This window comes from Pseudomonas oryzihabitans, assembly GCF_007665395.1.
Classification (GTDB): domain Bacteria; phylum Pseudomonadota; class Gammaproteobacteria; order Pseudomonadales; family Pseudomonadaceae; genus Chryseomonas; species Chryseomonas psychrotolerans_C.
On the sequence record NZ_VDND01000004.1, the window covers coordinates 235,847 to 291,415 of the forward strand.

The window sequence follows — 55,569 nt, forward strand, 5'->3', positions numbered from 1 at the left end:
CTGTTGGGCTTCGCTACGCTCAACCCAACCTACGAACCAGCCGTAGGTTGGGTTGAGACGGCTCCATCGTCGAAGCCCAACAGGGCTCGGTATCGCTACCGCCGCCGCGCGCTATAGACCTTGAAGCCGTCGCGCTTCCCAAGGTGATGCCGCTGTACGAGGCGGCGAAGAAGGGCTGAGATCTTGGGGGCGCTGGGGGGGCCTCACCCCAACCCTCTCCCAGGGGGAGAGGGGGCTCCACGGTTGCCCCGGTTCAACTGCGACCGGTTGGGCTTCGCTGCGCTCAACCCAACCTACGAACCAGCCGTAGGTTGGGTTGAGACGGCTCCATCGTCGAAGCCCAACAGGGCTTGGTGTCGCTACCGCCGCGCGCTATAGACCTTGAAGCCGTCGCGCTTCCCAAGGTGATGCCACTGTACGAGGCGGCGAAGAAGGGCTGAGGTCTTGGGGTCGTGGGGTTGGGGCTTCCCTCACCCCAATCCTCTCCCAGGGGGAGAGGGGGCTCCACCGATGCCCCGGTTCAACTGCGACCTGTTGGGCTTCGCTGCGCTCAACCCAACCTACGAACCAGCCGTAGGTTGGGTTGAGACGGCTCCATCGTCGAAGCCCAACAGAGCTCGGTATCGCTACCGCCGCCGCGCGCTATAGACCTTGAAGCCGTCGCGCTCGGCGAGGGTGCGGCAGTTGCCGAAGGCGGCCTCGATCAGCGGCGGGTAGCGCAGGAAGCTGTTGGCCACCAGGCGCAGTTCACCGCCGGGTCGCAGGTGGCGTACCGCCTCGGCGAGCAGGGTCTCGGTGGTGCGGTAGTCGGTCTTCACGCCGCTGTGGAAGGGCGGATTGCTGACGATGGCCGCGAGCCCCATGGGTGCCGCCGCAATGCCGTCGCCGGCGCTCACCGTGCCGGCCAGGCCATTGGCCGCCAGGGTCTGGCGACTGCTGGCCACGGCGAAGGCATCCACGTCGAGCAGGTGCAGGGTGCTGGCCGGGTAGCGGCGGGCCAGGGCGGCGCCGACCACGCCGGCACCGCACCCGAAGTCCAGTACCGCGCCTTCGGGCAGGCCGTCGAGGTGTTCCAGCAGCAGCGCCGTGCCCACGTCCAGCCGGCCATGGCTGAACACGCCCGGCAGGCTGAGGATCTCCAGACTCAGCCCCGCCCGCTCCAGCTGGTGGCGTTGCAGCCAGGCATCCGGCTGCGGATCGGCCGAGGTACGAGCGCCCCGCACCACCCATAGCTGGCAATGCCGGGCGCTGTCGAGCTTGCTGGCCGCGCCGAAGGCGCCCAGCTGGCGTGCGGCGCGTTCGATGCCGGCCTTCTTTTCACCCACCAGGTAGAGCTGGCCCTCGGCGGGCAGCCGGTGGCTCAGGGCGGTGAGCAGGAAGTCGGTGGCCTCGCGGGACTTGGGCAGGAACAGCACGGCGTCGGTGAAAGCCCCCGGCGGCGGCTCGATACCGAAGTGGCAGCGCCCGGGATAGCGTGTCGCCAGATTGTCGGCGTCGCCGGCCTGCCAGCTCCAGCCGCTGGCCGCGGGCAGGACGCCGAGCAGGTCATCGGCCGGCAGCCCGGCCAGCAGCAGGGCGCCGCCGAAGCGTTCGGGGTGACGGAGAAGGACTTCGCTGCGCGGATCCATGGGGCTACCTGGCGAAAAAGCGCGAACTTTAGCAGACCACCCGCTGCGGCGTGCCGGCGAAATGGCCGCGCCCGTTCTCGGCGAGCTGGCCGATGATGCGCTGCCGGGCTTCGCGACTGCCCCAGGCGTTGTGCGGGGTAACAATCAGCCGCGGGATGTCCCCGGCCAGCAGCGGATTGCCCTCGCGCGGCGGCTCCACACTGAGGACGTCGGTGGCGGCGCCGGCCAGGTGGCCGCGTCTCAGGCAATCCGCCAGGGCCTGTTCATCGACGATGCCGCCGCGGGCGGTATTGACCAGGAAGGCCGTCGGTTTCATCGCCGCCAGCTCGGCGGCGCCGAGCATCCCGCGGGTCTGCTCGGTGAGCGGGCAGTGCAGGGTCAGGGCATCCACCTGCGGCAGCAGCTCGGCCAGGGGCAGGCTCCCGGGACGTGCCGGGCGCCCGGGCAACTGGCCGACCAGGGTGCGCATGCCGAAGGCCTCGGCCAGGCGCTGCACGGCGCTGCCCAGTTCGCCAAGACCGAGCAGGCCGAGGGTCTTGCCCTCCAGTTCGACGATGGGGTGATCGAGCAGGCAGAACTGACGGGCGCTCTGCCAGCGGCCGGCGCGGACGTCCGCCTGGTAGTCCGGCAGCCGCGTGGCCAGGGCCAACAGCAGCGCCAGGGTGTGCTGGGCGACCGAGGGGGTGCCATAGCCCTGGCAGTTGCAGACGCGTACGCCCTGGGCACGGGCGGCGTCCAGGTCGACATTGTTGGTGCCGGTGGCGCTGATCAGCACCAGTTTCAGTTCCGGACAGGCGGCGAAGACCGCGGCGTCCAGCGTCACCTTGTTGATCAGCGCGACCTGGGCCCCGGCCAGCCGAGCGGCCACCTCCGCCGGCGCCGTGGCCGCGTGCAGCTCCAGTTCGTCGAACGCCGCGCGCAGGGGCGCCGGATCCAGATCACCCAGGTCGAGGGAGGCATAGTCGAGGAACACGGCGCGAACGGGCATGACGACTCCAGCGTGAGCGAAAAGAAGGAGTCCGAGCCTAGCAGCCGTGGGTCGTCGAGGAAAACCACCGGCCCCTGGCTGGAGTATGCTGGCGGGATGAATTATCTCGCGCATCTGCACCTCGGCGGCCCTGGTCGAGAGGATCGACTCGGCAGCCTCTATGGCGATTTCGTCAAGGGTTCGGCCGACGCCTGGCCGGCCGGCATCGCTGCCGGTATCCGGCTGCACCGGCGCATCGACGTCTATACCGACGACCATCCCCTGGTGGCCCGCGCCAAGGCACGCTTGCCCGCCGCGCGGCGGCGGGTCGCCGGGCTGCTGGTGGATGTGTTCTTCGATCACTGTCTGGCGCGGCTCTGGCCCGACTATGCCGACCAGCCCCTGGCAGGCTTCGTCGCCGACTGCTACCGCACCCTGCTCGCCGAGCCGGAACTGCCGCCGCGACTCGCTCGCATCGCGCCGCTGATGGCGCGCCAGGACTGGCTGGGCAGTTACCAGGACTTCAGCGTGCTGGAGCGGGTGGTGCAGGGCATGGCGCAGCGGCTGTCGAAGCCCGAGTTGCTGGCGGGCGCCTTTGCCGAGCTGGACGCGGCGTACGCCGGCCTGGTGGAGGATTTCCGCGGCTTCTATCCGCAGCTGCAGGCCTTCGCCGCGGCCGAGCGCGCGGCCGCGCGGCGTACCGGCTGAATCCCGAGCCGGGCGGCGATGGCCGCCTGGCACAGGCCAGCCAGGACCTGGCGCGGTTGTCCCTGGGAGGCCAGCGGCGGCAGGAAGTCGATTCTCAGGGTAGTGCCACCGTTTTCCAGCAGCCGGCGCAGATGACTGACCAGGTCGTCGTCACCGATGAAGGGCGCCGTCTCGTCACGCCGACCCGCGCGCCAGTAGCTCAGGGCCACGGGTTGCAGCGGGGTACCGGTGGCGCTGGCCGGACTCAGCAAGCGACCATGGAAGGTCCGCAGCTGGCTACCGTCGGTGGTGGTGCCTTCGGGAAAGAGCATCAGCGACAACCCCTGGGTCAGGCGCGCCGTCAGCACCTCGCCCAAGGCCTCGCCGCGCTCGGCGCCCCGCTGGATGAACAGGGTGCCGGCCGCGCGGGTCAGCCAGCCGGCGACGGGCCAGGTCGCCACCTCCGCCTTGGACAGGAAGCTCAGGGGCCGCAGGCTGCCGAGGCCGACGATGTCGAGCCAGGACACGTGGTTGGCCAGCCAGAGATGGGTACCCCGGGGCACCTCGCCGCGCACCTCCAGGCGCAGGCGCAAGGCCCGCGTCAGGACCTGGAAGAAGCACCGGGTCAGGCGTTGGCGCAGCGCCAGGCAGGGGCGGCGGGTGAGGGCCGTCGCCAGCGTCACGGTCAGGGCGAACAGCGTCCCGAGCAGCAGCGTGGCGAGTACCGGCAGCAGGCGGCGGAGCAGGCGCAGTCGCCTCACACCGCGGCCTTGAAGTGACGGGCATAGCGCGGACAGAGGTCTTCGCGCCGTAGCAGGATGAAGACATCGGCGACGCCGAACTCGGGATCCCAGCAAGGCGCACCACAGACCTGGGCGCCCAGGCGCAGATAGGCCTTGAGCAGGGGCGGCAGTTGCACCTCCAGGTTGTCCGGCACGGCGACGAAGGGCAGTGGCCGACGCGGGGTGGCGCGGATCGCCGGGATGCGCTCGTCCCGCGCGGCCTGGCGCAGCAGGGCGGCGGCCTGCAGGCCTCCGTCGGCCATGGGCACGCTGGCACAGCCCATCAGGTAGCGATAGCCACCGCAGGCCAGGATCTCGGCCAGTTCCGCCCACAGCAGGGCGATGGCCGCACCGGTGCGGTGGCCAGGCGCCACGCAGGTCCGGCCGATTTCCAGCAGCGGTCCCTGCAGCCGCTCCAGGCCGTCCAGCTGGAATTCGCTTTCGCTGTAGAGACTGCCCAGTTGCTCGCGGCGGCGGCCATCGAGCAGCCGGGTGGTGGCGATCAGCTCGCCGCTGCGCAGGTCGCGCACGCCCAGGTGCAGGCAGTGCGGATCGAAGGCGTCGTGGTCGAGATCGTCGGCGAACTGGACGCCGTAGGTGCTGCTGAATACCGTCGCCCTGAGGCGCTGGGCGGCGCGGATGTCCGCGGCGGTCGACAGGCGTTCGGCGCGCAGCGCGGGCGGTGCGGACACGGGACTCGGCATGGCAGGGCTCCTGCAGCGGGTGTGTAGCAAACCCTAGGTAGCCCGCATGACAGCGCCGTGAAGCGGCGATGGCGATTGCGTGACGAGCGGTCGAGCACCTTTGCAGAGGCGGCGTCCAGATACCTTCGCACGCCATGGGGCTGACCGAACGCATTCGCAATTGCTAGGTTGGACGCGTAGACTGATGCGTCAATCCTAATTTTTCCCAGCATGAAGGTTCTGGCCATGCAGATCGCGGCGAACACGGCGGTATCCATCGATTACACCCTGACCAACGACGCCGGCGAAGTCATCGACAGCTCCGCTGGTGGTGCTCCGCTGGTCTACCTGCAAGGGGCGGGCAACATCATTCCCGGCCTGGAGCGCGCCCTGTCCGGCAAGCAGGCCGGCGACGAGCTGAAGGTGGCCATCGAGCCGGAAGACGCCTACGGCGAATACAGCCCCGAGCTGGTCGCCACCCTGGGCAAGGAAATGTTCGAAGGCGTGGACGAGCTGGAAGTGGGCATGCAGTTCCACGCCTCCGGTCCGGACGGCGCCATGCAGATCGTCACCGTGCGTGACATCGAAGGTGACCAGGTCACCGTCGACGGCAACCACCCCCTGGCTGGTCAGCGCCTGAACTTCGCCGTCAAGGTGGTCGACGTGCGCGCCGCCAGTGACGAAGAAATCGCCCATGGTCACATCCATGGCGAGGGTGGTCACCACCACTAAGCCTGGCGCCAGGCTCCCACGACGCCCGTGTCCGGCATCGCCGGCGCGGGCGTCGTCGTTTGTGACGTCCGTGCAGTGCGGCCCTCACCCCAACCTTCTCCCAGAGGGAGAGGGGCTGGCTGGATGGTGCGGCGTAGGGTGGATGACGGCGCAGCCTCATCCACGGAGGCACGATGGCCGCGTGGAAAACGCTACGCGGTTTTCCACCCTACCGGGCTAGGTGGTGTGGGCGGAACGCGTCGTAGGTTGGGTTGAGGCGGCTCCATCGCCGAAGCCCAACAGCCAGGCCAAACTCGCATGCCGTTGGGCTTCGCTGTGCTCAACCCAACCTACGGTGGAAATCCCAGCGGGCGTGACTCAGGAACGCACCACCAGCGCCTTGTTACCCTCTTCGCGCACCCAGAACAGCGTCGCCCCGGCCACCGCGGCGGGCATGAAGAGGGCGTTCAGGCCGGGGACCAGCAGGGCCAGGTAGGTCACCCCGCCGAAGCCCAGGCAGCGCAGGCGGCGGGTGCGCAGCCAGGCCAGCATGCTGCGGAAGTCCAGCTTGTGGTTGTCGGCGGGGAAGTCGATGTACTGCACCGCCATCATCCAGACGCCGAACAGGATCCACAGCGGCGCGGCGACCAGGTTGAGGCCGGGGATGAAGGTCAGCACCAGCAGGCCCAGGGCGCGCGGCAGGTAGTAGCCCAGCTTGCGCAGTTCGCGCTGCAGGGTGCGCGGCACCATGGTGATCAGTTCGGTGAGGTTGAACGGCGGGAAGTCGTCTTGCCCACGCACCAGCACCTCGACCTTTTCCGCGAGGAAGCCGTTGAAGGGCGCCGCCACCAGGTTGGCGATCATGGTGAAGGTGAAGAAGATGATCGCCAGCAGCAGCACGACGAACAGCGGCCAGAGCAGCCATTCGACGAAGCTGGCCCAGGCCGGCAGGCTCGGCATCAACTGGTCCAGCCAGCCGTCGAATTCGCGCACGGCGAAGGTGAGGATGGCGGCGTAGAGCAGCAGATTGATGGTCAAGGGGATGACCACGAAGCGGCGCATGCCGGGGCGGGTCACCAGGCGCAGGCCTTCGGCGAAGTAGGCGGAGCCGGACAGCGGAGCGACAGCCATGGACTTTCCTGACGAGTGGCGGGAATGCACAGCTTACCTCAGGGCTCCATTGCCGAAGCGGTCGACATAGGCGCGCCCTATGGTCTGGATTTAGAATGGTCGCTTCTGTGGAGAGGCTGCGCCCGTTAGGCTGAGCTCCATCCCTGGACCCGGTGTCCGCCTCGCTCGGCGCCGGTCGCGCCCGCGCCAGGAGCGATGGGCGCTGCGGAACGGCTCCGCACGAACCCCGGCCGGCGTGCCCTCCCAGGCGCGCGGGCCATTTCACTCTTAGGTCTGCCGGAGATCCCGGCAGGGAGAATGTCATGTCAGAAGCCAGCACCTCGCGCCATTCGCGCCTCATCATCCTCGGTTCCGGTCCGGCCGGTTACACGGCGGCGGTCTATGCCGCCCGTGCCAACCTCAAGCCGCTGCTGATCACCGGCATGCAGATGGGTGGCCAGCTGACCACCACCACCGAGGTCGACAACTGGCCGGGCGATCCCCACGACCTGACCGGTCCGGCGCTGATGGAGCGGATGCGCGAGCACGCCGAGCGCTTCGAGACCGAGATCGTCTTCGATCACATCAATGCCGTGGATTTCGGCGGCAAGCCCTACACCCTCAAGGGTGACAGCGCCACCTACACCTGCGACGCCCTGATCATCGCCACCGGTGCCAGTGCCCGCTACCTGGGCCTGGCCAGCGAAGAGGCCTTCATGGGCAAGGGCGTGTCCGCCTGCGCCACTTGCGACGGCTTCTTCTATCGCAACCGTGAGGTGGCGGTGGTCGGCGGCGGCAACACCGCGGTCGAGGAAGCCCTGTACCTGGCCAACATCGCCAGCAAGGTGACCCTGATCCACCGGCGCGAGACCTTCCGCGCCGAGAAGATCCTGCAGGACAAGCTGCGGGCCCGGGTCGCCGAAGGCAAGATGGCGCTCAAGCTCAACGCCAGCGTCGACGAGGTGCTGGGTGACAACATGGGCGTCACCGGGGTACGCATCAAGAACAACGGCGGCAGCACCGAGGAATTGCAGGTGGCCGGTCTGTTCGTCGCCATCGGCCACACGCCGAACACCGGGCTGTTCGAAGGCCAGCTGGAGACCCACGACGGCTACCTAGTGGTCAAGGGCGGTCGCGAGGCCAATGCCACCGCCACCAACGTACCGGGCGTGTTCGCCGCCGGTGACGTGGCCGACCACACCTACCGCCAGGCCATCACCTCGGCCGGCGCGGGTTGCATGGCCGCCCTGGACGCCGAGCGTTACCTGGACGGCCTGGGCGATCTGCAGGTGCTCTAAGGCTTAGCGGCAAACGAAAACCCCGGCACTGGCCGGGGTTTTTCGTTTTCGGAGCTTTGGGTTTTCCCTCACCCCAGCCCTCTCCCAAAGGGAGAGGGGGGAAAGCTTGCCTCTTACTTGCCGTACACCGGCAGGCGGGCGCAGACGGCCTGGACCTTCTCACGCACGGCGTCGATCACCGACTCGTCGCCCATGTTGCCGAGAATGTCGCAGATCCAGCCGGCCAGCTCGCGGCACTCGGCTTCCTGGAAGCCACGGGTGGTGACGGCCGGGGTGCCGATGCGCAGACCGGAGGTGACGAAGGGCGAGCGCGGATCGTTCGGCACCGAGTTCTTGTTCACGGTGATGAAGGCGCGACCCAGAGCGGCGTCCGCATCCTTGCCGGTGATTTCCTGCTTGATCAGGCTGAGCAGGAACAGGTGGTTGTCGGTGCCACCGGAGACCACGTCGAAGCCGCGCTCGATGAACACGCTGGCCATGGCCTGGGCGTTCTTGATCACCTGCTGCTGGTAGGTCTTGAACTCGGGCTGCAGGGCTTCCTTGAAGCACACCGCCTTGCCGGCGATGACGTGCATCAGCGGACCGCCCTGGGCGCCGGGGAAGACCGCCGAGTTGAGTTTCTTCTCGATGGCTTCGTTGGCCTTGGCCAGGATCAGGCCGCCGCGCGGGCCGCGCAGGGTCTTGTGGGTGGTGCTGGTGACCACGTCGGCGAAGGGCACCGGGTTGGGGTAGACGCCCGCGGCGACCAGGCCGGCGAAGTGGGCCATGTCGACGAACAGGTAGGCACCCACGGCATCGGCGATGGCGCGGAAGCGGGCGAAGTCCAGCACCTGGGAATAGGCGGAGTAGCCGGCGACGATGACCTTGGGCTGGTGCTCCCGGGCCAGGCGCTCGACCTCGGCGTAGTCGATCAGACCCTGCTCGTCGATGCCGTACTGGACGGCGTTGTACAGCTTGCCGGAAGAGGACACGGTGGCGCCGTGGGTCAGGTGACCGCCGTGAGCCAGGCTCATGCCGAGGATGGTGTCGCCGGCTTCGATCAGCGCCAGGTACACGGCCGAGTTGGCCTGGGAGCCGGAGTGCGGCTGGACGTTGGCGTAGTCGGCGCCGAACAGCTGCTTGGCACGGTCGATGGCCAGTTGCTCGACCACGTCGACGTACTCGCAACCGCCATAGTAGCGCTTGTGGGGATAGCCTTCGGCGTACTTGTTGGTCAGCACGCTGCCCTGGGCTTCCATGACCGCCGGGCTGGTGTAGTTTTCCGAAGCGATCAGCTCGATGTGATCTTCCTGACGCTGGGCTTCCTGCTGCATGGCGGCATACAGGTCGGCGTCGAAGCGGGCGAGGGTGGTTTCACGGCTGAACATGGCGGCAGGGTCCCCTGAGGCATGGCGAAGAGCGAGCCCGGTCGGGCTCGTGAGGGGCGATATTCTACCCCATCGGGGGAACTCAGAGGTATGAGCGCCGGTCATGTCGCGGCGCCATGGGTCTCATGTCAGGACCGGGAACAGCCCCTGGTGCTCGAGGCGCTGGCGCAGCTGGTCCGGCGGCAGCGGGCGGTCGAAGAGGAAGCCCTGGACCTCGTCGCAGCCATGGGCGCAGAGGAAGTCCAGCTGCGCCGGCTCCTCGACGCCCTCGGCGATCACCGAGAGGTTGAGGCTGTGGGCCATGGCGATGATGGCCCGGGCGATCTGGGCGTCCTGCTCGCCGTGGGGCAGGCCATCGACGAAGCTGCGGTCGATCTTGAGGATGTCGATGGGGAACTGCTTGAGGTAGTTGAGCGACGAGTAGCCGGTACCGAAGTCATCCACCGCGATGCACAGCCCCAGGCCCTTGAGTTCGCCGAGCAGTTGCAGCGCCTCGCCGACGTCGCGCATCAGGATGCTCTCGGTCAGTTCCAGCTCCAGGCAGGCCGGCGCCAGGCCGGTCTCGGCGAGGATCCGGGCGATGCGCTGGCCGAGCTGGCCGTCGCTGAACTGGCGGGCGGAGAGGTTCACCGAGACCTTGGGGATGCGCACCTTGGCCGCGTGCCACTCGCGCAGCTGCCGGCAGGCCTCGCGGATCACCCAGTCGCCGACCTGGACCACCAGGCCGATCTCCTCCAGCACCGGGATGAATTCGGCCGGCGAGACGTGGCCGCGCACCGGGTGCTCCCAGCGCAGCAGGGCCTCGACCCCGGTGAGGCGCCGGGTGTCGCAGCGATACTGCGGCTGGTAGTGCAGGCGGAATTCACCCTGCAGCAGGGCATGGCGCAGGTCGGCTTCCAGCTCCAGGCGCTCCAGGGCGCGGGCGTTCATCTCGGCCTGGTAGAACTGGAAGTTGTTCTTGCCCATCTCCTTGGCGTGGTACATGGCCGTGTCGGCGTTCTTCATCAGCTGGCTGAGTTCGCTGCCGTCCTGGGGCGAGAGGGCGATGCCGATGCTGGCGGAGACGAAGAATTCGCGCCCTTCGAGCACGAAGGCCTCGGACAGCTGGGCGAGGATCTGCTCGGCGACGCGGATCGCCTGGGCGAGGGCCACCTCGCGGGTCTCCAGGCCCGACAGCAACAGGGTGAACTCGTCGCCGCCCATGCGCGCCACGCTGTCCTCGGTGCCGACGCAGGCGGTCAGGCGCATGGCCACGTCCTTGAGCAGGCGGTCGCCGGCGGCATGGCCGAGGCTGTCGTTGATCGGTTTGAAGCGGTCCAGGTCGAGGAACATCAGCACCACCCAACTGGCGTTGTGGCGGCTCTGCTGCAGGGCATTGTGCAGGCGATCCTGGAACAGGGTGCGGTTGGGCAGCAGGGTCAGGGCGTCGTAGTAGGCCAGGCGGTGGATGCGCCGCTCGCTGGCCTTGCGCTCGCTGATGTCGACGAAGAAGCAGACGTAGCTCATCAGGTCGCCATCGTCGTCGCGGATCGCGGTGATGCCGACCCAGGACGGATAGGGCTCGTTGTCCTGGCGACGCTGCCAGAGTTCGCCCTCCCAGCTGTCCTCGGTCCGCAGCTGCTGCATCACGTGCTGCAGCTGGTTGGCTTCCTGCTTGTCGGCGCAGAGCATCATCGGCTGCTGGTCGAAGACCTCTTCGGGGGCGAAGCCGGTGATGCGGCTGAAGGTGCGGTTGACCCGCACGATGTAGCCGGCCGGGTCGGTGACCAGGATGGCGCCGGCCGAGTGGTCGAACACCGTGGCCGCCATGCGCATGTCCTTGTCCGTGCGGCGCTGGGCGGAGATGTCGCGGCAGATGCCGAGCAGGCCGGCGAAGCGCTCGTGCTCGTCCCATAGCGGCTTGAGGCGCAGCTCGATCTGCAGCGTATGACCCTGGGCATGCAGGCAATCGAGCACCAGCGGCGCGAAGCGCTCGCGGCGCAACTCGGCCAGGGCGCGCGGGTCGTCGAGGCTGCGCAGCAGGCGCTGCAGGGTCCGGCGCACCTCCTGCAGCTGGCGCGAATGCACCACCAGGTCGGCCAGGGTGCGCTGTTCCAGGTCGGCGACGGGATAGCCCAGCAGTTCCTCGACCGAGGGACTGATGTAGTTGAGCACCAGTTGCGCATCGGTGGTGAGGATGACGTCGCTGATGCTCTCCGCCAGTTGCCGGTAGCGATTCTCGCTGTCGCGCAGGCGATCGCTGGCGCGGACCATGTCGGTGACGTCCAGCGCCAGGCCGACCACGCTCGCCGCGGTGCCATCGGGGTGGCTGGCCAGGCGCTGCTCGCGCACGTCGAACCAGCGCCAGCCGCCGTTGCGGTGCTGCCAGCGCAGGAGGCTGCTGCTGGGCTGGTCGGAGAGGCTCGGCCGCATGCTCACCACGCGGGCATACAGCTCGGCGTCGTCGGGGTGCAGGCGCTCGCGGCCGAGGCTGGCGAAGGATTCGGGCGGATAGCCGAGCTTGAGTGCCAGCGAATGACTCTCGTAGGTCAGTTCGCCGCGGGCCACGTCGTAGGTGTAGAGGGTGTCGGGGGTCGCGCTGATCAGGTTGGACCAGAAGGCGTCGCGCTCGAGCAGGCGCAACTCGCCGAGCTTGCGCTGGGTGATGTCGTTGAGGCTGAGCAGGGTGGCGTCGAGGTGCCGCGGGTCGGCCGGCAGGTGCATGGTCAGCCAGAGGTGCCGTTCGCCCTCGGCGGTACGGATGCTGGTCTCCAGTTCCAGTACCTGCTGGCCGGACAGCAGGCCGGCCAGCAGGCGGTATCGCTTGCCTCCGGCCTGGACGCGGGACTCGCCCACCAGCCGCTCCCAGGCCTGGTCGAGGTGGTCGATACCGAGCATTTCCAGGGCGCGCTGGTTGATCTCGGTGATGCGCACCTGGCAGCCGAGGGTATCCAGGGCCTCGGGCTGGCGGGCGAACAGCGTCGTCAACTGCTCGGGACGCTCCAGGCCCAGGCTGGCCATGGACCGCTGCAGCGCGCTCAGGTCGACCACGCAGATGCCGGTGTGGACGCCGTTGAAGATGTTTTCGTAGCGCTGGCGGGTGGTCTGGATGGTCTCCAGGTTGCGCTGCTGGTCGGTGACGTCGCGCAGCACCCAGACGAAGCCGTCCTGCACCTGCGAGCGGTCGCGCAGGACGCGCACGCTGGTCTGGCTGTCGGCCAGGGCATGGCAGCTGACGGCGAAGCGGCGCGGCTGCTGCTCGACCATCAGGCTGACCAGGGCGCCGCTGTCGCGCTCGGCCGCCGTCAGGGCCACCAGCTGGGGCAGCAGGCTGGCCAGGAAATACTGCTGGGCGTCGCTCGCCGCGATGCCCAGCAGGCGGGCGGCGGTGGCGTTGACATAGACCAGGCGGCCGTCGGCCTGGGTCATGCAGACCCCTTCCTCGATGCCGTTCAGCGCCGTGTCGGCCAGGCGCAGGCTGCGGCGCGAGGCCAGGGTGAGGGCCCGCAGTCCCTGTTCTTCACGCAGCAGCAGGTAGAGCAGGATGCCGGCCACCAGGGCGGACAGGCTGAACAGCGTCAGCCGCCCGGCCGAGGCCCCCAGCAGGCTGCCGACGGTGTTGTCGGCGGGATAGGCGCCGACCACCTGCCAGTCGCTGTAGCCCAGCGGCTGGCGGACCTCGTCGGGGGTGGCGGCGGGCCGGCTCGCGCCGCTGCGAAACAACAGCGTGCCGTGGCTGCGATCTTCCAGGCGCCAGTCGAGCCCCGGCGGGATCCGCGTCGGGCGCCACAGGGATTCGAGCAGCGGCGCGCTGGTCAGTACCCACCAGCCGTGCTGCAGGTCCGGATAACCCGCCAGCAGCACATAGAGCGGCGCCTTGGGCAGGGCGGCGTTGTAGCCATAGCTGAAGTCGGCCTGGCCGCTGCGTTGGATCAGTTGCTGCAGGAAGGCGGCATCCGGCATGTCGCTCAGGTGCGCGGCGCGCAGCGCGGCGTTGGCCGGGAGCCAGCGCACCTGCTGCAGGCCGGGAAAGAAGTCCTGCAGGCTGAGCAGCAGGTTGGGGGGCAGCGGCAGGGTCGGGTCGAGGGACCAGCGCAGGGTGCTGCGCACCGCCTGGGCCTTGAGCGCCAGGCCGAATTCGAGGGTGTTGGCCAGTTGCCGGGTCAGGCCCTCCAGCTGTTCGCGCCGCAGGGCTTCGCGCTCGGCCACGCCGGCGAAGGCCTGCCAGAACATCAGCGCCAGCATGGCCACCAGCGACAGGATCAGCAGCACACGGGAGAGGCGTCGCGACGAGGGCGCGACCGGCTCTTCCGGCAGCGTGGAGGACGGGTTGTTCACGACGGACTGCATTCCTGCGGCGGCGATGGCCATTCGGCTGCGCCCGATTCCGCGGGGCAGGGATGGCCTATGATAAGGGCCCAGGCAGCACGGCCGCCTGCTTTTTCCACGCGCTCAGCGCGAGCGCTTTCGTCGCGCTGGGTTTCGACAGCGTTCGTCGCTGACGCCATACTGTGTCCCCTGTTTTTCATTCCGCTCCCAAGGTCCAACCATGGCTCAATACGTCTACACCATGCATCGGGTCGGCAAGGTCGTGCCGCCCAAGCGTGAAATCCTCAAGAACATCTCCCTATCCTTCTTCCCGGGCGCCAAGATCGGCGTGCTCGGTCTGAACGGGGCGGGCAAGTCGACGCTGCTGCGCATCATGGCCGGCGTCGATACCGAGATCGAAGGTGAAGCGCGCCCGATGCCCGGTATCAATGTGGGTTATCTGCCGCAGGAACCGAAACTTGATCCCGAACAGACGGTTCGTGACGTGGTCGAGGAAGCGGTCGGGCAGATCAAGCAGGCCCAGGCGCGCCTGGACGAGGTCTATGCCGCCTACGCCGAGCCGGACGCCGACTTCGACGCCCTGGCCGCCGAGCAGGCCAAGCTGGAGGCCATCCTCCAGGCCGCCGACGGCCACAACCTGGATCGCCAGCTGGAAGTTGCCGCCGACGCCCTGCGCCTGCCGGCCTGGGACGCCAAGGTCGGCGTGCTCTCCGGTGGCGAGAAGCGCCGCGTGGCGCTGTGCCGCCTGCTGCTGTCGGCGCCCGACATGCTGCTGCTGGACGAACCCACCAACCACCTGGACGCCGACTCGGTGGCCTGGCTGGAGCACTTCCTGCACGACTTCCCCGGCACCGTGGTGGCCATCACCCACGACCGCTACTTCCTCGACAACGTCGCCGGCTGGATCCTGGAACTGGACCGTGGCCAGGGCATCCCCTTCGAGGGCAACTACTCCGGCTGGCTGGAATCCAAGGCCGCGCGCCTGACCCAGGAAGCCAAGCAGGAAGCCGCCCACGCCAAGGCCATGAAGGCCGAGCTGGAATGGGTGCGCTCCGGCGCCAAGGCCCGCCAGTCCAAGTCCAAGGCCCGCCTGCAGCGCTTCGAGGAAATGCAGTCCCAGGAATTCCAGAAGCGCAGCGAGACCAACGAGATCTACATCCCCGCCGGCCAGCGCCTGGGTGACAAGGTCATCGAGTTCAAGAACGTCAGCAAGGGCTACGGCGATCGCCTGCTGATCGACGACCTCAGCTTCGTGGTGCCCAAGGGCGCCATCGTCGGGGTGATCGGCGGCAACGGCGCCGGCAAGTCGACCCTGTTCCGCATGATCATGGGCAAGGAGCAGCCGGACTCGGGCAGCATCGAGATCGGCGATACCGTGCAACTGGCCAGCGTCGACCAGAGCCGCGAGAACCTGTCCGACACCAAGACCGTCTGGGAACAGGTGTCCGATGGCTCGGACGTGATCAAGATCGGCAACTACGAGGTGCCCTCGCGCAGCTACGTGGGTCGCTTCAACTTCAAGGGCGCCGACCAGCAGAAGTTCGTCAAGGACCTCTCCGGTGGTGAGCGCGGTCGCCTGCACCTGGCGCTGACCCTCAAGCAGGGCGGCAACGTGCTGCTGCTGGACGAACCCTCCAACGACCTGGACGTGGAAACCCTGCGTGCCCTGGAAGACGCCCTGCTGGACTTCCCCGGCGCGGCCATCGTGATCTCCCACGACCGCTGGTTCCTCGACCGCATCGCCACCCACATCCTCTCCTACGAGGATGACTCCAACGTAGTGTTCTTCGAAGGCAACTACACCGAGTACGAAGCCGATCGCAAGAAGCGCCTGGGCGAGGCTGCGGCCCAGCCGAAGCGGGTGAAGTACAAGAAGCTGGCCTAAGAAGCTCTCCACGATCTGCTGCGCGTCGGCCAAACGGCGTTGAAAATGCCTTCGGAATGCTCATTTACCACTCGTAAACTCGAGCGCGAGTCCGATCCGCTTCCTCAGGCGTTTTCGCGGGGCCGCCTAGGCCTTGTTTGTCTCTAGCTCGCGAGATCGTGAATAGCTTCTTCAAGCGCCAAGCGAAACGCCGGCAGGGAAACCTGCCGGCGTTTTCTTTTGTCTTACGCTATATACTTGATGCTATAACGCCCTGGCGGATCGGATCCGCTGCCCCAAGGATCAGGCTGGCACGCCGAGGATCACATGAGACGCCTTGAACACCGCCGTGGCGGCCACGCCCGGAGCCAGCTGCAGCTCTTGCACCGCATCGCGGGTGACCATGGCCACCACGCGGCTGCCACCGGGCAGGGCGATGCAGACCTCGGCATTGACCGCGCCATCGCTGACGCTCTCCACCGTGCCGGCCAGGCAATTGCGCGCCGACAGGCGCAAGCCGCTATCGGCGATCATCACCATCACCCAGGGCGCCTTGATCAGGGCCACGGCCGGTTTGCCCGGTGCCAGGCCCAGGCTGGTGACGCTGTCCAGGGTGACCACCGCCACCAGCTCGGTACCGCCTGGCAGCGCGAGGATCACCTCGGCATTCACCACGCCTTCGCGCACCTGGCTGACGGTTCCCTGGAAGACATTGCGGGCACTGACCTTCATGGGCGTTCGCTCCTGAGCGTGGGGGAAGAGGCAAGGGGCGCCACTCTAGGTCGGAGCGTTGTAGTCATACAACCCGAACGCCGGGAGGGTCCGGCATGAGTGCCTCGCCCTTCATCGCCCATCTGTCGCTGGAAAGCAGTGTCGGCGCCGAGCTGACCCAGACCCGTATCCGCCTGCTGGAGGCCATCGCCGCCACCGGCTCCATCAGCCAGGCGGCCAAGCGGGTGCCGCTGTCCTACAAGGCGGCCTGGGATGCGGTGGACCAGATCAACAACCTCTCCGCCCAGCCCCTGGTGGCCCGCAGCACGGGCGGCAGCGGCGGAGGCGGCACCCGGTTGACCGCCTATGGCCAGCGGGTGGTGGCCTTCTATCGCGCCCTGGAGCAGCACTACCAGACCACCCTGGATCAGGTGGCGGCCGGCCTCGACGAAGCCAGCCGCACCGAGGTGGCCGATTTTCGCCAGCTGCTGCTCAACCTCAACTGGCGCAGCAGTGCCCGCAACCAGTTTTCCGGCGCGGTCGAAGCCCTCGACCACAGCGACGTGGAAAGCGCCGTGACCCTGCGCCTGGACGATGCCACGGTCCTTACCGCCCTGGTGACCCGCGAGAGCGCCGAACAATTGCAGCTGGCGCCGGGCCGCTCGGTGGTGGCGCTGGTCAAGGCCTCCGCTGTTTTGATCGGTACCGATCCGGGCCTGCGGCTGTCGGCGCAGAACCAGCTGTGGGGCACGGTCGAGCGGGTCCACCAAGGGCCGATCAACCACGAGGTGGTCCTGGCGCTGCCCGCCGGCCGCCGGGTCACCGCCACCCTGACCGCCAACAGCAGCCGCCAGCTCGGGCTCGCTCCCGGCGTAGCCGCCTGCGCCTGTTTCAGCGCGACCAGCGTCCTGCTGATGAGCGCTTCCTAGACTCCAACCTCAGAGAGACTTCCATGACCTCCCTTCGCTCCCGTCTGCTGCTGACCCTGGTGGCCGCTACCCTGGCCACCCCCGTGCTGGCCGATGACGTCCAGGTGGCCGTGGCCGCCAATTTCAGCGCGCCGCTCAAAGCCATCGGTGACCAATTCGCCCGGGACACCGGCCATCACCTGGTCATCGCCAGCGGCGCCACCGGCCAGCTCTATACCCAGATCAAGAATGGTGCGCCCTTCGAGGTCTTCCTGTCCGCCGACGACAGCACCCCGGCCAAGCTGGAAAGCGAGGGCGCGGCGATCAAGGGTTCGCGCTTCACCTACGCCATCGGCACTCTGGCGCTGTGGTCGCCCAAGACCGGCTATGTGGACGAGGAGGGCGCGGTGCTCAAGCGCAACGCCTTCACCCACTTGGCCATTGCCAATCCGAAGACCGCGCCCTATGGCCTGGCCGCCACCCAGACCCTGGCCAAGCTGGGGCTGACCGACGCCGTGCAGGCCAAGCGGGTCGAAGGCCAGAGCATCACCCAGGCCTACCAGTTCGTCGCCACCGGCAATGCCGAGCTGGGCTTCGTCGCCCTGTCGCAGATCTACCAGGACGGCAAGCTCAAGGAGGGGTCGGCCTGGATCGTGCCAGCCGAGTTCTATGAGCCCATTCGCCAGGACGCCGTGTTGCTGGCGCCGGGCAAGGACCAGGCCGCGGCCAAGGCGCTGCTGGCCTACCTCAAGGGGCCCCAGGCGGCTGCGGTGCTCAAGGCCTACGGCTACCGGCAGTGACGCCATGGGCCTGACCGCGGCGGACTGGGCGGCGATCCGCCTGACCCTGGAACTGGCCAGCGTGACCACCCTGCTGCTCTTGGTGCTGGGTACGCCCATCGCCTGGTGGCTGGCGCGCACCCGCTCCTGGCTCAAGGGCCCCATCGGCGCCCTGGTGGCCTTGCCCCTGGTACTGCCGCCCACGGTGATCGGCTTCTACCTGCTGCTGGCCATGGGGCCCGAGGGCTGGGTGGGGCAGGCGACCGCCGCCCTCGGGCTGGGGCGACTGCCCTTCACCTTCGCCGGGCTGGTGGTGGGCTCGCTGTGCTACTCGCTGCCCTTCGTGGTGCAGCCGTTGCAGAATGCCTTCGAGGCCATCGGCCCGCGGCCCCTGGAGGCGGCGGCTACCCTCAGGGCCGGCCCCCTGGATACGTTCTGCCATGTGGTGCTGCCGCTGGCGCGCCCCGGTTTCGTCACCGCCGCCATCCTCGGCTTCGCCCATACCGTGGGCGAATTCGGCGTGGTGCTGATGATCGGCGGCAACGTGCCGGGTCGTACCCAGGTCATCTCCATCCAGATCTTCAACCATGTGGAAGCCATGGAATATCCCCAGGCGCACCTGCTGGCCGGCGGCATGCTGGTGTTTTCCTTCGTGATCCTGCTCTTGCTCTATGGGCGCCGTGGGCGGTCGGCCTGGACATGAGTCTGGCGGCGAGATTCGCACTCTCACACCCCGGCTTCACCCTGGACGTGGACCTGGCGCTACCGGCCAGCGGCGTCACCGCGCTATTCGGTCCCTCGGGCTCGGGCAAGACCAGCTGCCTCAGATGCGTAGCCGGCCTCGAACCTGCTGCCCGGGGCCGCCTGGTGGTGGCCGGCGAGACCTGGCAGGACAGCGAGCGCAACCTCTTCCTGCCACCGCACAGGCGCGCCCTGGGCTACGTCTTCCAGGACGCCAACCTGTTCGAGCACCTGGACGTGCGGCGCAACCTGCTGTTCGGCTGGCAACGGGTGGCGCCGGCCGCGCGCCGGCTGGCGCTGGAGCAGGTCGTCGAGTTGCTGGGGATCGAGGGCCTGCTCCAACGGATGCCCGCGCGGCTGTCCGGCGGCGAGCGCCAGCGGGTCGGCATCGCCCGGGCCTTGCTGACCAGTCCGCGTCTGTTGCTGATGGACGAGCCCCTGGCGGCGCTGGACGCCGAGCGCAAGGCCGAGATCCTGCCCTACCTGGAACGCCTGACCCGCGAACTGGCGCTGCCGATCCTCTATGTCAGCCATGCCCCCGACGAGGTGGCACGGCTGGCCAATCACCTGGTGCTGCTGGAGCAAGGGCGGGTGCTGGCCAGCGGGCCGACGACCGAGGTGCTGGCGCGACTGGACCTGCCCATCGCCCTGGCCGAGGACGCCGGGGTGGTGCTGGAAGGGCGGGTGCTGGGCCATGATCCGGACTACGGTCTGCTCAGCCTGGGCCTGGCCGGCCACCAGCGGGTGCTGCTGGCCCATGCCCCGCTGCCGCCCGGCCAGGCACTGCGCATCAAGGTACTGGCGCGGGACGTCAGCCTGAGTCTGGAGCGCCAGCACAGCAGCATCCTCAATGTGTTGCCAGCGACCGTCGCCGAAATCGCCCCGACCCGTTCGCCGGCCCAGGTGCTCTTGCGCCTGGACCTGGGCGGTAGCCCGCTGCTGGCGCGGATCACCCGTTATTCGCTGGAGCGGCTGGCGCTGCAAGCGGGGAGTCGGGTCTGGGCGCAGCTCAAGTCGGTGGCCGTTCTAGCCTGAACCTGGGGCTGGCTTGAGCCGCTCCACCAAAAAATCCACCAGCACCCGCACCGCCTGCGGCAGCTGGCGATCCGGCGGGTAGAGCAGCCAGGCGGTACCCTGGTAGGGGCCGAGGTACTGCCAGTCGGGCAAGACGCGCAACAGCCGCTTTTCGGCCAGGGCGGCCTCGGCGGCGAAGGCCGGCAGGCAGGCGATCCCCAGGTCGGCGAGGGCGGCGTCCAGGCGTACGCCGCTATGGTTGCAGGCCAGGCGGCCGCGTACCGTCACGCTGTCCACCCGGTCGCCGCGGCGCAGTTGCCAGCGCTGGTCGCCTGGGGTTTCGCCGAGGTAGAGGCACTCGTGCTCGGCCAGCGCCTGGGGCTGCTGCGGCGTGCCTTGGCGCCCGAGATAGGCGGGGCTGGCGCAGAGCAGGAAGTCCATCCGCCGCAGTGGCCGGGCGACGAAACCGTCAGGCGGTTGCTCGGTGATGCGCACCAGCAGGTCCTGGTCGTCGGCGATGGGGTCCAGTGGCCGGTCGTCCAGCCGCAGTTGCAGATCCACCTCGGGATAGCGCTGGAAGAAGTCCGGCAGCAGCGGGGCGATCAGCCGGTAGCCGACCGCCTTGGGCACCGCCAGGCGCACCTGGCCGCGGGGTTCCTCGCGGTGCTGCTGGCCGCTGTCCAGCGCCGCGCCGGCGGCTGCCAGCAGCTGGCGACAGTGCTCCAGCACCTCGCGGCCGGCCTCGCTGAGGCGCAACTGGCGGGTGGTGCGCTGCAGCAGTCGGACGCCCAGCTCCCGTTCCAGCCGCGCGACCTGGCGGCTGACCGCCGAGGGCGTGGCGTCGAGCAGGCGGGCTGCGGCGGTGAAGCTGCCGGTTTCCACCACCTTGGCGAAGGCGACCATGCAGGGCAGTAGGGGCAGGGCGCGCAAGAGATCCATGCCTGATTCCAGGGAAGTAATGGGTCAGGGGATGCTGGCATTGCTGCGCTGGCGGAACAAGAGCTGTGCCGGCCGTCGGGCTTATGGCCAGCCTCGACTCCCGGCACAATGGCGCCCTGATTCGCGGAGAAGCGCCCATGTCGCCACGTTCCACCTTCGGTCTGGCCGAGGGCCTGCTGCTCGCCACCGCCCTGGTCTGGGGTACCAGCTACGCCGTGGTCAAGGACGCCGTGGTGCTCTACCCGGTGCTGGGCTACCTGGCGCTGCGCTTCTGCCTCACCGCGCTGCTGCTGGCACCGACCCTGAGAGGCGAGGGCCGGCGAGCCTGGCGGCCGGGGGTGCCGACCGGCCTGCTGCTGTTGGCGATCTTTCTCAGCGAGACCTATGGCGTCGCCCTGACCAGCGCCAGCAATGCCGCCTTCCTCATCAGTCTCTGCGTGGCCCTGACGCCCTTCGCCGAGTGGTGGTTGCTCGGCCAGCGACCGGAAGCCCGCGCCCTGGGCGCCGCGGCCCTGGCCGTGGCGGGCGCCGGGCTGCTGACCCGCGGGGTGACCCTGAGCTTCAACCTGGGCGACGGCCTGATCCTGCTGGCGGCCGTACTGCGCGCGGTCAACGTCTGCGTGGTGCGCCGCCGCCTGCAGCAGGCCAGCGCGCCGATACCGGCCCTGGCGCTGACCGCGGTACAGACCGGGGTGGTGGGGCTGGTCTGCCTGCTGCTATTCGCCCTGGGTCCGGGCCTGGCGCCGCTACCCGTGCAGCCGGGCTTCTGGCTGGCCACCGGCTACCTGGTGCTGTTCTGCACCCTGGGCGCCTTCCTGGCCCAGAACTACGCCCTGGGCCGCACCGGCGCCACCCGCGTGGCCCTGTTGATGGGCGCCGAGCCGCTGTTCGGCGCGCTGTTCGCCGCCTTCTGGCTGGACGAACGCCTGGGCCTCTGGGGCTGGCTGGGCGGCCTGCTGATCGTCATCGCCTCGCTATGGGGAACGCTGCCGCGGCGGGTGGCGGATCAGTCGAACACGATCCGCGGAAAATAGAAGCCGACCACCCAGTTCGGCGCGTCGACGATCTCGCTGATGCGCAGGTCGCCACAGACCGAGCAGAGCAGATAGGCCTGTTCCGCCGGCAGGTTGCGGGTCTGCCCGAGCCACTCGATGGCGCCGCTGACGGCCATGCGCGCCGCGGCCATCAGGTCCGGTCCGACACCGGTGAAGACCTCGTAGCCGGCGCCATCCAGGTGCCGGGTCACCGGTCCGGGGGTGCTGAAGCGCGGCATGGCCAGCGGCTGCTGCTTGATCAGCTCGAAGGTGGCGGTGACCGCCATGGCGGTCTCGATGGCGGTGCCGCACACCTCGCCATCGCCCTGGGCGGCATGGGTGTCGCCGATGGAGAACAGCGCCCCGGTCACTTCCACCGGCAGGTAGAGGGTAGTGCCGGCGGCCAGGTCGCGGATGTCCAGGTTGCCGCCCACCCGCCGCGGCGGCACCACCGAGTGCAGGCCTGGCGCGGCGGGGGCCACGCCCAGGGTGCCGGCGAAGGGCTTGAGCGGGACCCGCGCCAGGTCACCGAAGGCGGCGGGCGCCTGAGCGGTACTGTCGTAGTGCCATAGCTGCAGCACCGGATCCGTAAACTGGTCGGCGAGCAGACCGAACCCCGGGATATTGGCGGTCCAGCCGAAGCCGCTGGGGGTGAAGCTGTCCAGCGTCACCTTGAGCACGTCGCCGGGCTCGGCGCCGTCGATCCACAGCGGGCCGCAGACCGGGTTGACGCGCTCGAAGGGCAGGGAGGCGATATCGGCCGCCCCGGAGCCGGCGTGGAAGTGGCCGTCCGCCGCATCGCGGCAGGCGAAGCTGACCGTCTCCCCCGGCGCGACCTGCAGCGCCGGCGCCAGGCTGTGATCCCAGCCGCAATGGCAGTGCTGGCTGTGCAGGGTCTTGATCATCGTCGTCTCCGCGCAAGGGTGATGCCTAGTGGAGGGCGTCGTTGGCCTTGAATTCCACGGTTCGGCCGCTGACCTTCAGGAAGGCCAGCACGGCCAGCCCCAGCACCATCCAGCAACTGCCGCCGACCTTGGCGTAGACGTCGGCGTTGAACAGCACATAGGCGAGGATGATGAAGCCGACCAGCGGCACCAGGGCGTACAGCAGCGGCCGACCGGCGCCCCGGTGGTGCCAGGCGACTGCCACATGCAGGAGCAGGAAGGCGGTCAGCGCACCGAAGTTGCACATGGAGGCCAGCAGATTGATCTGGCCGACGAAGAACAGTCCCAGCACCAGGCTCAGCGCCGCCACCAGCAGGATGGCCCGCTGGGGCACCCGGGTCTCGGGATGGATCTGGCGCAGGAACTGCGGCAACTGGCGATCACGGGCCATGGCGAACAGCAGGCGCGAGGTGGCGGCCTGGGCTACCAGCGCATTGGCGATGGCCGCGCCGATGGCCACCGCCAGGGCGATCACCACCTGCAGCCAGGGCCCGGCGATCAGCCGGCCGATCTCGTAGAAGGCATTGTTGGAGGCATCGGCATCGGGGTACTGGATCAGGTTGGGCTGCAGCAGGGCGGCCAGCCAGGTCTGCACCATGAACAGCGCGGCCACCAGGGTCAGGGCCAGCAGGGTGGCGCGACCCACCACCCGGCTACCGCCGCGGGTTTCCTCGGAAAGGGTGGAGATGGCATCGAAGCCGAGAAAGGACAGCACCGCCACCGACAGGGCGCTGAAGATCAGCGGCAGGGAGAATTCCTGGGGGTTGTACAGCGGTTTCAGGCTCCACTCGGCGCCGTTGACGCCGCGGCTGATGGCCAGCGACGCCAGCACCACGAACACCAGCAGCACCGCCAGCTGACCATAGAGGAACAGGCGGTTGGCGCGGGCGGTGGTCTCGATGCCGCGCAGGTTGACCAGGGTGTTGAGGCCGACGAAGAAGAGGATCCACAATGGCTGGGGAATGGCCGGGATGACGTTGGCCATGGCGTTGGCGCCGATCACATAGAGCAGGGTGGGCACCAGCAGGTAGTCGAGCAGGATGGCCCAGCCGGCGAGGAAACCCAGGGCCGGGTGCAGGCCGCGACCGACGTAGGCGTAGACCGAGCCGGCCACCGGGAAGGCGCGCGACATCTGCTGGTAGCTGACGGCGGTGAACAGCATGGCGATGAAGCCGATCAGGTAGGTGAGGGGCACCATGCCGTGACTGGCGTCGAACACCCCGCCGAAGATGGAAAAGGGCGCGATGGGTACCATGAACACCAGGCCGTAGATCAGCAGGTCCTTCAACCCGAGCTGGCGCCTGAGTTCCTGGGTGTAGCCGAAGCGGGCAAGGTCGGCGCTGTCGCCGGACGGAGCGTGCTGGGTCATGGCGGTTTCCTCGAAGGGGCGGGGGTGAACCCGACTCTAGGCCAGGGCGGGCGAGGGCCCTATCCACAAAAGTGCTAGGTTTGCGCTCGCTAGCGGGCGACTGGCAGAGCCTTTGCTTCCTTTCCTCATCGCGACCCCAGGGGGAACTCCAAGATGCATGCCGATCTGGTCACCTTCAGCAGTCGGCTCGCCGGACTGGCCAGCCTCGATGCCTGCCTGGACGCCGTGCAGGAAACCGCCGACGGCCTGGGCTGCAAGGCGCTGATCTACGACTATGCGCCGGTGCCGCTGAGTCACGAGGGGGTGCTCATCACGCCCTCGGTATTCAAGGTACGCAATGCCCCGGCGGACATGCAGGCCTTCTGGTGCGAGCGCGGCTACTACCAGATCGATCCGGTGCAGCAGTGCGCCAGCCGCCGCGCCGCGCCCTTCGTCTGGTCGTTTCGCAGCGAAACCCGCAACGCCCTGCGGGAGTACCTGGGGGACAGCCATCGCCCGGTCACCTGCTATGTCCGTGACAGCGGCCTGGCCACCGGGGTGACGGTGCCGCTGCACCTGCCCGGTGGGGCCTTCGCCACCCTCACTGGCATCCTCGATGCCGACGCCCGCGACGCCGAGGCCGCCGGCGAGGCCTGCCTGGGCGCCTTCCTGGTGCTGGCCCATGCCTTCCAGGCCCGCGCCGACGAACTGCTGGCCCCGGCCGAGCGCCGCTGTGGCCAGGTCCGCCTGACGCCGCGCGAGCGCGAATGCCTGCAGTATTCGGCCAAGGGCCTGACCGCCAAGCGCATCGCCGCCACGCTCAACAGATCCACCGCCACGGTCAACCTGCACCTCAATTCCGCCGCCCGCAAACTGGGGGCGCGCAATAGAGTGGAGGCGGTGGTGCGGGGGCTGCACTATCGGCTGGTCGAAGTCTGAGCGACCTGGCCATATCCGTGGGGTGATCGACCTTGCGACCCAGGCGCGGCGCGCCGACACTGGGGCTTCACTTCCCAAGGAATGCCCCATGAGCGCTGCCCGCCCCCCGCTACCGCCCTTCACCCTGGACACCGCCCGGCAAAAGGTCCGCGCCGCCGAAGACGGCTGGAACGGCCGCGATCCGGCCAAGGTGGCACTGGCTTATACCGCCGATAGTCGCTGGCGCAACCGCGCGGAATTCTTCCAGGGCCGCGCCGCCATCGAGGCCTTCCTCACCCGCAAGTGGCACCGCGAACACGAATACCGGCTGATCAAGGAACTCTGGGCCTTCAGCGAGGCACGCATCGCCGTGCGTTTCGCCTACGAATGGCAGGACGAGAACGGCCAGTGGTACCGCTCCTACGGCAACGAGAACTGGTATTTCGACGACCAGGGTCTGATGGCCGAACGTCACGCCAGCATCAACGACCTGCCGATCAGCGAAACCGAGCGGCTGTTTCTCTGGCCCCACGGTCGGCGGCCGGACGATCATCCGGGGTTGAGCGAGCTGGGGTTGTGAGAAAGGTGTAGGTTGGGTTGAGCGCAGCGAAGCCCAACGTTACCAGGTCGACGGCGACGTGCCGGTCTGATTTCCGGTTGCCCTAGTGGGTGTTTCAGGCGAGCGCGCCAGCCTTGGCGAGGGATTGTTGTCTGCGACCCAGGCCGCCCGCATCAGAGCACCTTCCGTTGGACTTCGCTGCGCTCAGCCCAACCTACCCCAGCGCCGCTACGCCCGAAACGCTGCTGCCTTCGATAAGGCCAGCGGCAGCCGGGTCTCGCCTGAGGCTGCTACGCCCCCTACACTTGGCGCCCCCGCCCGCTTCGGATTCGCCATGCCAGAGCCCTTCGACCGCCAGCAACTGCAACCGCTGCTCGACCGCATCGCCGCCGCCGCGCCGCGCCATTTCGGCGAAGGCAAGGTGGCCGACTACATACCGGCGCTAGCCGAGGTGGCGCCGGATCAGTTCGGCATCGCGGTATGCGACGTCAAGGGCCAGGTCTGGCAGGCGGGAGCGGCCGATACGCCGTTTTCCATCCAGTCCATCTCCAAGGTGCTCAACCTGGTGATCGCCATGCAGCGCCTGGACGAGGCGGACATCTGGACCCGCGTCGGCCGCGAGCCTTCCGGGCAGGCCTTCAATTCCATGGTGCAGCTGGAAGGCGAGCAGGGCATCCCGCGCAATCCCTTCATCAATGCCGGCGCCGTGCTGGTCTGCGAATTGCTGGTGTCGCGCATCATGTCCATCCATTGGATGATGCGCGAACAGGCGCGGCGCCTGGCCGGGAACCCGGCGCTCAACTTCGACGACCGGGTGGCCCGCTCGGAGATGGAGCACAAGGCGCGCAACGCCGCCCTGGCCTATCTGATGAAGGCCTATGGCAATCTGCACAGCGAGGTCGATGACGTCCTCGACGTCTATTTCCACGGCTGCGCCCTGGCCATGAGCTGCGTCGACGTGGCCCGTGCCTTCGCCTTCCTGGCCAACGGCGGCATCAACCCCCAGGACGGCCAGGCCGTGGTGACGCCCCAGCAGACCCGCCAGCTCAATGCCCTGCTGCTGACCTGCGGCCTCTACGATGCGGCCGGCGACTTCGCCTGGCGCGTTGGCCTGCCGGGCAAGAGCGGGGTAGGGGGCGGCATCGTCGCCATCGTGCCAGGACAACTGAGCCTCTGTGTCTGGTCGCCGCGGCTGGACAGCTACGGCAACTCGGTGGCCGGCCTGCGCGCCCTGGAGACGCTGGTGGAAGGGCTGGGCGTGGCGCCACTGGGCTAGCCGGACCTCGTAGCTGCAAGCGCGAGCGCTCCGTCGAGCGGGGCGGCAGCGCTGCTCCTCGCGCCGGGGCGCCGCGCAGCGCCTGTGCTCTGGCTTCGTCAAGGCCTCTGGGACGCTGCTTTCCGTCGCCGAGCGGGGCGTTTTGACCTCAAGATTGTCTGACGTCTGCCGATAGCGCTCGGATACCCGTGCAGCTTCTTGACCCTTGAGCGCTCTAATAGAGGACGCCGCTATGACTAGGTGGTTTGGCAACGTTTCCGTAGGCAAGAAGTTGGCGCTGGGTTTCAGCGCGGTGCTGCTGCTCTGCCTGGCCCTGGGCCTGGTCGGCTGGAGCGCCATCGGCAAGCTGTCCTGGCGCATGGACGTCATGGGCAAGGTCAACGTCCTTCAGCAGGAGGTCTCGGCCCTGGGGCTGGATCACGCCGAATACCTGCGAAGCGTCGGCGAGCCGGAAAAGGCGCAGGCGGTGCAGGCGACGCTCAAGCGCATCGACGCCGGCTACGCCGCCTTGGACGCCGTGATGACCAAGCCGGTGAATCGCGAGATTCTCGAACGCTTCGCCAAGGCGGTGACCGAGTACCGGGACAAGTTCAAGCTCACCGAAGACAGCTATCGCGCCAGCGGCAGCCGCCAGAGCGGCGGCGGCGCCCGCGCCTTGCTGGGCAAGAATGCCGATGCGGCGACGCAGGTGCTGGAGGGCTTGCAGAAGGAATTGCTGGCGGACACCGCGGCCGATCTCGAGACCCGGTTCCAGCGCAGCCAGAGCCTCGCCCTGCTCAAGGAGCAATTCCAGCGGGCGCGCTTTGAAACCCGCGGCTACACCTACAGTGGCGAGCCCAAGTTCTTCCAGAAGGCCGTCGAGCAGGTCGAGCTGGCTATCACCGGCCTGGGTGGCCTCGGCGCGGCATTCGGCAGCCTGGACCGCGACGCCATCGGCCAGCTCGACACCTACCTGAAGGGCTACCGGGCAGCCCTGGACGTCAACCAGGCGGCGCTGCTGAAGATCGCCCAGGCCACCGAGGCCTTGACCGCCAGCGATCAGGGCCTGCTCAAGCTGAGCAACGCGCTCTACGACTCCCAGATGGTGCTGCGCGGTCAGGACATCCAGCAAGCCTCCTGGTGGCTGGTCGGCTGCCTGCTCGCCGCCCTCGCCATCGGCATCGCCGCGGCCTGGACGATCAATCGCCAGATCGTCCCCGCCCTGCGCCAGGTGGTGCAGGATGTCGCCCAATTGGGCCAGGGCGATCTCACCGAACGTCGATATGACCGCCGCCAGGACGAGATCGGCCAGCTGCAGCAAAGCCTGAACCGGACCACGGCCGGCCTGCGTGGCCTGATCGGCCACATCGGCGAGGGCGCCGCCCAGGTCGCCAGCTCCAGCGAAGAATTGTCGGCCATCACCGACACCAGTCTGCGTGGCACCCAGGAGCAGAAACGCGAAATCGAGCGAGTCGCCACCGCTATGCACCAGATGGCCACCTCGGTGCAGGACGTGGCCCGCAATGCGGTGCAGACCGCGGAGGCGGTGGACAGCGCCGTGCGGCATGCCAGCCAGGGTAGTCAGGTAGTCAGGCAGACCGTCCAGCAGATCGACCAGCTGTCCACCGAGGTGGAGCAGGCGGCCCAGGCGATGAGCCAGCTGGAGGCGGAAAGCGGCAAGATCGGCAACGTGCTGGACGTCATCAAGTCCGTCGCGGAGCAAACCAACCTCCTGGCGCTCAACGCGGCCATCGAGGCGGCGCGGGCGGGTGAGGCCGGGCGTGGCTTTGCCGTCGTTGCCGACGAGGTTCGCGCCCTGGCCCAGCGGACCCAGCAGTCCACCCAGGAGATCCAGCAACTGGTCGAGGCCTTGCAAAGCGGGACCCTGACCGTGGTCGAGCGGATGAGCGCCAGCCGCAACCTGACCACCAACAGCGTCACCCTGATCCGCGACACCGGCGCGGCGCTCGACCATATCTGCGCGGGTATCGCCGGGGTCCAGGCCATGACGCAGCAGATCGCCACCGCCGCCGAGCAGCAGAGCTCGGTCGCCGGCGAGGTCAATCGCAGCGTCCTGAACGTGCGCGAAATCGCCGATCAGGCGGCAACCTCCAGCGTCCAGACCAACCAGGCTTCCGCCGATCTCGCCCGGCTCGGCCAGGGGCTGCAGGCGCAACTGCAGCACTTCCACGTCTGACCGCGACGAGCGCGTCCGTCCTCGGGCGTTCCAGGACGCTGGCCGAACCCCCGGTCGGGTGACGGCCAGGCCATTCCCGGCGCCGTTGGACGGCCGCGCCGGTCGCCGCGGCACCTGCGGTCCGCGTAACGCTCAGCCCCGTGCCGTCCCGCCGACAGCGCTGGGCTAGTAGGCCATGGACAGGCTCAGGGTTACCTGGGGCACCACGCCGTCGGTTTCGCCCTCGGGCCCGCTCAGTTCGCGCAGGGCGCCGTCGCGATAGAGCGCCAGGGCCTCGGCGCGGGCGCTCCAGCGGGTCTCGCCCCAGCGGAATGGCTGCTCCAGGGCCAGGCCGGTGCGCGCATAGAGGCGGTCGCCGGACTCCGGTCCGTAGAAACCCTTCCAGCCCACCCCCAGGGCGCTGGGGAAACTCAGGCGCAGGCCAGCAGGGGTGAGATCCAGCCCCGGCTCCAGGCTGCCCTGGGTATAGAGGCCACTGTCGCCCTGGGTGCGGGTGGTCAGCGCCAGGCCCGGCCGCCAGGCGCCGAAGCCGGTCTCGGCCTGGTAGGCCAGGGTCAGGCTGGCCTCCTGGGTGGTGGCGGCGACATCGTTGGGGCTGGTCTTGACCGTATAGACGACGCCGATCCGCAGGCCCTCCGCCGGGGATACCACTAGGCCCAGCAGGTTGTTGCTCTCGTACCAGCGTCGCGGGCTGACCCTTTCGTCGCTGGAGGGGGTATGGAAGCCATTGCTGCTGCTGAACACTAGCCAGGCATCGGCCGCGCCGTCAGCCCTCTGGTGCAGGTCCAGGGCGAAGCCCGCCTGGGCGTGCAAGGGAATGCGGTCGAGGCTGGCCGCGTCGTCATCGTAGTTGCCTCGGGAGAAGTCGCCATTGCGGGCATCGAGGCCGAGCAGCGGGTGGAAGCGCCCGGACGCTTCGCTGACCTCCACGCTACCCAGGGCGGCGTCCTCGCTATCGATGGAGGGTACGCTGCGTGGCGCGGCGCTGATTGCCGCCGAGGACAGCAGCCCACTGGCGACCGCGGTAGCGAACAGAAGGGGGCGCATGACGGTGTCCTCGGCAGGGTGCCCGAGCCGTGCTGGCCAGACCGACCCAAGGCTGGGACCGGTAGGCGGCGGCGCCGTTCCTCGCCCGCCCCCCTCAGGCCGAAGCGGCCTCGCTGTCGCGCAGCATCTGCAGCAACCGGGCGCGCCGGCCTTCCAGTTCGTCGATCTGCCGCTCCAGCGTCCGTAGCCGCTCGCGCTGGGCCGCCGAGGTTTCCGGACAGGCCTGGGCGCCCTCGATCAGCCGCATGCAGTCGGGAAAGCGGCGGATCTCCGCCAGGCTGAAGCCGGCGCCGAGCAGTCGCTGCAACTGCCGGACCTGCGCCACGGCACTGGCCGGGAACTGGCGATAGCCGTTGGCGCCGCGCCCCGCCAGCAGCACGCCCTGGGCCTCGTAGTGACGAAGCGAGCGCACGCTGACTCCGGTCGCGGCGGCGAGTTGACCGATGCTGAGCGAAGGCGCGGGTGCGGTCATGGCGAAGATCCGAAGCGTCTGGAAGCGGAAGGGCACCACTATCTCATGCCGGGCGGGGCTTGACCCTGACATTGGTGTCAGCCTCGAGGCTGGCGGCTCCCCCTGATTGGAGACCTGCCATGAGACCTGTCCGCCTGCTGTCCTTGCTCCTGTTGCTGAGTCTGACCAGTCCGGCCACCGAGGCCCGCGAATGGCGGGTGGCCGCTCCCGACGGGGTGGAGCTGGCGATCCAGGAACAGGGCGATCCCAGGGGCGTGCCTCTCATCTTCATCCATGGCCTGCTGGGTAGTCGGTTGAACTGGGAGGCCCAGCTTGCCAGCCCCGCGTTGCGCCGCTTCCGCTTGATCACCTACGACCTGCGCGGCCATGGCCTGTCCGGCAAGCCGGTCGGGGCTGCGCCCTACCGCGAGGGACGGCGCTGGGCCGATGACTTGGCGACCGTCATTGCCACCACCGGGGCCCATCGCCCGGTGTTGGTGGGCTGGTCGCTGGGTGCCACGGTGATCTCCAACTACCTGGCTCAGCATGGCGATGCCGAGATCGCTGGCGCGGTCTACGTGGATGGCGTCATCGAATTGGCCTCGGAGCAGATCGTGCCGCACCCCGAGGTCTATCGGGATCTCGTCTCCCCTGATCTGCGCACCCATCTGGACGCCATCCGTACCTTTCTTACCCTGTGCTTCGCCACCCCACCCGCGCCTGAGCTGTTCCAGCGGCTGTACGCCAGCGCCGCCATGGCCTCCTGGGACATGCAGAGCGCCGTGCAGGGGCAGGATGTGGCGGCCGCCAAGGGGCTCGGCGGAGCGCGCGTGCCGCTCTGGCTGCTCTATGGTGAAAAGGACGCCCTGGTGCGGCCCGAGGCCTCCATCGCCCGCGCCCTGGCGCTGAATCCGCGTATCACGGTCACAGGCTACGCTGCGTCCGGGCATGCACCCTTCCTGGAAGAGGCGCCGCGCTTCAATCGTGATCTCGCCGCCTTCGTCGATCGTCTGGAGCATCCCCAGCCATGAATGCCTTCCCCGGTTTCTCCCCGCTCAGCCAGGACACGGCCTCGGCCACCTTTAGGGGCGTGGTCGGTGGCCAGGGTCCGACGGTCCTGCTGCTGCACGGCTATCCGCAGACGCACCTGGCCTGGCGCCACATCGCGCCGGTGCTGGCCCGGCACTATCGGGTGGTGGTGCCCGACGTGCCGGGCTATGGCGCCAGTCGCCAGCTCGACCGCCGCTCGCGCTGGACCAAGCGGCGGGTGGCGGCGGCCCTGGTCGAGCTGATGGATGCACTCGGCCAGCCGCGCTTCGTGGTGGTCGGCCACGACCGGGGCGCCCGGGTCGGCTATCGCCTGGCGCTGGACCACCCCGCGCGCGTCGAGCGCTATGCCTCCCTCACCGTGGTGCCCACGCCTGAGGTCTGGCAGGCCTTCGACCGCGAGCGCAGCCTGGCGAATTTCCACTGGATCTTTCTCGCCCAGCCGGCGGACCTGCCCGAGCGGCTGCTGGCGGCCGCTCCCGAGGCCTTTCTCGATCTGGCCCTGGGGCGCCTGGCTGGTGGCCTGGAACGGGTCGAGCCCCAGGCCCTGGCCGCCTATCGCCAAGCCTTTCGCGATCCGGCGGTGCGCCAGGCCATCTGCGAGGATTACCGCGCGGGCGCGGAGGAAGACCTGGCCGACGATCTCGCCGACCAGGCCCGGGGCCATCTGGTGCAGTGCCCGCTGCTGGTGCTCTGGCCGGCGACCCAGGCCGGCGGGGAAACGCCGCTGGCCATCTGGCGCCGCTGGGCCCGCGACGTGCGTGGCTCGGCCCTGTCGGGTGGTCACCTGCAACCGGAGGAGTCACCCGCGGAGGTGTTGGCGGCGCTGCTGCCCTTTCTCGCCGGCCGCTAGAGCACCGGCGAGAACACCCGCGCCACCCGCATGGCCACCCGCCGCCAGCGGCGCAGGGCGGCGTTGTCCTCGGGGGTGAGTTCGCGCGAGCGGCTGAAGTCGTGCTCCAGCATCTTGCGCACCTCCCAGGCAAACTGGACGTCCATCACCATCACCATGACCTCGAAGTTGAGGCGGAAGGATCTGTTGTCCAGGTTGGCGCTGCCCACCGCGGCCACGTCCTCGTCGATCAGCACGACCTTCTGGTGCAGGAAGCCCGGACCGTAGCGGAACACCCGGATGCCGGCGTGCACCGCCTCGAAGGCATAGAGGTAGGAAGCGGCGTAGACCACCTTGTGATCGGGTCGCGACGGCAGCAGGATGCGCACGTCCACCCCGCGCAGGGCGGCCAGGCGCAGCGCCGCCGAGACGGCCTCGTCCGGGATGAAGTAGGGCGAGGTGATCCAGATGCGATGACGCGCCGAGTGGATGGCCTCGACGAAGAACAGCGAGCAGGTCTCCTGGTCGTCCGCCGGGCCGCTGGGCACCACCTGGCAGAGCACCCCGCCGTCCTCGTAGCGTTCCGGCAGCAGCAGGGTGGGCAGTTTGCGGGTCACCCAGTACCAGTCCTGGGCGAAGGTTTCCTGCAGGGTGGCCAGGGCCGGGCCGCGCAATTCCAGGTGGGTGTCGCGCCAGGGGGCCAGGGGCGGCTTGAGCCCCATGTATTCGTCGCCGACGTTGAGCCCGCCGGTGAAGCCGACCTCGCCGTCCACCACCACGATCTTGCGGTGGTTGCGGAAGTTGACCTGGAACCGGTTGATCAGCCCGCGTCTGTTGCTGAAGCCCTTCACCTCGCAGCCGGCGTCGCGCAGCTTTTCCACGTAGGCCCGCGGCAGGGCATGGCTGCCGATGGCGTCGTAGAGCAGGTAGACCTTGACTCCGGCGCGGGCGCGATCGAGCAGGGTGTTCTGCAGGGCGAGGCCGAGGGCGTCGTCGTGGATGATGAAAAATTGCACCAGCACGACTTTCTCGGCACCGCGGATGGCGCCGAGGATGGCGGCGAAGGTCTCTTCGCCGTTGACCAGCAGCCGCACCTGGTTGTTGGCCACGCAGGGCGTGCCGGTGAGGGCGGTCATGGCCTTGAGCTTGCGGTTGGCCGCGCTGCACTGCTGGGCGGCCATGGCCTCGGCGATCCAGGGCCGCCAGTCCAGTTCGGCGGCCTGGCGCGCCATCTCCTCGTCTGCCTGGCGCCGCGCCTTCACGTAGCTGTCGAAGCGCCGCCGACCGAACACCAGATAGGGGATCAGGCTGAGGAAGGGCATGAACACCAGCGCCATCGCCCAGGCCATGGCGCCCTGGGCGGTGCGCACCGTGACGATGGCGTGCACCGCGGCGCTGATGCCGACCAGTTCGAAGGCGAGGGCGAGGTAGTGGAGATCGAGGGGCAGGGATGGCACGCGGGCAGCTCTCTTCTCCGGGGTGATGTCAGAGGGGTTGGACCGCCCTGAGGATCACGAATTTCGGCGTCGCGGCGATCTGTTCGACGCGCTTGAACAGCCGTTTGAGTTTGACGTGATAACCCAGATGGCGGTTTCCCACCAGCCATAGCTCGCCCCGGGCGGTCAGCGCCGCGCGGGCCTGCTGGAACATGCGCCAGGCGAGGAAATCGCCCACCACCTGCTGTTGGTGGAAGGGTGGATTGCACAGGATCAGGTCCAGCGAGCCCGGCGGCTGGTCGGCCAGGCCGTCGCCGGCGCGGATGACGGCCGGCCGTTCGGCGAAGGCCGCCGACCAGTTTTCCTGCGCCGACTGCACCGCCATGTAGGACTCGTCCACCAGGGTGAACTGCGCCTCGGGGTTCGCCAGGGCGCAGGCCAGGGCCAGCACGCCGTTGCCGCAACCGAGGTCGGCCACCCGGGCGCTGCCCAGGCCCTGGGGCAGGTACGGCAGGAAGGCACGGGTGCCGATGTCCAGGCCTTCGCGGCAGAAGACGTTGGCGTGGTTGACCAGCGTCAGCGCCGGTGACTCCAGGCGATAGCGGCTGGGGTAGGGCGAGGCCACTGGCGGACGAGGTTCGGGAGTCGCGTAGAGCAATCGCGCCTTCTTCACCGCCAGCGACGCCTGCACCGGGCCGACATGGCGCTCCAGCAGGTCGCCCGCGGCGCGCGGCAGGTGCTTGAGCATGCCGGCGGCGATCACCCGGGCCCCGGGTGCCAACTGGCCGTGCAGGCGGATCAGCTGTTCTTCCAGCAGCGCCAGGGTCTTGGGTACGCGCACCAGCACCAGGTCGAAGGGACCGCTGGTCGCCGCACTGGCCGGGACGAAGCTCACCGCGTCGGCGGCGAGGTCGTTGCGCGCGAGATTCGCCTGCAGCGCCAGGGCCGCCAGGTGCGAGTCCCCGCTGGAGGTCACCCGGGCGTGACCGGCGAGGCTCACGGCCAGGGCGCCGAAGGCGTCGTTGAGCACCAGCACCCGGGCGGCGGCCTCCAGGCCGTCCTCGGCGACCTGCTGCAGCAGGTATTCGTCGGCGGCGTCGAAGGCCTGCAGGGGATCGTCGCGACGGGGCGGCTGACGGTCGAGTTCGAGGGTGGCGAAGGGCGAGACGAGAGAAGGCATGGTATCTGTCGGTGTTTATCGGCGGCCCAGTGCGGGACAATGGCGCCAAGCAATCGGGAAAAAGAGGCCAGTATGACCGCCACCGAAGACAAGTTCACCCGCGAGACGATCACTGCCGTCTGGCCTTGGAGCGACAACCTCTTCAGCCTGAGGACCACCCGCGATCCGCGCTTTCGCTTCCGCGCCGGCCAGTTCGCCCGGCTGGGCGTGCGCAAGGCCGATGGCGACGTGGTCTGGCGGGCCTATTCCATGGTCTCGGCGCCCCACGATGAATTCCTCGAATTCTTCTCCATCGTGGTGCCGGGCGGCGCCTTCACCAGCGAACTGAGTCGCCTGCGCGAGGGCGACGAACTGCTGGTGGAAAAGCAGCCCTATGGCTATCTCACCCTGGAGCGCTTCGGCGGTGGTCGCGACCTCTGGCTGCTGGCCACCGGCACCGGCCTCGCGCCCTTCCTGTCGATGCTGCAGGAGCCCGACACCTGGGAGCGCTTCGAACGCATCGTGCTGGTCTACAGCGTGCGCGAGGCGCGCGACCTGGCCTACCAGGAAGTCATCCAGGGCTACGGCCAGGTGGAGCATCTCGAAGGCCTCACCGATCGCCTGGTCTATGTGCCCGTGGTGACGCGCGAAGACCATCCTGGCGCCCTGCGCGGCCGCATCACCAACCTGATCGAAAACGGTGAGCTGGAACGCGCTGCCGGGGTGGCGTTTTCCCCTGACCATTCGCGCATCCTCATCTGCGGCAATCCGGAGATGGTCGACGACACCCGCCAGCTGCTCAAGACCCGCGATCTGCAACTGGCGCTGAGTCGCCGGCCGGGACAGGTGGCCGTGGAAAACTATTGGTAGCGAAACCGCTGCAACCCTTGGCAGTCCTCGGACTTGACGTTTTCTTCACAATTGGAAAAGGTTGGACCTTTAGCTTTTGCCCAGCCTTGCTCTAGGATCGGACATTCCAAGGTTACCTTCCGAGTCCCGATGAGCAGTGACAGATCCGAGCCGCCCCCGGCCCCCTGGCCAGGTGCGGCTGATACCCCCTCCCGCTTTATCTCCTCCGTGGCCGTCCGGCCCTTTCCTGCGGAGGCCCGCTGCTGATGGAATGGATCGCCGATCCCACCGCCTGGTTGGGACTGCTCACCCTGATCGTCCTGGAAATCGTCCTGGGCATCGACAACCTGGTCTTCATCGCCATCCTCGCCGACAAGCTGCCGCCCGCGCAGCGGGACAAGGCGCGGGTCATCGGCCTGTCGCTGGCGCTGATCATGCGTCTGGGCCTGCTGGCCAGCATCTCCTGGATGGTGACCCTCACCGAGCCGTTGTTCGAGGTCTTCGGCAAGGCGTTTTCCGGCCGCGACCTCATCATGCTGTTCGGCGGTATCTTCCTGCTGTTCAAGGCCACCACCGAGTTGCACGAACGCATCGAGGGCCATACCCACAAGACCGGCGGCAACCGTGCCTACGCCGCCTTCTGGCCGGTGGTGGCGCAGATCGTGGTGCTCGACGCCGTGTTCTCGCTGGACGCCGTCATCACCGCAGTGGGCATGGTCGAGCACCTGAGCGTGATGATGATCGCCGTGATCATCTCCATCGGCCTGATGCTGGTGGCGAGCAAGCCGCTGACCGCCTTCGTCAACGCCCATCCCACGGTAATCATGCTGTGCCTGGGCTTCCTGATGATGATCGGCCTGAGCCTGACCGCCGAGGGCCTGGGTTTCCACATTCCCAAGGGGTACCTCTATGCCGCCATCGGCTTCTCGATCCTCATCGAGCTGGCCAACCAGGTGGTGCGCTGGAAGCGTAAGCGGCAGTTGCACGAACGCCTCGGCATGCGCGAGCGCACCTCCCAGGCCGTGCTGCGGCTACTGGGTGGGCGCCTGCGCGAAGACGAGGTCGATGAGGACATCGCCGAGCTGATGGATGGCGAGAAGGGCGAGGGTCCGGTGTTCGATCGCCGTGAGCGGCTGATGATCAGTGGCGTGCTGCAGCTGGGCGAGCGCCCGGTGCGCACGGTGATGACCGCCCGCGCCGACGTCGACATCCTCGATGCCGACGCCGCGCCCGAGCGACTGCGCGCGCAACTGCTGGCCTCGGCTCACTCGCGCCTGCCGCTGGTGGTCAACGGCAACATCGACGAACCCCTGGGCTACGTGCACAAGAAGGAATTGTTCGCCGACATCCTGCAGGGCCAGACCCCCGACCTGCGCAACCGGGTGCGCACGCCCATCCACCTGCCGGCCCAGGCCACGGTGCTGGGCGCCCTGGAGCAACTGCGCGCGGCCTCGACCCACGTGGCCTTCGTGGTCAACGAATTCGGTGGCTTCGAAGGCCTGCTGACGCTGACCGACATCCTCGAGGCCATCGCTGGTGAATTGCCGGACGCCAGCGAAGACAGCATTCCGGAGCTGGAGAAGGTGGAGAACGGCTATCGCGCCAGCGGCGGCCTGAACCTGCATCCCCTGGCCCAGCGCACCGGTTTCCAGATCGCCGAAAACGAGGACTACCAGACCCTCGGAGGGCTGGTGGTGGACCTGCTGGGACGGCTGCCGGTGGCGGGTGACCGCCTGGAATACCAGGGCTGGTACCTGACGGTCGAGTCGGTCAAGGACCGGCGGATCGGCTGGATCCGCCTGGAGCGACCCGCCTCCGAGTGAGGCGGATGCGGCGAGGAGCTTACAGCGGGTTGATCGGCGGATCCTGCTTCACCACGGGGGCCGTGGTCACCTGGCTGTTCTGCTCCTTGAGCAGGTCACGGATTTCGGTCAGCAGCACCTGGTCCTTGGTCGGACCGGACGGCGCGGCATCCTGGTGCAGACGCAGGCGATTGAGCACCTTGATCGCCATGAAGATGGCGAAGGCGATGATCACGAAGTCGAAGATGGTCTGCAGGAACTTGCCATAGGACATCACCACCGCCGGCTGGTCGCCCACGGCTGCCCGCAGCGTGATCGCCAATTGCGAGAAGTCCACGCCCCCGAGCAACAGGCCCAGCGGCGGCGTGATGATGTCGGCCACGAAGGACGACACTATCTTGCCGAAGGCGGCACCCAGGATGATGCCGACCGCCAGGTCGACCACGTTGCCGCGCATGGCGAACTTCTTGAACTCGGCGAGAATACTCATGCTGCACTCCTTTGATTGGTTTCGAAGAGACGATAGCCGATTTTGACCGCTTCGTTCGGCTTTGGAACCTCGCTGACGGTCTCCAGGTTCCCCGGACGGGGCAAATCCCTTGGCGGCCGGCAACTGGTCGTGGCTGTCGCACTTTGGCGACGGGCTTGGGTCCACCCTTGTACGACGAGGGCAGGGGCCCTTGCGAACCCACCATTCCGAACCCAGGAGCCTTCGATGGTTGCCAAACACGACCTGCACAAAGACTTTCCCGAATACGCCGAGCAGCTCGACAGCCGTCCGCAGTCCGATCCGGCCTTCGCCAAGCTGCTGGAGGACTACCAGCAGCTCGACCAGCAGATCCTCGATCTGGAAGCGGTGGAAGAATCCAGTGGCGACGAAGAGCTGGGTCGCCTGCGCCGGGAGCGGGTGCTGCTCAAGGACAAGATCGCCCAGCAGCTGAAATACCCGTCCTAGCAACCCTCGGCTCGGCGCCGGTCGTCGAGCCTCGCTTAGCGCGATTGGCAAGGGCCGCTGGCGTTGCCATCATGGCTTCCTGTGGAGAGGAGCCGATGACCAACGAAACAGCGATGTACCAACAGTGGCACCTGTGGATCACCGAAGCGGCCGTGGAAGAACAGCGCCGCCTCGTGCAGCGGGAATTTATGGAATACAGCCGCCTGCTGGCCAACCTGCAGGTGCTCGAACAGGAGCGCTGGCAGCAGGCATTGCCGGTCTGGCTACGGGGCGACGTGGAGATGGTCTCGACGCTCAAGCACTAGCGCCAGAACCTCGCAGCAGGCACTGATGACCGGACGCTGAACGACCGGCGGTACCTCGCGGTCAATGGGTTACCCCAGACGAGTTTCGCGGGGTGAGCGAGGTTAATCCGGCCTACCCGGCCCTCCCAACGAGGATGTCCCCATGAAGCGTACCGCCCTGATCGCCCTGATGATGTTCGCCGCCGCCCCCGTGTTCGCCAAGGATCTCTGCGCGGTCCAGCTGCAGAAGCTGGATGACGCCAGCAAGATGAAGACCAACATGATCGGTCCGGGCAGCTCCCAGGCCAGCCAGATCGCCGAATTCCGCAAGAACGCCATGGCCGCCCAGAAGGCCGGTGACGAGAAGAAGTGCATCGCTCAGGCCAACCAGGCCCTGACCATGCTGCGTCAGCCGGGTGGCGAGGGCAACTAGTCCTCGAGCCGGCATGCCAGAGAGGCGCGCTCCCCAGGGATCGCGCCTTTTTACTGTCTATGCATCCAGTCGTGATATGCTGTGGCATTCCCTTATCGACTGGAGAATTCCGCCATGGCCAAGGCCAAGCGTCTCTACGGCTGCACCGAATGCGGCGCCACCTTTCCCAAGTGGGCAGGCCAGTGCGGCGAGTGCGGCGCCTGGAACACCCTGGTGGAAACCGTCGTCGAGACCTCCGCGGTGCCCTCCGGGCGGGCCGGCTGGGCCGGTCAGCAGGCGACCATCAAGACCCTGGCCGAGGTCAGCGTCGAGGAAACCCCGCGCTTCACCACCGATTCCACCGAACTCGATCGCGTGCTCGGCGGGGGGCTGGTGGATGGCTCCGTGGTGCTGATCGGCGGCGATCCCGGCATCGGCAAGTCCACCATCCTCCTGCAGACCCTCTGCCACCTCGCCGCACGCATGCCGGCGCTCTATGTCACCGGTGAGGAATCGCAGCAGCAGGTGGCCATGCGTGCTCGCCGCCTGGGCCTGCCGGAAGACAAGCTCAAGGTGATGACCGAAACCTGCATCGAGACCATCGTCGCCACCGCGCGCCAGGAAAAGCCGCGGGTCATGGTGATCGATTCGATCCAGACCATCTTCACCGAGCAGCTGCAATCCGCGCCCGGCGGGGTGGCCCAGGTGCGCGAGAGCGCGGCGCTGCTGGTGCGCTTCGCCAAGCAGACCGGCACCGCCATCTTCCTGGTCGGCCACGTCACCAAGGAAGGCGCCCTGGCCGGGCCGCGGGTGCTGGAGCACATGGTCGACACCGTGCTCTACTTCGAGGGCGAATCCGACGGCCGCCTGCGCATGCTCAGAGCGGTGAAGAACCGTTTTGGCGCGGTCAACGAGCTGGGCGTGTTCGGCATGACCGACAAGGGCCTCAAGGAGGTCTCCAATCCCTCGGCGATCTTTCTCAATCGGGCCCAGGAAGCGGTGGCCGGCAGCGTGGTCATGGCCACCTGGGAAGGCTCGCGGCCCATGCTGGTGGAGGTCCAGGCGCTGGTCGACACCAGTCACCTGGCCAATCCACGGCGGGTCACCGTCGGCCTCGACCAGAATCGCCTGGCCATGCTGCTGGCGGTGCTGCACCGCCACGGCAGCATCCCCACCTACGACCAGGATGTCTTCATCAACGTGGTCGGCGGGGTCAAGGTGCTGGAAACGGCGGTGGACCTGGCGCTGATGTCCGCGGTGATCTCCAGCCTGAGAGACCGCGCCCTGCCGCATGACCTGCTGGTGTTCGGCGAGATCGGCCTGTCCGGCGAGATCCGCCCGGTGCCGAGTGGCCAGGAGCGGTTGAAGGAGGCCGCCAAGCATGGCTTCAAGCGCGCCATCGTGCCCAAGGGCAATGCCCCCAAGGATCCGCCGCCCGGCCTGCAGGTGGTGGCGGTGACCCGTCTGGAGCAGGCGCTGGATGCGCTGTTCGAATAGCCCACACCGCTTTCGTAATATTTTTTAAAACTCTTGGTGGGGCAGGGTGGTCTATCGGGCGCTTCCATGATCCCGGATAACCGCCATGCCTCGTCTACTCCCGCTCTCCCTGTTGTTCGCCGGTCTTGCCACCTGTGCCCTGGCCCAGGCGGCCGATCCCAACGCTGCCGCTCCGGCCAGCCTGGAAGTGGACCAGCTGGAATGGCAGCATGCCGACGAGGGCAGCGTCTTCAACTGGGACCTGGAAGGCTGGGCCTTCGGCGGCGGCGCCAACCGGCTGGATTTTCGCAGCCAGGGTGAACGCACCAACGGCCACACCGAGCAGGCCGAGGCGCAGGCGCTCTGGGGGCACGCCCTGACCAAGGGCTGGGGCACCGTCGCCGGCATCCGCCAGGACTTCAAGCCGGGCTCGCCGCAGACCTGGGCCGCCCTAGGCATCCAGGAGCACGATCCCGAAGACCTCGACGTCGAGATCACCGCCTTCTTCGGCGAGAACAACCAGACCGCCCTGCGAGTCGAGGCCGAATACGACTGGGAATTGACCCAGCGGCTGATCCTCCAGCCCCATACCGAACTCAACTTCTACGGCCGCAACGACGAGGCCCGCGGCCAGGGCGCCGGCTTCGCCGAGAGCGAAGCCGGACTCCGGTTGAGATACCAGGTGACTCCCGAAGTGGCGCCCTATGTCGGCGTCTCCTGGAACGCCACCCACGGCAACACCGCCGCCATGGCCCGCGAAGAGGGCGAAGACACCCACGACGCCCGCCTGGTGGTGGGTCTGCATCTGGAGTTCTAGTACTTAGGCACCCTTGGGCTTCACCGCACTCAACCTGGCTTACGATGACCGTAGGTTGGGTTGAGACGGCTCCATCGTCGAAGCCCAACAGGGCAGCGTTGAATCCCAGGCACCGTTGGGCTTCGCTAACGCTCAACCCAACCTACGGGTGCCGACCCCAGATGTAGGTTGGGCTGAGACGGCTCCATCGTCGAAGCCCAACAGGCCGCGTTGAACCCCGGGCGCCGTTGGGCTTCGCTAACGCTCAACCCAGCCTACGGGTGCCGGCCCCTGGTGTAGGTTGGGTTGAGACGGCTCCATCGTCGAAGCCCAACGGGCAATCTTGAACCCCGAGCGCCGTTGGGCTTCGCTAACGCTCAACCCAACCTACGGGTGCCAACCCCTGGCGTAGCTTGGGTTGAGACGGCTCCATCGTCGAAGCCCAACAGGGCAACCTTGAACCCGGGCGCCGGTGGGCTTCGCTAACGCTCAACCCAACCTACGGGTGCCGGCCCCTGGTGTAAGTTGGGTTGAGACGGCTCCATCGTCGAAGCCCAACAGGGCAGCCTTGAGCCCGGGCGCCGTTGGGCTTCGCTAACGCTCAACCAACCTACGGATGCCGGCCCCTGGTGTAGGTTGGGTTGAGACGGCTCCATCGTCGAAGCCCAACAGGGCAACCTTGAACTCCAGGCATCATTGGGCTTTGCTTTCGCTCGACCCAACCTACCCATGCCTCGCTTACCGCGCGCCCAACGCCGCCAGTTCGCGCTCCAGCAGCGTCTCGTCGCCGAGGTTCAGCTCCACCAGCCGCCGCAGGTGGCTGATGGAGTCCAGGTCGATCTGCCGGCAGGCGAAGGCCAACTGGGCCGGGGTTTCCCGTACCAGCTCCACGTCCATGGCCACCTGGGTCTCGTCGTTGAGCAGGATGCGCAGCTGATAGCTCGCGCTCGGTTGCGCCGTCCAGTCGGCAGGGCGGGCCAGCAGCACGCCCTTGAGCGAGATGTCGTCCACAGGGGCGGCCCACTGGCGTTCACCCTGGTGCAACTGCGCGGGTGCATCGAAGGTGAAGCGGGTAAAGCGGCGACGCTCGGTGGTGTCGTTCATGGACTGGCTTCCTGAGGTTTCCTGATCACTGTAGACGACAGCCGTCGCCCCGTATCGACTTCTCGCGCGAGGGTAGCCGGCCCGGCGCCAGGGGGCCAGAGCGAGACGGCTCGTCGGTCGCCTGGACGCGAGCAGTGGCCAGGCGTCAGCGGCGGATGCCGTCTTCGGCGCGCCAGCCGTATTCCCGCGCGTGCCGGACCAGATCGGCCGGCTTCTGGATATCCAGCTTGCGCCGGATGCTCAGGCGATGGGTTTCCACCGTGCGCACGCTGAGTTGCAGCTGCTGGGCCATGGCCTTGTTGTTGAGCCCCTGGGCCATCAGCAGCAGCACCTGGCGCTCGCGCGGGGTGAGGTCCTGCTCGCTGGCGCCGCCTTCGCCCAGGCGGGCGGCGATGGCAGGGCTATAGAAACGCCCACCCACCGCCAGCGCCTCGACGGCGGCGATGATCTCTTCGGAAGGGGCGTCCTTGAGCACATAGCCGGCGGCGCCGACCCGCAGCGAGGTGCTGACGTACTCGCGGTTGTCGTACATGCTCAGGATCAGCACCCGGGCACGCGGCGCGCGCGCGGAGATCTGCGCGGTCAGCTCCAGGCCGTTCATGTCCTTGAGGCCGATGTCCACTAGCAGGATATCCGGATCCAGCGGCTCCAGCAGGTCGAGTGCTTCCTCGCCACTGCTGGCCTCGCCGACCACCGCGAAGCGTTCGATGGTGCCCAGCAGCGCCCGGACCCCGGCGCGGACCAGGGCATGGTCGTCGACCAGGACGATGCGGATCGGCGTCATGTCGGGCTTTCCTCGTCGGCGGGGAGGTCGGAGCGTAGCAGAACCACGTCTAGGGTCGTGCTGCCAGGGCCGGACTGGATGGCGCACCGGCCGCCGAACAACTCCACCCGCTCGCGGATGTTGCGCAGGCCGATCCCGCCACTAAGACGGTCCACCTGGCCGGTATCGAAGCCACGACCGTCATCGTGCACGGCCAGGCAGATCCAGCGGCCGCGCCGTTGCAGGTCGAGGGTCACGTGCTGGGCGGCAGCGTGACGCTCGATGTTGGTCAGGGCTTCCTGGACGATGCGAAACAGGGCGACGTCCAGTTCGCCGCCCGCGGGGCTGTCTTCCAGGCCCTGCCGGTAGTCCACGGCCAGCCCACTGCGCTGGCGGAACTCTTCCACCAGCTGGCCCAGCGCGGCGGGCAGGCCGAGGGTATCCAGCAGCGAGGGGTGCAGGTCGTGGGAGATGCGCCGGATCTCGCCGATGGCAGCGGCCAGGCGCTGGGTGCCCTCGCGCAGGGTCTCGCCGGCGCTTGCCTTGCCTGCGCCCAGTTCGCGATTGGCCAGTTCGAACTGGAACTTGATGGAGACCAGCAGCTGGCTGATGCCGTCGTGCAATTCCCGCGACAGCCGAGATCTTTCCTCCTCCTGGGAGGTGATGAGTCTCTGGGTCAATTGCTTGAGCTTGCGGTCGGCCAGGCGGTGCTCGCTGACGTTGAGCGTCAGCCCACCGGCGAACACCAGCAGCACCGCCACCAACGCAACCCCGGCGCTGGCCAGCAGGGTAGTGCGGACACCCGCGGCCACGTCATGGCGTACCTGGGCGAGGGCGGCGTCCACGTCGTCCAGGTAGAGGCCGGTGCCCAGCACCCAGCCCCAGCGCTGCAGCTGGGTCACGTAGGCCAGCTTTTCCGCCATCTGGCCGCTGGAAGGCTTCTGCCAGCCGTAGCGCTGGAATCCATCACCCTGGCTGGCGCTGTGCAGCAGCGCCTGGATCACCAGCAGGCCATTGCCGTCGGTCAGTTGCCAGAGGTCCTGGCCGACCAGCTCCGGCTGGCGCGGGTGCATGAGGTTGCGCCCGTGCTGGTCGTAGACGAAGAAGTAGCCGTCGTTGCCGAAGTTCAGGCTGGCCAGCAGCGCCAGCACCCTGGCCTTGGTCTCCTCGTCGTCGCGGCCGCTGCCGTACAGCGGCTGGATGGCGCTGACGCCCATCTCCACGTAATTGCGCAGCTCGGCCTTCTTGCTGCCGAGGATGCTGTGTTCGAGCAGGTGCGCCTGCTGCTCGCCAAGCCGCTGGCTCTGTTCCAGCACCACCAGGCAGACCGCCGCCACCGCCAGCAGCAGGGGCAGGATGCCAAGGGCGACCATCTTGTATTTGAGCTGCATCGGCACCTGTCCGGGCTGGCCGCTACGTAGAACTACGTAGCGGGCCTTGGGTAGTTCTGCGAATTTCGCTGTCGCGTCGCGCCGCCGATAGTAGTATTGCTCCGCTGTGGGCTCCCAGAGCCCGTTCAAAGACTGCTGCGCGTCGGCCAACCTGCGTTGAAAACGGCTTCGGAATGCTCATTTACCCTACGTAAATTCCGCTTCCTCAGCCATTTTCGCCTTGTTTGGCGCTAGCTCGCGAGCCTTTGAACAGGCTCTTACAATAACAAGTATCGCCGCGGCCACTGGTGCGCGGCAGGAGAACAAGAATGACCCGAATGGCCAGCCATCTTGCCTGGTTCGCCGTCGCCGTACTGGGCGCCTTCGCCCTGGGTACCGTGGCGCTGAGTCGAGGCGAAGCGATCAATGCCCTCTGGATCGTGGTCGCCGCCGTGGCGATCTACCTCGTCGCCTACCGCTACTACAGCCTGTTCATCGCCACCAAGGTGATGGGGCTCGACGCCAAACGCGCCACGCCGGCGGTGCTCAACAACGACGGCCTGGACTACGTGCCCACCAACAAGCACATCCTCTTCGGCCACCACTTCGCCGCCATTGCCGGTGCCGGTCCGCTGGTGGGCCCGGTGCTCGCCGCCCAGATGGGCTATCTGCCCGGCACCCTCTGGCTGATCGCCGGGGTGGTCTTCGCTGGTGCGGTACAGGATTTCATGGTGCTGTTCCTCTCCACCCGTCGCAATGGCCGCTCCCTGGGCGACATGGTGCGCGAGGAGATGGGTCGCATCCCCGGCACCATCGCCCTGTTCGGCTGCTTCCTTATCATGATCATCATCCTCGCCGTGCTGGCGCTGATCGTGGTCAAGGCCCTGGCCGAGAGCCCCTGGGGCATGTTCACGGTGATCGCCACCCTGCCGATCGCCATGTTCATGGGCGTCTACATGAGGTACATCCGCCCCGGTCGCATCGGCGAGATATCGCTGATCGGCGTGGTGCTGCTGCTGGCCTCCATCTGGGCCGGTGGCGTGGTCGCCGCCGATCCGGTGTGGGGCCCGGCCTTCACCTTCACCGGCGTGCAGATCACCTGGATGCTCATCGGCTACGGCTTCGTCGCCGCCGTGCTGCCGGTCTGGCTGGTGCTGGCGCCGCGTGACTACCTGTCCACCTTCCTCAAGATCGGCACCATCATCGCCCTGGCCATCGGCATCCTGGTGACCATGCCGATGCTGAAGATGCCGGCCCTGACCCAGTTCGTCGACGGCACCGGTCCGGTGTGGAAGGGCACCCTGTTCCCCTTCCTGTTCATCACCATCGCCTGCGGCGCGGTGTCCGGCTTCCACGCCCTGATCAGCTCGGGCACCACGCCCAAGCTGATCGCCAAGGAAACCCACGCCCGCTACATCGGCTATGGCGCCATGCTGATGGAGTCCTTCGTCGCCATCATGGCCATGGTCGCCGCCTCGGTGATCGAGCCGGGCGTCTACTTCGCCATGAACAGCCCGGCCGCCGTGGTCGGCGCCGACGTGGTCTCGGTGGCCGCCAAGATCAGCACCTGGGGCTTCGTGGTGACGCCCGAGATGCTGCAGGCCACCGCCACCGAGATCGGCGAGCACACCATCCTGGCTCGCGCTGGTGGCGCCCCGACCCTGGCCGTGGGCATCGCCCAGATCATGCACAACGTGCTGCCGGGCGAGAACACCATGGCCTTCTGGTACCACTTCGCCATCCTGTTCGAGGCGCTGTTCATCCTCACCGCAGTGGACGCCGGTACCCGCGCCGGACGCTTCATGCTGCAGGATTTGCTGGGCAGCTTCGTCCCGGCATTGAAGAAGACCGACTCCTGGACCGCCAACGTCATTGGCACCGCCGGTTGCGTCGCCCTCTGGGGCTGGCTGCTGTACCAGGGTGTGGTCGATCCGCTGGGCGGCATCAACACCCTCTGGCCGCTTTTCGGCATCTCCAACCAGATGCTCGCCGGTATCGCCCTGATGCTGGGCTCGGTGGTGCTGATCAAGATGAAGCGCCAGCGCTACGTCTGGGTCACCCTGGTGCCGGCCGTCTGGCTGCTGATCTGCACCACCACCGCTAGCCTGATCAAGCTGTTCGATAGCAATCCGGCGGTCGGCTTCCTGGCCCTGGCCAAGAAGTACAACACCGCCCTGGCCCAGGGCCAGGTGATCGCGCCGGCCAAGAGCCTGGAGCAGATGCAGCACATCGTCTTCAACGCCTATACCAACGCCACCCTGTCGGTGCTGTTCCTGGTGGTGGTGATGAGTATCCTGTTCTTTTCCATCAAGGTCGGTCGCGCTGCCCTGGCCAAGCCCGAGCGCAGCGACCGCGAGACCCCCTTCCAGCCGGCCGCGGGCGTCTAAGGAGAATCCTCATGTTCAATGACCTGGGACGCCTGGGCAAATACCTCGGGCAGGCCGCCAAGATGCTGGTGGGCATGCCCGACTACGACACCTACGTCGAGCACATGCGCGGCAAGCACCCGGACCAGCCGGTGATGAGCTACGAGGCCTTCTTCCGCGAGCGCCAGGAAGCGCGCTACGGTGGTGGCAAGTCCGGCGCCATACGCTGCTGCTGACCCAGGGTCACCATCGGAACCTGTTCACGATCTGCTGCGCGTCGGCCAAACGGCGTTGAAAATGCCTTCGGAATGCTCATTTACCACTCGTAAACTCCGCTTCCTCAGGCCTTTTCGCCTTGTTTGGCTCTAGCTCGCGAGATCGTGAAAAGGTTCCAAGGCCGGGCTCCACGCCCGGCCTCTTTCTGTCTGGAGTCTTCCATGCGTGAACCCATCCCCGTCACCGTTCTGACCGGCTTTCTCGGCGCCGGCAAGACCACCCTGCTCAAGCACATCCTGCAGGCCGAGCACGGCCTCAAGATCGCCGTGATCGAAAACGAATTCAGCGCCCTGGACGTCGACGGCGAACTGCTCGAAGACGCCGGCGCCGTGCAACTGATGAAGGTGGCCAATGGCTGCGTCTGCTGCACCGGCAGCAAGGACCTGGCCTACGCCCTGACGGTGCTGCTGGAGCGGCTGGACAGCGGTGAGCTGGACTTCGAGCGCCTGGTGGTGGAATGCACCGGTCTCGCCGATCCCGGTCCGGTGGCCCAGACCTTCTTCACCGACGAGCTCCTGCGCGAGCGCTACCTGCTCGACGGGGTGCTGACCCTGGTGGACACCGTTCATGCCAGCGAGCAACTGAGCGATCCGTTGCTGCAGGCGCAGATCGGTTTCGCCGATCGCCTGCTGCTGACCAAGCTCGACCTGGCCGAGCCGGCCGCCGTCGAGGCGCTGGAGAATCGCCTGCAGCGCATCAACCGCCGCGCGCCCATCCGTCATGTCGATCATGGGCGCATTGAGCTGGCCGAGCTGCTGGACATCCGTGGCTTCAACCTGCACGACGAAGACCTGGCTGCGCCGACCCTGTTCCGCCCGCTGCGGCCGGTGTCCGAGGCCGTCAGCCTCGGCGAACGTATCCACTCCATCGCCATCCGCGAGCCGCGTCCCTTCGACCAGGCCAAGATCAGCGGCGTGATGGAGATGCTGCTCGATACCCTCGGCGGCGACCTGTTGCGCTACAAGGGACTGCTGAACATCGCCGGCGAGGAGCGCCGCCTGCTGTTCCAGGGCGTGCAGCAGATCTATGCCGCCGATTGGGAGCGCGACTGGGCGCCGGACGAGGTACGCGAGAGTCGCGTCGTGCTGATCGGCATGGACCTGCCGGAAGAGCGCATTCGCGCCGCCTTCGAGCGGGCGGTGGCGCGCACCTGAGGCAGGCTGGGTCAGCAGCAACGGGTTCCAGGGCGGTCGACTAGGGCGGCGGAGCGGCTGAGCTCAGGGTGCGGTCGATAACGGCTCAAAACCTTGCCTCAGCGGTTTCGGTGCTATTTAAGGCGGCGTTAAGGATGCCGGGTTGATAACCTCGGATGGGGCATAACGCCACCGAACGAACCATCCCTCACCGAGGATTCTCTGCATGCTGCTGCTCTGGCAAGCCTTGGCCACCGGTGGCCTGATCATGCTGGGCGCGTTGCTGATCGATCTCTGGTTGCCGCACCGGGAGACGCGCGCGCGACGCTGGTGGCGGCGGGTCGCCTATTTCGGACTGGGCGGTCTGGCCGGCATCGCCGGGCGGCTGTTGGTGGGCTCGCCCTAGGCGTCGCCGTCCGCGGCAGGGGCCTTGGGCGCCGCGCGGCTGGCCAGGCGTTCCAGGGCGGCCTTGAGCCCCGGGTCGCGGATCCCGGCCGCCACTTCCCTGAGACTTTCGGCGCCCACCTGGCTGACCTGGCGTGGCGGTCTGGAGCGCGTGGCGACGCCCGGGCTGGGCTGCATCTTGAATTGCAGACGCAAGAGGCCGGCGAATTCCGGCGCCTGTTGCAAGAGCCGTAGCAGGCGGCGCTGCTGGTAGCGCAGCCGCGTCGCCCAATGGGCATCGTTGACCACCAGCAGCAAGGTGCCGTCGCGCCAACTGGCGACCCGGCAGTGCGGGCGGGCGGCCGGCTGCAGTTGCTCTTCCAGCAACTGCTGCAGCCGACCCAAGCGTTCGGCTTCGCGAAACAGCCCCTTGAGCGGCTTGGCCTGGCGCAGCAGGGCGGCGGGAGCGACGGCGGGGAGCGGGCGAAAGGCCATGCGCAGGACTCGCGATGGGCGGAGGGGAGGCGCCGATGGTAACAGATCGCTCTGGCGTCCTGGCGGCCGGTACCCCCGTCGTTCTTTCCTCATCGGCATTTCCGAGTAGAATGCCCGATTACCATTGCGGGACATCGCGGGTTTCAACCCCCACGCCCAGGCGCCTGGCCAGACTCTGCAGAGGCCTTGTCGCCCGTTTCGCACCCCTCATTCCAGCGGAAGAATTCCAGTCGATATGTTTGCGCCTTTGTTGAAGAAATTCTTTGGAAGCAAGAACGAACGAGATGTCAAACGCCTAGGCAAGGTCGTCACGGCCACCAATGCGTTGGAATCCCAGATTGCCTCCTTGAGCGACGAGCAACTGCGCGCCAAGACCGAGGAATTCAAGCAGCGCGTGGCCAAGGGCGAGTCCCTCGACGTGCTGATGCCCGAAGCCTTCGCCGTGGTCCGCGAGGCCGGCAAGCGGGTCATGGGCATGCGCCACTTCGATGTCCAGCTGATCGGCGGCGCCGCGCTGCACGAGGGCAAGATCGCCGAGATGCGTACCGGCGAGGGCAAGACCCTGGTGGGCACCCTGCCGGTCTACCTCAATGCCCTGTCCGGCAAGGGCGTCCACGTGGTCACGGTGAACGACTACCTGGCCCGCCGCGACGCCAACTGGATGCGGCCGCTGTACGAATTCCTCGGCCTGTCGGTGGGCATCATCCTGCCGTTCCAGCCGCCGGAGGAAAAACGCGCCGCCTATGCCTCGGACATCACCTACGGCACCAACAACGAATTCGGCTTCGACTACCTGCGCGACAACATGGCCTTCAGCATGGCCGAGAAGTACCAGCGCGAGCTGAACTTCGCCGTGGTCGACGAGGTGGACTCCATCCTCATCGACGAAGCCCGGACCCCGCTGATCATCTCCGGCCAGGCCGAGGACAGCTCCGAGCTGTACCAGAAGATCAACCTGCTGATTCCGCGGCTGCAACGGCACATCGAGGAAGAGGAAGGCAATCCCACCCAGGTCGGTCACTACACCATCGACGAGAAGACCCGCCAGGTGGAGATCACCGAGCTGGGTCACCAGTTCATCGAGGAGATGCTCACCGAGACCGGCCTGCTGGCCGAGGGCGAGAGCCTCTACTCCGCGCACAACCTGGGCCTCTTGACCCACGTGTTCGCCGGCCTGCGCGCCCATACCCTGTTCCATCGCAACGTCGAGTACATCGTCCAGCAGGACCAGGTGCTGCTGATCGACGAGCACACCGGCCGCACCATGCCGGGCCGGCGCCTCTCCGAAGGCCTGCACCAGGCCATCGAGGCCAAGGAAGGACTGCCGATCCAGCCCGAGAGCCAGACCCTGGCCTCGACCACCTTCCAGAACTACTTCCGCCTCTACAACAAGCTCGGTGGCATGACCGGTACCGCCGACACCGAGGCCTTCGAATTCCGCCAGATCTACAACCTCGACGTGCTGGTCATCCCGACCCATCGCGCCGTCGCCCGGAAGGACTTCAACGACCTGGTCTACCTGACCCAGGCGGAGAAGTACCAGGCCATCATCGAGGACGTGAAGCAGTGCCAGGCCGAAGGCCGTCCGGTGCTGGTGGGTACCGCCTCCATCGAGAGCTCCGAGTACGTCGACCAGCTGCTGACCCAGGCCGGCATCGAGCACAAGGTGCTCAACGCCAAGTACCACGAGCGCGAAGCCGAGATCATCGCCCAGGCGGGTCGTCCGGGCGCCGTGACCATCGCCACCAACATGGCCGGTCGCGGTACCGACATCCTGCTCGGCGGTAACTGGGAAGTGGAAGTCGCGGCCCTGGAGAATCCCACCGAGGAGCAGATCGCCGCGATCAAGGCCGCCTGGCAGGAGCGCCACAAGCAGGTCATCGACGCCGGTGGCCTGCACGTGATCGCCTCCGAGCGCCACGAATCGCGCCGGATCGACAACCAGCTGCGGGGCCGTGCCGGTCGCCAGGGCGACCCGGGTTCCAGCCGCTTCTACCTGTCGCTGGAAGACAGCCTGATGCGCATCTTCGCCTCCGACCGGGTGAAGAACTTCATGAAGGCCCTGGGTATGCAGGGCGGCGAGGCCATCGAGCACCGCATGGTCACCAACGCCATCGAGAAGGCGCAGCGCAAGGTCGAGGGTCGCAACTTCGACATCCGCAAGCAGCTGCTGGAATACGATGACGTGGCCAACGAGCAGCGCAAGGTGATCTACCACATGCGCGATACCCTGCTGGCCAACGAGGACGTCGGCGAGACCATCAAGGGCTTCCGCGAGGAAACCCTGACCCAGGTGATCAACGAGCACATCCCGCCGCAATCGCTGCCCGAGCAGTGGGACATCCCAGGCCTGGAAGCCGAGCTGTACAGCGTCTTCGGCCTGCAGCTGCCGATCGCTCAGTGGCTGGACGAGGACGACAAGCTGTACGAGGACACCCTGCGGGTGAAGATCCTCGAGCAGCTCGAAGCGGCCTACATGGAAAAGGAAGACATGGCCGGTCGCGAGGCACTGCGCAACTTCGAGAAGCAGATGCTGCTGCGGGTGGTCGACGACCTCTGGAAGGACCACCTCACCACCATGGACCACCTGCGTCATGGTATCCATCTGCGCGGCTACGCCCAGAAGAATCCCAAGCAGGAATACAAGCGCGAGTCCTTCACCCTGTTCCAGGAACTGCTGGACAGCATCAAGCGCGACACCATCCGCGTGCTGTCCCACGTCCAGGTACGCCGCGAGGACCCGGCCGAGGAAGAGGAGCGCATGCGTCGCGAGGCCGAGGCCCTGGCCGAGCGCATGCAGTTCCAGCACGCCGAAGCGCCGTCGCTGGTCGATCCCGAGGTGATCGGGGAAGAGGCGGGTGAGGACACCGTGGTGCCCCTGCAGCCCCAGCGCAACGACCAGAAGATCGGCCGCAACGAGCCGTGCCCCTGCGGTTCCGGCAAGAAGTACAAGCAGTGCCACGGCAAGCTCGACTGAGTGCTTGCCAGTGCCGCCGTGGCGACGGCCACCTGTCGGCATAGCCGCCGACAGGTTGTAAACTCCGCTCGCTAGGCTGTTTGCGCCCCTTGCCCAGCATGGGCGAGGCTGGCGCTGGAATCCTGATCTCCACGCCGCGACCGGTTTTCCGCTCGCGGCGTTTCCTTTTCTTTCACTGGAGTTTTCCCATGGCTGTCGGTCTCGGTCCGCTCTCCACGCTGCACCCGGTTCCCGGTTTTGAACTCGGTATCGCCTCCGCCGGCATCAAGCGCCACGGGCGCAAGGATGTGGTGGTGATGCGCTGTGCCGAAGGCTCCAGCGTGGCGGGGGTCTTTACCCTCAATGCCTTCTGCGCCGCACCGGTGATCATCGCCCGCCAGCGCTTCGCCGGCCCGGTGCGCTACCTGCTGACCAACACCGGCAACGCCAACGCCGGTACCGGCCAGCCCGGCCTAGCCGCCGCCGAGCGCACCACCAAGACCCTGGCGACCCTGGCCAGCGTCGGCGAGGAGGCGGTGCTGCCGTTCTCCACTGGCGTGATCGGCGAACCGCTGCCGGTGGAGAAGATCGAGGCTGCTTTGCCGGCCGCCCTGGCCGATCTGGCCGAAGACAACTGGGCCGCTGCCGCCAGTGGCATCATGACCACCGACACCCTGCCCAAGGGCGCCAGCCGCCAGTTCCAGGTCGACGGGGTGACCGTCACCGTGACCGGCATCAGCAAGGGCGCCGGCATGATCAAGCCGAACATGGCCACCATGCTGGGTTACGTCGCCACCGACGCCAAGGTCTCCCGTGAGTTGTTGCAGGACCTGCTGGCCGACGCGGCCAATCGTTCCTTCAACCGCATCACCATCGACGGCGACACCTCCACCAACGACTGCTGCATGCTGGTCGCCACCGGTCGCGCGACCATGGCCGAGATCACCCAGCCCAGCGGCGAAGCCTTCGAGCAGCTGCGCGAGGCGGTGTTCTCGGTGTTCGCCGAGCTGGCCCAGGCCATCGTCCGTGACGGCGAGGGTGCCACCAAGTTCGTCACCGTGCAGGTCAACGGCGGCGGCAATGCCCAGGAGTGCCTGGACGTCGGCTATGCCGTGGCCCATTCGCCGCTGATCAAGACCGCGCTGTTCGCCTCCGATCCCAACTGGGGCCGCATTCTCGCCGCCGTCGGCCGCGCCGGGGTGCCCGACCTGGACGTCAGCCTGATCGACGTCTTCCTCGGCGGGGTGCAGATCTGCCAGCAGGGCGGTCGCGCGGCGAGCTACACCGAAGAGCAGGGTGCGCGGGTCATGGCCCAGGCGGAGATCGAGATCCGCATCGAGCTGGGGCGCGGTAGCCACCAGGAGACCATCTGGACCACCGACCTGTCCCATGACTATGTGAAGATCAACGCCGAGTACCGTACCTGACCGGCCGCTCTGAGCGGCGCTGTGGCGTGCGGCGAGCCCGCACGCCTGCTGCGGCCCTGAGGGCTGCACCCTTTCGAGGAATCCCGCATGTCCCAGCTGCAACTCGTGATCGGCAACAAGAACTTCTCCTCCTGGTCGCTACGGGCCTGGCTGGCCATGGAGCTGAGTGGCGCGGCCTATGAGGAGGTGTCGGTCCCGCTCTACACGCCCAACAGCCGCGCCCTGCTCAAGGCCCAGTCGCCCACCGGCAAGGTGCCGGTGCTCAAGCTGGCCGCGGGCACCATCTGGGATTCCCTGGCCATCGTCGAATACCTCGCCGAAGCCTATCCTGACGCCGGCCTGTGGCCTGCCGATACCCTGGCGCGCGCCCATGCCCGGGCGCTATGCGCCGAGATGCACAGCGGCTTTCTCGCCCTGCGCCGCGAGCTGCCCATGGACCTGCGCCGGCGCCAGCGGCTGAAGTCGACCACCGCCGAGGCGGTGGAAGACATCCAGCGCATCCAGCGGCTGTGGCGCGAATGCCGCGAGCGCTACGGCGAGCAGGGCCCCTATCTGTTCGGCACCCCGACCATCGCCGACGCCTTCTATGCGCCGGTGGCGAGTCGTTTCCGCAGCTATGGAGTCGAGCTGTCGGCCGAGGCGGCTGCCTATGTCGAGACCATCTACGCCTGGCCGGCCTTCCAGCGCTGGCTGGCGGAGGCTGAAACCGAGGAGCAGAGCGCATGAGTCGTTTGCACGTCGTCGCCGCGGTGATCCGCGATCCTGTTGGGCAGATCCTCATCGCCCAGCGTCCCGCCCACAAGCATCAGGGCGGACTCTGGGAGTTTCCCGGGGGCAAGGTCGAGCCCGGTGAGGCCCCGGCGACGGCGCTGGCGCGCGAGCTGGCCGAGGAGCTGGGCATCCAGGTGACGGCGGCTCGACCGCTGTTGCAGGTACGCCACGATTATCCCGACCAGGCGGTCTTGCTCGACGTCTGGCAGGTGGATGGCTTCACCGGTGAGGCCCATAGTGCCGAAGGCCAGCCGCTGGCCTGGGTCGCCCCGCGCGAGCTGGCCGACTACGATTTCCCGGCGGCCAACCGGCCCATCGTCCAGGCCGCGCGCCTGCCGGAGCGTTACCTCATCACCCCCGGCGAGCTGACCACCGCCGAGTTGCTCAACGGCCTGCACCGGGCGCTGGACAATGGCATCCGTCTGGTCCAGCTGCGCACGCCAGATAACTTCGATCCCCAGTACCGCGACCTGGCCGGCGATGTCCAGGGTCTCTGCACCGGTCGCGCCCAGCTGATGCTCAAGGGGCCGCTGGAGTGGCTGGGCGATTTCCCGGCTGCTGGCTGGCACCTGACGGCGGCCCAATTGCGCCGCTATGCGCCCAATGGCCGGCCCTTCCCGGAGCAGCGCCTGCTGGCGGCGTCCTGCCATGACGCCGAGGAGCTGGCCCTGGCCCAGCGGATGGGGGTGAATTTCGTCACCCTGTCGCCAGTGATGCCCACCGCCAGCCATCCCGGCGCCCCGACCCTGGGCTGGGTCAAGGCCCAGCAACTGCTGGCCGACTGCAATCTGCCGGCCTATCTGCTGGGCGGCTTGGGCGACGAGGACCTCAGTGGCGCCTGGCAAGCCGGCGCCCAGGGCGTGGCGGCGATCCGGGCGTTCTGGCCTGGCCCCGCGTAGGTTGGGTTGAGCGCAGCGAAGCCCAACAGGGATGCACCGTGCCCGTGACCGTTGGGCTTCGACGATGGAGCCGTCGCAACCCAACCTTCGATTTCGGCCGTAGGTTGGGTTCAGCATAGCGAAGGCCTAAAAAAAGCCCGCCAATCGGCGGGCTTTTTTATCCAGGCGAAAACCTACAGCCGCGGATAGTCGATGTAGCCGACCGGGCCCTTGCTGTAGAAGGTGTCGGGGTGCGGCTCGTTCAGCGCGGCGTCCTGCTCCAGGCGTTGCGGCAGGTCCGGGTTGGCGATGAAGGGCACGCCGAAGGCCACGGCATCGGCCTTGCCT

Annotated in this window: 51 protein-coding genes and 1 pseudogene (1 of these 52 running past the window's edge); 31 read left to right on the forward strand and 21 right to left on the reverse strand. The window is 67.7% G+C overall.

Going from position 1 to position 55,569, the window contains the following annotated elements; all coding sequences use genetic code 11:
• Positions 1-626 precede the first annotated feature (626 nt).
• Together FSV73_RS11135 and FSV73_RS11140 are read right to left on the reverse strand one after the other, a co-directional pair.
• Complete coding sequence (locus FSV73_RS11135; RefSeq protein ID WP_145007679.1) at positions 627-1,628, reverse strand: class I SAM-dependent methyltransferase; 1,002 nt, start codon at positions 1,626-1,628, stop codon at positions 627-629.
• 28 nt (positions 1,629-1,656) lie between these two features.
• Positions 1,657-2,616: a 2-hydroxyacid dehydrogenase gene (locus tag FSV73_RS11140; RefSeq protein WP_145007680.1), complete on the reverse strand. Its 960-nt coding sequence runs from the start codon at positions 2,614-2,616 to the stop codon at positions 1,657-1,659.
• A 96-nt stretch (positions 2,617-2,712) separates the two neighbouring features.
• Here FSV73_RS11140 and FSV73_RS11145 point away from each other — a divergent pair, with 96 nt between their 5' ends.
• Positions 2,713-3,303 (forward strand): ACP phosphodiesterase, encoded by a 591-nt coding sequence (locus FSV73_RS11145; RefSeq protein WP_145007681.1) that lies wholly within the window; start codon positions 2,713-2,715, stop codon positions 3,301-3,303.
• On the opposite strand, the gene FSV73_RS11150 is transcribed toward FSV73_RS11145, so the two are convergent.
• Both FSV73_RS11150 and FSV73_RS11155 read right to left on the reverse strand, forming a co-directional pair.
• On the reverse strand, positions 3,243-4,043 hold the full coding sequence (locus FSV73_RS11150; protein WP_145007683.1) for a lysophospholipid acyltransferase family protein: 801 nt from the start codon (positions 4,041-4,043) through the stop codon (positions 3,243-3,245). The genes FSV73_RS11145 and FSV73_RS11150 overlap by 61 nt on opposite strands.
• Entirely contained in the window at positions 4,040-4,768 is a 729-nt protein-coding gene (locus tag FSV73_RS11155; protein WP_145007684.1) for a GNAT family N-acetyltransferase, read from the reverse strand. Before FSV73_RS11155 ends, FSV73_RS11150 begins: the two co-directional genes overlap by 4 nt.
• 225 nt (positions 4,769-4,993) lie before the next feature.
• On the opposite strand from FSV73_RS11155, the gene FSV73_RS11160 reads away from it, so the two are divergent.
• Complete coding sequence (locus FSV73_RS11160) at positions 4,994-5,479, forward strand: FKBP-type peptidyl-prolyl cis-trans isomerase (RefSeq protein ID WP_145007685.1); 486 nt, start codon at positions 4,994-4,996, stop codon at positions 5,477-5,479.
• 357 nt (positions 5,480-5,836) lie between these two features.
• On the opposite strand, the gene cysZ is transcribed toward FSV73_RS11160, so the two are convergent.
• Positions 5,837-6,589, reverse strand: coding sequence for a sulfate transporter CysZ (gene cysZ, locus FSV73_RS11165; RefSeq protein WP_145007687.1), 753 nt, complete (start codon positions 6,587-6,589; stop codon positions 5,837-5,839).
• 302 nt (positions 6,590-6,891) lie between these two features.
• Here cysZ and trxB point away from each other — a divergent pair, with 302 nt between their 5' ends.
• Positions 6,892-7,866 carry a thioredoxin-disulfide reductase gene (trxB, locus tag FSV73_RS11170; RefSeq protein ID WP_145007689.1) on the forward strand — a complete coding sequence of 325 codons (975 nt, stop codon included), beginning with the start codon at positions 6,892-6,894 and terminating at the stop codon, positions 7,864-7,866.
• Between the two features lie 113 nt (positions 7,867-7,979).
• Here the strand turns inward: trxB and glyA are convergent, their stop codons facing one another.
• A complete protein-coding gene (gene glyA, locus FSV73_RS11175) occupies positions 7,980-9,233 on the reverse strand; it encodes a serine hydroxymethyltransferase (RefSeq protein ID WP_145007690.1) in 1,254 nt (417 codons plus the stop codon).
• Positions 9,234-9,356: 123 nt separating this feature from the next.
• Positions 9,357-13,550 (reverse strand): sensor domain-containing protein, encoded by a 4,194-nt coding sequence (locus tag FSV73_RS11180; protein WP_145007692.1) that lies wholly within the window; start codon positions 13,548-13,550, stop codon positions 9,357-9,359.
• Positions 13,551-13,761: 211 nt separating this feature from the next.
• Between FSV73_RS11180 and ettA the strand changes: the two genes are divergently transcribed.
• Positions 13,762-15,426: an energy-dependent translational throttle protein EttA gene (gene ettA / locus FSV73_RS11185; protein ID WP_145007694.1), complete on the forward strand. Its 1,665-nt coding sequence runs from the start codon at positions 13,762-13,764 to the stop codon at positions 15,424-15,426.
• 282 nt (positions 15,427-15,708) lie between these two features.
• On the opposite strand, the gene FSV73_RS11190 is transcribed toward ettA, so the two are convergent.
• Entirely contained in the window at positions 15,709-16,137 is a 429-nt protein-coding gene (locus tag FSV73_RS11190) for a TOBE domain-containing protein (protein WP_145007696.1), read from the reverse strand.
• A 95-nt stretch (positions 16,138-16,232) separates the two neighbouring features.
• On the opposite strand from FSV73_RS11190, the gene FSV73_RS11195 reads away from it, so the two are divergent.
• From FSV73_RS11195 to modC, 4 genes are read left to right on the forward strand one after another with little or no spacing between them, the layout of a single operon-like run.
• The gene (locus tag FSV73_RS11195) at positions 16,233-17,045 is read left to right on the forward strand and encodes a TOBE domain-containing protein (protein WP_145007698.1); all 813 of its coding nucleotides are present in this window, start codon (positions 16,233-16,235) and stop codon (positions 17,043-17,045) included.
• A 23-nt stretch (positions 17,046-17,068) separates the two neighbouring features.
• Entirely contained in the window at positions 17,069-17,824 is a 756-nt protein-coding gene (gene modA / locus FSV73_RS11200; RefSeq protein ID WP_145007700.1) for a molybdate ABC transporter substrate-binding protein, read from the forward strand.
• 4 nt (positions 17,825-17,828) lie between these two features.
• Positions 17,829-18,506 (forward strand): molybdate ABC transporter permease subunit, encoded by a 678-nt coding sequence (gene modB, locus FSV73_RS11205; protein WP_145007702.1) that lies wholly within the window; start codon positions 17,829-17,831, stop codon positions 18,504-18,506.
• On the forward strand, positions 18,503-19,579 hold the full coding sequence (modC, locus tag FSV73_RS11210; protein WP_145007704.1) for a molybdenum ABC transporter ATP-binding protein: 1,077 nt from the start codon (positions 18,503-18,505) through the stop codon (positions 19,577-19,579). The genes modB and modC overlap by 4 nt, the downstream gene beginning before the upstream one ends.
• On the opposite strand, the gene FSV73_RS11215 is transcribed toward modC, so the two are convergent.
• Positions 19,571-20,497, reverse strand: a complete 927-nt coding sequence (locus tag FSV73_RS11215; RefSeq protein WP_145007705.1) for a LysR family transcriptional regulator — start codon at positions 20,495-20,497, stop codon at positions 19,571-19,573. The genes modC and FSV73_RS11215 overlap by 9 nt on opposite strands.
• 137 nt (positions 20,498-20,634) lie before the next feature.
• Here FSV73_RS11215 and FSV73_RS11220 point away from each other — a divergent pair, with 137 nt between their 5' ends.
• A complete protein-coding gene (locus tag FSV73_RS11220) occupies positions 20,635-21,531 on the forward strand; it encodes a DMT family transporter (RefSeq protein WP_145007707.1) in 897 nt (298 codons plus the stop codon).
• Here FSV73_RS11220 and FSV73_RS11225 read toward each other — a convergent pair.
• Both FSV73_RS11225 and FSV73_RS11230 read right to left on the reverse strand, forming a co-directional pair.
• Positions 21,504-22,436: an acetamidase/formamidase family protein gene (locus tag FSV73_RS11225; RefSeq protein WP_145007709.1), complete on the reverse strand. Its 933-nt coding sequence runs from the start codon at positions 22,434-22,436 to the stop codon at positions 21,504-21,506. The two genes, FSV73_RS11220 and FSV73_RS11225, sit on opposite strands and share 28 nt — an antisense overlap.
• Positions 22,437-22,461: 25 nt before the next feature.
• Positions 22,462-23,844, reverse strand: coding sequence for an APC family permease (locus FSV73_RS11230; RefSeq protein ID WP_145007711.1), 1,383 nt, complete (start codon positions 23,842-23,844; stop codon positions 22,462-22,464).
• Positions 23,845-23,997: 153 nt separating this feature from the next.
• Between FSV73_RS11230 and FSV73_RS11235 the strand changes: the two genes are divergently transcribed.
• The 5 genes and pseudogenes from FSV73_RS11235 (at position 23,998) to FSV73_RS26115 (ending at position 28,752) form a co-directional block, all read left to right on the forward strand.
• Positions 23,998-24,762, forward strand: a complete 765-nt coding sequence (locus tag FSV73_RS11235) for a LuxR family transcriptional regulator (protein WP_145007713.1) — start codon at positions 23,998-24,000, stop codon at positions 24,760-24,762.
• A gap of 88 nt (positions 24,763-24,850) precedes the next feature.
• Positions 24,851-25,321 carry a DUF1348 family protein gene (locus tag FSV73_RS11240; RefSeq protein ID WP_145007715.1) on the forward strand — a complete coding sequence of 157 codons (471 nt, stop codon included), beginning with the start codon at positions 24,851-24,853 and terminating at the stop codon, positions 25,319-25,321.
• A gap of 340 nt (positions 25,322-25,661) precedes the next feature.
• Positions 25,662-26,576: a glutaminase B gene (gene glsB / locus FSV73_RS11245; RefSeq protein ID WP_186309218.1), complete on the forward strand. Its 915-nt coding sequence runs from the start codon at positions 25,662-25,664 to the stop codon at positions 26,574-26,576.
• A gap of 232 nt (positions 26,577-26,808) precedes the next feature.
• A pseudogene (locus FSV73_RS26110) lies at positions 26,809-27,894 on the forward strand (methyl-accepting chemotaxis protein); the annotation flags it as partial.
• A gap of 144 nt (positions 27,895-28,038) precedes the next feature.
• A complete protein-coding gene (locus tag FSV73_RS26115) occupies positions 28,039-28,752 on the forward strand; it encodes a methyl-accepting chemotaxis protein (protein ID WP_437179282.1) in 714 nt (237 codons plus the stop codon).
• Positions 28,753-28,917: 165 nt separating this feature from the next.
• On the opposite strand, the gene FSV73_RS11255 is transcribed toward FSV73_RS26115, so the two are convergent.
• Together FSV73_RS11255 and FSV73_RS11260 are read right to left on the reverse strand one after the other, a co-directional pair.
• Positions 28,918-29,799 carry a hypothetical protein gene (locus tag FSV73_RS11255; protein ID WP_260856060.1) on the reverse strand — a complete coding sequence of 294 codons (882 nt, stop codon included), beginning with the start codon at positions 29,797-29,799 and terminating at the stop codon, positions 28,918-28,920.
• A gap of 94 nt (positions 29,800-29,893) precedes the next feature.
• The gene (locus tag FSV73_RS11260) at positions 29,894-30,271 is read right to left on the reverse strand and encodes a MerR family transcriptional regulator (RefSeq protein WP_145007721.1); all 378 of its coding nucleotides are present in this window, start codon (positions 30,269-30,271) and stop codon (positions 29,894-29,896) included.
• Positions 30,272-30,390: 119 nt separating this feature from the next.
• Here FSV73_RS11260 and FSV73_RS11265 point away from each other — a divergent pair, with 119 nt between their 5' ends.
• Together FSV73_RS11265 and FSV73_RS11270 are read left to right on the forward strand one after the other, a co-directional pair.
• Entirely contained in the window at positions 30,391-31,281 is an 891-nt protein-coding gene (locus FSV73_RS11265) for an alpha/beta fold hydrolase (protein ID WP_145007723.1), read from the forward strand.
• Complete coding sequence (locus FSV73_RS11270) at positions 31,278-32,150, forward strand: alpha/beta fold hydrolase (RefSeq protein ID WP_145007725.1); 873 nt, start codon at positions 31,278-31,280, stop codon at positions 32,148-32,150. The genes FSV73_RS11265 and FSV73_RS11270 overlap by 4 nt, the downstream gene beginning before the upstream one ends.
• Here FSV73_RS11270 and cls read toward each other — a convergent pair.
• Together cls and FSV73_RS11280 are read right to left on the reverse strand one after the other, a co-directional pair.
• A complete protein-coding gene (cls, locus tag FSV73_RS11275; RefSeq protein ID WP_145007727.1) occupies positions 32,147-33,586 on the reverse strand; it encodes a cardiolipin synthase in 1,440 nt (479 codons plus the stop codon). The two genes, FSV73_RS11270 and cls, sit on opposite strands and share 4 nt — an antisense overlap.
• Positions 33,587-33,614: 28 nt before the next feature.
• On the reverse strand, positions 33,615-34,745 hold the full coding sequence (locus FSV73_RS11280) for a methyltransferase (protein ID WP_145007729.1): 1,131 nt from the start codon (positions 34,743-34,745) through the stop codon (positions 33,615-33,617).
• 72 nt (positions 34,746-34,817) lie between these two features.
• On the opposite strand from FSV73_RS11280, the gene FSV73_RS11285 reads away from it, so the two are divergent.
• Complete coding sequence (locus tag FSV73_RS11285) at positions 34,818-35,594, forward strand: ferredoxin--NADP reductase (protein ID WP_145007731.1); 777 nt, start codon at positions 34,818-34,820, stop codon at positions 35,592-35,594.
• 245 nt (positions 35,595-35,839) lie between these two features.
• Positions 35,840-37,396 carry a TerC family protein gene (locus tag FSV73_RS11290; protein ID WP_145007733.1) on the forward strand — a complete coding sequence of 519 codons (1,557 nt, stop codon included), beginning with the start codon at positions 35,840-35,842 and terminating at the stop codon, positions 37,394-37,396.
• Positions 37,397-37,415: 19 nt separating this feature from the next.
• On the opposite strand, the gene mscL is transcribed toward FSV73_RS11290, so the two are convergent.
• On the reverse strand, positions 37,416-37,865 hold the full coding sequence (gene mscL, locus FSV73_RS11295) for a large-conductance mechanosensitive channel protein MscL (protein ID WP_145007735.1): 450 nt from the start codon (positions 37,863-37,865) through the stop codon (positions 37,416-37,418).
• Between the two features lie 225 nt (positions 37,866-38,090).
• On the opposite strand from mscL, the gene FSV73_RS11300 reads away from it, so the two are divergent.
• From FSV73_RS11300 to FSV73_RS11320, 5 genes are all read left to right on the forward strand, one after another.
• Positions 38,091-38,330 (forward strand): YdcH family protein, encoded by a 240-nt coding sequence (locus FSV73_RS11300; RefSeq protein ID WP_145007737.1) that lies wholly within the window; start codon positions 38,091-38,093, stop codon positions 38,328-38,330.
• A gap of 95 nt (positions 38,331-38,425) precedes the next feature.
• Positions 38,426-38,635 (forward strand): hypothetical protein, encoded by a 210-nt coding sequence (locus tag FSV73_RS11305; RefSeq protein WP_145007739.1) that lies wholly within the window; start codon positions 38,426-38,428, stop codon positions 38,633-38,635.
• A gap of 142 nt (positions 38,636-38,777) precedes the next feature.
• Positions 38,778-39,047: a hypothetical protein gene (locus FSV73_RS11310; RefSeq protein WP_145007741.1), complete on the forward strand. Its 270-nt coding sequence runs from the start codon at positions 38,778-38,780 to the stop codon at positions 39,045-39,047.
• Between the two features lie 114 nt (positions 39,048-39,161).
• A complete protein-coding gene (radA, locus tag FSV73_RS11315; protein ID WP_058760248.1) occupies positions 39,162-40,523 on the forward strand; it encodes a DNA repair protein RadA in 1,362 nt (453 codons plus the stop codon).
• A gap of 85 nt (positions 40,524-40,608) precedes the next feature.
• Entirely contained in the window at positions 40,609-41,319 is a 711-nt protein-coding gene (locus FSV73_RS11320) for a copper resistance protein B (RefSeq protein ID WP_145007743.1), read from the forward strand.
• Positions 41,320-42,036: 717 nt separating this feature from the next.
• On the opposite strand, the gene FSV73_RS11325 is transcribed toward FSV73_RS11320, so the two are convergent.
• The 3 genes from FSV73_RS11325 to FSV73_RS11335 form a co-directional block, all read right to left on the reverse strand.
• On the reverse strand, positions 42,037-42,402 hold the full coding sequence (locus FSV73_RS11325; protein WP_145007745.1) for a PilZ domain-containing protein: 366 nt from the start codon (positions 42,400-42,402) through the stop codon (positions 42,037-42,039).
• Positions 42,403-42,547: 145 nt separating this feature from the next.
• Positions 42,548-43,186, reverse strand: coding sequence for a response regulator (locus FSV73_RS11330; protein ID WP_145007747.1), 639 nt, complete (start codon positions 43,184-43,186; stop codon positions 42,548-42,550).
• Positions 43,183-44,556 carry a cache domain-containing protein gene (locus FSV73_RS11335; RefSeq protein WP_145007749.1) on the reverse strand — a complete coding sequence of 458 codons (1,374 nt, stop codon included), beginning with the start codon at positions 44,554-44,556 and terminating at the stop codon, positions 43,183-43,185. The genes FSV73_RS11330 and FSV73_RS11335 overlap by 4 nt, the downstream gene beginning before the upstream one ends.
• Positions 44,557-44,864: 308 nt before the next feature.
• On the opposite strand from FSV73_RS11335, the gene FSV73_RS11340 reads away from it, so the two are divergent.
• The 4 genes from FSV73_RS11340 to FSV73_RS11355 all read left to right on the forward strand — a co-directional run bounded on the left by FSV73_RS11340 (position 44,865) and on the right by FSV73_RS11355 (position 48,716).
• Positions 44,865-46,922 carry a carbon starvation CstA family protein gene (locus FSV73_RS11340; RefSeq protein WP_145007751.1) on the forward strand — a complete coding sequence of 686 codons (2,058 nt, stop codon included), beginning with the start codon at positions 44,865-44,867 and terminating at the stop codon, positions 46,920-46,922.
• A gap of 11 nt (positions 46,923-46,933) precedes the next feature.
• On the forward strand, positions 46,934-47,137 hold the full coding sequence (locus tag FSV73_RS11345; protein WP_145007753.1) for a YbdD/YjiX family protein: 204 nt from the start codon (positions 46,934-46,936) through the stop codon (positions 47,135-47,137).
• A gap of 201 nt (positions 47,138-47,338) precedes the next feature.
• Entirely contained in the window at positions 47,339-48,331 is a 993-nt protein-coding gene (gene yjiA / locus FSV73_RS11350) for a GTPase (RefSeq protein ID WP_145007755.1), read from the forward strand.
• Positions 48,332-48,536: 205 nt separating this feature from the next.
• Positions 48,537-48,716, forward strand: coding sequence for a hypothetical protein (locus FSV73_RS11355; protein WP_145007757.1), 180 nt, complete (start codon positions 48,537-48,539; stop codon positions 48,714-48,716).
• Here the strand turns inward: FSV73_RS11355 and FSV73_RS11360 are convergent.
• Entirely contained in the window at positions 48,713-49,189 is a 477-nt protein-coding gene (locus FSV73_RS11360; RefSeq protein ID WP_145007759.1) for a DciA family protein, read from the reverse strand. The genes FSV73_RS11355 and FSV73_RS11360 overlap by 4 nt on opposite strands.
• Before the next feature lie 235 nt (positions 49,190-49,424).
• Between FSV73_RS11360 and secA the strand changes: the two genes are divergently transcribed.
• From secA to FSV73_RS11380, 4 genes are all read left to right on the forward strand, one after another.
• The gene (gene secA, locus FSV73_RS11365) at positions 49,425-52,166 is read left to right on the forward strand and encodes a preprotein translocase subunit SecA (RefSeq protein WP_145007761.1); all 2,742 of its coding nucleotides are present in this window, start codon (positions 49,425-49,427) and stop codon (positions 52,164-52,166) included.
• A 188-nt stretch (positions 52,167-52,354) separates the two neighbouring features.
• The gene (argJ, locus tag FSV73_RS11370; protein WP_145007762.1) at positions 52,355-53,572 is read left to right on the forward strand and encodes a bifunctional glutamate N-acetyltransferase/amino-acid acetyltransferase ArgJ; all 1,218 of its coding nucleotides are present in this window, start codon (positions 52,355-52,357) and stop codon (positions 53,570-53,572) included.
• An 87-nt stretch (positions 53,573-53,659) separates the two neighbouring features.
• Positions 53,660-54,298 (forward strand): glutathione S-transferase family protein, encoded by a 639-nt coding sequence (locus FSV73_RS11375; protein ID WP_145007764.1) that lies wholly within the window; start codon positions 53,660-53,662, stop codon positions 54,296-54,298.
• Positions 54,295-55,242 carry a Nudix family hydrolase gene (locus FSV73_RS11380; protein ID WP_145007766.1) on the forward strand — a complete coding sequence of 316 codons (948 nt, stop codon included), beginning with the start codon at positions 54,295-54,297 and terminating at the stop codon, positions 55,240-55,242. The genes FSV73_RS11375 and FSV73_RS11380 overlap by 4 nt, the downstream gene beginning before the upstream one ends.
• Before the next feature lie 173 nt (positions 55,243-55,415).
• On the opposite strand, the gene FSV73_RS11385 is transcribed toward FSV73_RS11380, so the two are convergent.
• A protein-coding gene (locus FSV73_RS11385; protein WP_145007768.1) for an alkene reductase crosses the window boundary here: on the reverse strand, positions 55,416-55,569 show its final stretch. It continues 896 nt past the right edge of the window; only the last 154 of its 1,050 coding nucleotides appear in the window; its start codon lies off the right edge, out of view — the gene reads right to left on this strand; the stop codon is at positions 55,416-55,418.

Coding starts and splice junctions, on each gene's coding strand:
- FSV73_RS11135 (WP_145007679.1), bottom strand. CDS start 1,628: ATGGATCCGCGCAGCGAAGTCCTTCTCCGTCACCCCGAACGCTTCGGC.
- FSV73_RS11140 (WP_145007680.1), bottom strand. CDS start 2,616: ATGCCCGTTCGCGCCGTGTTCCTCGACTATGCCTCCCTCGACCTGGGT.
- FSV73_RS11145 (WP_145007681.1), top strand. CDS start 2,713: ATGAATTATCTCGCGCATCTGCACCTCGGCGGCCCTGGTCGAGAGGAT.
- FSV73_RS11155 (WP_145007684.1), bottom strand. CDS start 4,768: ATGCCGAGTCCCGTGTCCGCACCGCCCGCGCTGCGCGCCGAACGCCTG.
- FSV73_RS11160 (WP_145007685.1), top strand. CDS start 4,994: ATGCAGATCGCGGCGAACACGGCGGTATCCATCGATTACACCCTGACC.
- cysZ (WP_145007687.1), bottom strand. CDS start 6,589: ATGGCTGTCGCTCCGCTGTCCGGCTCCGCCTACTTCGCCGAAGGCCTG.
- trxB (WP_145007689.1), top strand. CDS start 6,892: ATGTCAGAAGCCAGCACCTCGCGCCATTCGCGCCTCATCATCCTCGGT.
- glyA (WP_145007690.1), bottom strand. CDS start 9,233: ATGTTCAGCCGTGAAACCACCCTCGCCCGCTTCGACGCCGACCTGTAT.
- ettA (WP_145007694.1), top strand. CDS start 13,762: ATGGCTCAATACGTCTACACCATGCATCGGGTCGGCAAGGTCGTGCCG.
- FSV73_RS11190 (WP_145007696.1), bottom strand. CDS start 16,137: ATGAAGGTCAGTGCCCGCAATGTCTTCCAGGGAACCGTCAGCCAGGTG.
- FSV73_RS11195 (WP_145007698.1), top strand. CDS start 16,233: ATGAGTGCCTCGCCCTTCATCGCCCATCTGTCGCTGGAAAGCAGTGTC.
- modA (WP_145007700.1), top strand. CDS start 17,069: ATGACCTCCCTTCGCTCCCGTCTGCTGCTGACCCTGGTGGCCGCTACC.
- modB (WP_145007702.1), top strand. CDS start 17,829: ATGGGCCTGACCGCGGCGGACTGGGCGGCGATCCGCCTGACCCTGGAA.
- modC (WP_145007704.1), top strand. CDS start 18,503: ATGAGTCTGGCGGCGAGATTCGCACTCTCACACCCCGGCTTCACCCTG.
- FSV73_RS11215 (WP_145007705.1), bottom strand. CDS start 20,497: ATGGATCTCTTGCGCGCCCTGCCCCTACTGCCCTGCATGGTCGCCTTC.
- FSV73_RS11220 (WP_145007707.1), top strand. CDS start 20,635: ATGTCGCCACGTTCCACCTTCGGTCTGGCCGAGGGCCTGCTGCTCGCC.
- FSV73_RS11225 (WP_145007709.1), bottom strand. CDS start 22,436: ATGATCAAGACCCTGCACAGCCAGCACTGCCATTGCGGCTGGGATCAC.
- FSV73_RS11230 (WP_145007711.1), bottom strand. CDS start 23,844: ATGACCCAGCACGCTCCGTCCGGCGACAGCGCCGACCTTGCCCGCTTC.
- FSV73_RS11235 (WP_145007713.1), top strand. CDS start 23,998: ATGCATGCCGATCTGGTCACCTTCAGCAGTCGGCTCGCCGGACTGGCC.
- FSV73_RS11240 (WP_145007715.1), top strand. CDS start 24,851: ATGAGCGCTGCCCGCCCCCCGCTACCGCCCTTCACCCTGGACACCGCC.
- FSV73_RS26115 (WP_437179282.1), top strand. CDS start 28,039: ATGCACCAGATGGCCACCTCGGTGCAGGACGTGGCCCGCAATGCGGTG.
- FSV73_RS11255 (WP_260856060.1), bottom strand. CDS start 29,799: ATGCGCCCCCTTCTGTTCGCTACCGCGGTCGCCAGTGGGCTGCTGTCC.
- FSV73_RS11260 (WP_145007721.1), bottom strand. CDS start 30,271: ATGACCGCACCCGCGCCTTCGCTCAGCATCGGTCAACTCGCCGCCGCG.
- FSV73_RS11265 (WP_145007723.1), top strand. CDS start 30,391: ATGAGACCTGTCCGCCTGCTGTCCTTGCTCCTGTTGCTGAGTCTGACC.
- FSV73_RS11270 (WP_145007725.1), top strand. CDS start 31,278: ATGAATGCCTTCCCCGGTTTCTCCCCGCTCAGCCAGGACACGGCCTCG.
- FSV73_RS11280 (WP_145007729.1), bottom strand. CDS start 34,745: ATGCCTTCTCTCGTCTCGCCCTTCGCCACCCTCGAACTCGACCGTCAG.
- FSV73_RS11285 (WP_145007731.1), top strand. CDS start 34,818: ATGACCGCCACCGAAGACAAGTTCACCCGCGAGACGATCACTGCCGTC.
- FSV73_RS11290 (WP_145007733.1), top strand. CDS start 35,840: ATGGAATGGATCGCCGATCCCACCGCCTGGTTGGGACTGCTCACCCTG.
- mscL (WP_145007735.1), bottom strand. CDS start 37,865: ATGAGTATTCTCGCCGAGTTCAAGAAGTTCGCCATGCGCGGCAACGTG.
- FSV73_RS11300 (WP_145007737.1), top strand. CDS start 38,091: ATGGTTGCCAAACACGACCTGCACAAAGACTTTCCCGAATACGCCGAG.
- FSV73_RS11305 (WP_145007739.1), top strand. CDS start 38,426: ATGACCAACGAAACAGCGATGTACCAACAGTGGCACCTGTGGATCACC.
- FSV73_RS11310 (WP_145007741.1), top strand. CDS start 38,778: ATGAAGCGTACCGCCCTGATCGCCCTGATGATGTTCGCCGCCGCCCCC.
- radA (WP_058760248.1), top strand. CDS start 39,162: ATGGCCAAGGCCAAGCGTCTCTACGGCTGCACCGAATGCGGCGCCACC.
- FSV73_RS11320 (WP_145007743.1), top strand. CDS start 40,609: ATGCCTCGTCTACTCCCGCTCTCCCTGTTGTTCGCCGGTCTTGCCACC.
- FSV73_RS11325 (WP_145007745.1), bottom strand. CDS start 42,402: ATGAACGACACCACCGAGCGTCGCCGCTTTACCCGCTTCACCTTCGAT.
- FSV73_RS11330 (WP_145007747.1), bottom strand. CDS start 43,186: ATGACGCCGATCCGCATCGTCCTGGTCGACGACCATGCCCTGGTCCGC.
- FSV73_RS11335 (WP_145007749.1), bottom strand. CDS start 44,556: ATGCAGCTCAAATACAAGATGGTCGCCCTTGGCATCCTGCCCCTGCTG.
- FSV73_RS11340 (WP_145007751.1), top strand. CDS start 44,865: ATGACCCGAATGGCCAGCCATCTTGCCTGGTTCGCCGTCGCCGTACTG.
- FSV73_RS11345 (WP_145007753.1), top strand. CDS start 46,934: ATGTTCAATGACCTGGGACGCCTGGGCAAATACCTCGGGCAGGCCGCC.
- yjiA (WP_145007755.1), top strand. CDS start 47,339: ATGCGTGAACCCATCCCCGTCACCGTTCTGACCGGCTTTCTCGGCGCC.
- FSV73_RS11355 (WP_145007757.1), top strand. CDS start 48,537: ATGCTGCTGCTCTGGCAAGCCTTGGCCACCGGTGGCCTGATCATGCTG.
- FSV73_RS11360 (WP_145007759.1), bottom strand. CDS start 49,189: ATGGCCTTTCGCCCGCTCCCCGCCGTCGCTCCCGCCGCCCTGCTGCGC.
- secA (WP_145007761.1), top strand. CDS start 49,425: ATGTTTGCGCCTTTGTTGAAGAAATTCTTTGGAAGCAAGAACGAACGA.
- argJ (WP_145007762.1), top strand. CDS start 52,355: ATGGCTGTCGGTCTCGGTCCGCTCTCCACGCTGCACCCGGTTCCCGGT.
- FSV73_RS11375 (WP_145007764.1), top strand. CDS start 53,660: ATGTCCCAGCTGCAACTCGTGATCGGCAACAAGAACTTCTCCTCCTGG.
- FSV73_RS11380 (WP_145007766.1), top strand. CDS start 54,295: ATGAGTCGTTTGCACGTCGTCGCCGCGGTGATCCGCGATCCTGTTGGG.